Origin of the sequence: Paenibacillus rhizovicinus (assembly GCF_010365285.1) — a bacterium.
GTDB classification, from domain to species: Bacteria; Bacillota; Bacilli; order Paenibacillales; family Paenibacillaceae; genus Paenibacillus_Z; species Paenibacillus_Z rhizovicinus.
The window spans coordinates 3,837,878-3,895,548 of sequence record NZ_CP048286.1 but is presented as its reverse complement, the minus strand read 5'-3'; the positions used below and the strand labels follow the sequence as shown (position 1 = coordinate 3,895,548).

The window sequence follows — 57,671 nt, the reverse complement described above, 5'->3', positions numbered from 1 at the left end:
CCATTCCTGCTGCCCGCACCAAGCCAGACAACAGCATGAATGACTCCTCACCGCTTTGGCGAATCGCAATCGAGCATCCTTGGCAGGACGAAGGCACTATCGGCCTGCTTCTGCTCGGCGACGGCGCATCGGCCACTTCCAGCACGCTCGGCCGCCGCTGGGAACAGGGCGGAGAGATGATGCACCACTTAATCGACCCCGTTACGCTGCGTCCGGCAGCGAGCGATCTCGTTCAGTGCACGACAAGCGGCAGCGACCCTGTCGCCTGCGAGATTTGGGCCAAGACGCTGTGCATTCTCGGCAGCGAAGCCGGTCTCGGCCTGCTTGCCCGCGCGAAGCCGCCTGTCGAAGCACTGCTGTTCAGCCGCGGCCGGGACATCATTTATTACGGCGACCAGGCTTCGCTCGGCGCCAAATGGGTCGGCGTTCCCGTTACGCGTACTATTTTCCGCAATGCCTGATAACACTACCGAATTGGAGGGATCGCCTTGATCGACTTGCTGCTTCGACTGCCCACCTGGGAAATCATCCGCGTCGCCGGCATCGCTTCGTTCTGTCTGCTGACCGTCGGCATGGCGCTCGGCATTTCATACAACTTCGCCATCTGGCCCCGCGGCTCGAAACGTCGCCTGTACCGCTGGCATTCCTTCTGCACCATTGCAGGTACGGCCATCGGCCTGCTTCACGGGATGACGACGATCATCGATACGTATGTGCCGTATACATGGAAGGACCTGCTCATTCCGTTCAGTTCCGCGTACGCACCCGCTTGGAGCGGCCTCGGTTCGCTGAGCGGCTACGGCATGCTGCTCGTCATCTTGACGACCGATTTGCGCAATAAGCTGAAACGCCCCCTGTGGCTGCTGTTCCATCTGCTTTCCTACCCTATCTATATGATGGCGCTGCTTCACGGCTTTTTCCTCGGCAGCGACAGCGATTTGCCCGGCATTCGACTGCTCTACGCCGCTTCCGTCATCTTCCTGCTTGGACTCACGGCCGCACGAGGCGCCATGAGCACGCCGGCCAAAGCGGAGCCTCAGGTCGCCGTTATACCGCCACCTCGCCGCCGTTCGGCGGAGAAGTAGCATGATCGCTTGGTCTTGGTCATGGCCTGGCCAAGGCGGTCAGACTTTCAGTTTCGCAAGAATGGCTTGCAGCAAGCGGATTATTTCCGCCATGCCCCGGAGGAAAGCGCAGACTACAAGCGATACGATCAACGTGGTCCAGAACGCTGAATACGCGTTCCTCATTAACATATATAACGCCCCCAACACCCCGCAGATCGCGATTGTCCAAGCGACGGCGATCAGGCCGGAAGCGATTTTGTTCTCTTTCCTGTCGGAATAGTCCAACTCGTAACGATGAAGATCTGATTTCATAAGCGATCTGCCCTTTCCTTCTGTGCCCCTGCTTGCGGCGCCTGCTGGTAGAAATAATTCGGCTTCTTCACCGTATCATCGTAGCTCGTATGGAACACGCCCGTCGTTGCGGGAGACAGCGGCGGGATCAGCCACGACCACCGTCCCGTCGGCGTGCGGCCGTTCTGCCGTTCCTTCTCCGTAAACAAGGCAAACTGCTTGCTCGCCGTGTGATGGTCAACGATCGCGACTCCCTGCGCCTTGAACGAATGCAGCACGGCCACATTCATTTCCACGAGCGCCCGGTCCCTCCATAGCGTCGATTCGCTTGCCGTGTCCAGCCCCATCAATGCAGCCAGCTTAGGCAGCATGTCGTAGCGTGCGGCGTCCGCCAAATTGCGCGCGCCGATCTCCGTCCCCATGTACCATCCGTTGAAAGGCGCCGCCGTATAATGAAGGCCGCCGATTTCAAGCCGCATGCCGGAGACGAACGGCACGGCATACCATCTCAGCCCCAACTGCCCGAACGCCGGGAGATCCGGATGAACGAGCGGCACTTCCAGCACGATGTCCCGCGGCACATCGAACCAGCGCGGACCGCGGCCCTCGATTTGAATAACGAGCGGCAGCACGTCGAACGCCGTGCCTTCTCCTTGCCAGCCGAGTCCCTCGCAAATTCGCGTTAATTCCTCTGAAATCGGGTCGCCGATTACCGTTCCATCCGCCTGCCGATACCCGGCATACCGAATCAACTGCTCGTTCCAAATCCGAATATTCGGGCGCTCAGCTTCAGCCGATGGAGCGAAAACCGTAATCGTCGGTAATAGTTTGCCGCCGTTCGTGGCATATTCGATATGATGAAAGATTGCCTCCGCAATCTCCTCTTCCGTCTTCGCCGCGCGCGCGTCTTGGACGCTGAGCGCATCCCAGAACAGCCGCCCGATGCAGCGGTTGCTGTTGCGCCATGCCAGCTTCGCGCCATAAGCCAGTTCTTCGCTCGTATGCGCGTACGTCCCGCTTGTCTCGAGCTCGTCCGCAACCTGCTTCAGTCTCGCTTCCGTCGCATTTCGCGGAATGCTCAGCTCGCTGCCGTATTGTTCGATAAACTGCGCCGCTTCCTGCAGCAGCGCTTGGTGGCTGAAAGCCGTCGATTGATTTCGCATCCTCTTGATCCCCGCCCGCCCACGTGTAAGTTGTTTCTATTATAGCGGATTCCATGCTTCATTTCCTGGCAGGCAGCTATTTTCACGAAATATACTTTAATTAAGTAAGTGAGAAGGCTATAATAACGAAGAACGATGCAAACCATACCTTAAAGGAGTGAGACGTTTGACTCTCAACCATCTTCATACCCCTTACGAGCTGAAAAGCTTGTCGCTGCGCAATCGGATCGTCATGGCCCCGATGTGCCAATATGCGGTTGACGCGAAGGACGGCATCCCGAACGAATGGCATTACGTCCACTATGTTTCGCGCGCTATCGGCGGAACCGGCCTCATCATAATGGAAATGACGGACATCGAGCCGGATGGCCGCATTACCGATTTTTGTCTAGGCTTATGGTCGGATGATCATATTCCCGCGTACCGGCGAATCGTCTCGGAGGTGCATAAGCACGGCTCGAAGATCGGCATCCAGATCGCCCATGCCGGCCGCAAAGCCGAGCATGCCGCGCAGCCGGTCGGACCTTCCGACATCCCGTTCAGTGACGCCTACCGCAAACCGCGCGCATTGAGCACGGAAGAAGTACGCGACATGGTCGGCAAGTACAAGGAAGCCGCCCGCCGCGCGGTCGAAGCCGGCTTCGACACGATCGAGCTGCACGGCGCGCATGGCTATCTGATCCATCAATTCCACTCGCCGCTCGTCAACAATCGGACGGATGAATACGGGCAGGATCGCGCGCTGTTCGGCGAGCAGGTCATCCAAGCGGTTCGCAGCGTCATTCCGCCGGAGATGCCGCTCCTCATCCGCGTATCCGCGATTGAATATGCCGATGGCGGCTACGATCTCGCCTACGGCGTGGATATATTCCGGCGCTACCGGGATGCCGGCGCCGACATGTTTCACGTCTCCAGCGGCGGCGAAGCGCCGCTCGGCAGCCGGAGGCCGGACTTCTCCCCCGGCTACCAGGTTCCGCTTGCGCGCGAGCTGAAGCAGGCGCTCGGCGTGCCCGTCATCGCCGTCGGCATGCTGGATGACCCTGCGCTCGCCGACGCGACGGTTTCCAGCGGGGACGCGGACCTGGCCGCGGTCGCTCGCGCCATGCTGCGCGACCCGTACTGGGCGCTGCACGCGATCCAATCCGTCACCGGTTCCGCCAAGGAGTCGGAAGAGTGGATTCCGCTTCAATACCAGCGCGCTTACTAATACCTAGCGTACGCGCATCACAAACGACAAACAGGACGCTGCGGATTTCTCCGCTTCGTCCTGTTTGTCGTTTGCCTTTTGCCATATGTACGGCGCTGCAGCCACGCTTCCAATCATCTGGCGGAGCTATGTTTACGCAGCATTCGCATTGGAAACAAAACATGGTAAACTGATGCTAATCACTACGTAACAGAAACGCCCCGCCGTCGCCCCTTAAGCGGCCCGCAATCACGATTCCTATTACAGAGAAAAACGAAGCATGAAGGATAGCGAAACTTACTATAGTTTAAGAAAGGCTGGTATCGGATGGAACATACGTTTACGATCGAGCCGGGCGGGTTCACTCCGTTCGCGGACGAAGACGCGCTGATCGAGCAATGCAAGACATGGGGACTGCTGTCGGACAAGGCCGTCAAGTCCAAAGCATTCGTCTACAAACGCGGCGGCAGCACCCTGCCCTGCGCCATCGTGGGCTTCGTCGACTTTATGACGGCCGTCATTGAATTCGAGAACAAACAGCAGCACTTGATCCACCCTTCGCTTCTGAAGGAAATGCAGGCGTCCACCTACGGCCAGCGGCAGCGCTCGGCCGATGCGGCCGAATCAACGGATACAGAGACGCCGCAGGAAGAATCGGCTGCAATTGCAGCGACGGATACCGAAACCCGTAGCGTCGATGAAGATGCGTCAGCAGACGCTCCGGCCCAGAGCGCAGACGCCGCAGTCAACGTTGCCAACTCCGGGGCAGCCGCTCCGGTTGCCAGCCCGCCGTCGCCGGCGGCGGACGAGCCCCGCGTGGAGAAGTCCAAGCCGGAAGCCGCCAAGGAGAAACCGGCCAAGAAAAAATCGGCTAAAGTGCAGCTTCCCGAAGAGAAGGTCAAGCTTAGCGCCGTCGTCAAGGAATTCACCACCGTCCCGAACCACTTCGCCGAGGAAGACGACGAAGTCATCATCTACGAGAACGTCATGATCACGGAGCAGGAGCTCGAACTCGGCGATGCATGGTCCAGCCACAGCAACACGCTCAAGAAGCTCGAGTTGGAGGTTGGCGATGCCATCACGTTCGAAGCCAAAGTCGTCGCCAAGAAGCTGACCAAGCATCCCGTGCCGTACAAAATCAACAATCCAAGCAAAATCGCAAAGGCCTAATAGATTACGGCAACAACCAAACAGCGGCTGCTTCGGGGAATCGTCCCCAAGCAGCCGCTGTTTCTTGTTCATTTGCAAGTTTGAATCGCAGCGCTGCAACAACGCTGCCGACGAACAAGATTAAACCAAGTCATAATAATGATTGCCAGCGATCCGGTTATCCGCTTAACGCATTCCTAACGGCCAAAATATACTTCGCCTGATCGAGCGGATTCACGCCTCGCCGCTGCCGGGATACGTCGACGTCCGGCGGGCATTCGCGATAGCCCGCGAAGAATGTCGTAAGCGTGCCGCGCCCCTTCGTCATGGCGCCGAGCCGCGCCGGAAAATCCAGCGTCGTCGCGACGGGAAGCAGCCCCTCCAGCTCCATCCGCTCCTGGCGCAGCACCGGCGCTTCGAATTCTCCGCGCATGACGACAAGCTCGTTCATGAGCTTGCCGCCGTACTCCTCCGGCACCGACATGCGGAAACGCAGCATCGGCTCCAGCAGCTTCGTGCCGACGCCGGCAAGCCCGTTCATGATGCCCATCGGCGTCGCGATAACGAAGTCGAGCGGATGGGTATGCCAGACGTGATGCTCGCCTTCCACGAGCGTTACCGAGAGATCCGTCACTTCCCAGTTCCGAAGCCCCTGCTGCAAGGCTTCCGGTACGCGCCGCGCCACTTCGTTCTGGTAGCTTTCCAGCAAACGCTCGCCCCGCACGAGGGACTTGTACACGAGGCCGCTGCCCCGCTCCCCCGGCTCGATGACGAACCGCAGAATCGCCCAGCACGGCTTCGGCGCCAAGTACGCGACGAATCCTTCGCCGGACGCTGCCGGCGTCTCCTTATAGATGACCGACGGCGCGCCGAAGCTCACCGCCAGCTTGAACCGGCTCTGCAATATGGACGTGAGCACTTCCATCTGGATCGGCCCCATGACCTTCAAATGCAATTCGCGTTCGTCCTGCAGCCATTGCAGGTCCAGCAGCGGGTCTTCATCCGCCAGCTCCTGGAACGCCGCGACGACCGCGGGGTAGTCCGCCTCGCTGCCCCACTGCACCTGCACGGTCAGCAGCGGCACGGCCAGCCGCTTCTCGCCAGGCACGCCTTCCGGCGTACCGAGCACATCCCCGATGCGCGCGCGGCTGAGACCGTACACCGCGGCGATGTCGCCAGCGGCGAGCACGCCGATGTCTTCCGACTTCTGCCCGTGCACGCGGCGAATCTGCGTCACTTTATCCTGCATGCCGCGCGTATGGTTGAGCAAGGTGTCGCGATTTCGAATCGTCCCTTGGTAGAGGCGGACATACGCGATTTTGCCCATGACGGGATCCCGCTCCATCTTGAAAATCACGCCGGCAACCGGCGCCGTCACCGATCCGGCCGGGTCGGGCAGATAGGCGAGGACGGCATCCATCAGCTCCTTCACGCCGATGCCGCGGTTCGATGCGCCGAACAGCACCGGAAACAGCGACGAGCGATGCGCGCCGGCGACAAGCGCGAGCGCCGCCTGACGCTCATCCAGCGGATGGCCCTCCAAATAAGCTTCGAGCAGCGCCTCGTCCTGCTCCGCCGCCGCTTCCAGCAGACGCTGCCGATACGGCTCCGCCCACGGATGGCCTGCCATCGCCGAGGCATCCATTAAATCCACGGAGCCCATGAAATCCGCTTCCGCCCCGATCGGGGCTGCAATCGGCACTGCTCCGGGCGACAAGAGCCGGTGCAGATCCGCCAGCACCCGCGGCGCATCCGCGCCGATCCGGTCCATTTTGTTCACGTAGATGATTGTCGGGATTTCAAGCTCGCGCAGCGCCTGCCAAATAATCTCCGTCTGCGCCTGCACGCCTTCCACCGCCGACACGATCAGCACCGCCCCGTCCATGACGCGCAGCGAGCGCTCCACCTCGGACAGAAAATCGACATGCCCCGGCGTGTCCACCAGGTTGATCGGCGTCTCCTTCCAAGCGAAACGCGTCACCGCCGCGCGGACCGATATGCCCCGCTCCCGTTCCACGTCCAGCCAGTCCGTCTGCGCCGTGCCCGCATCCACGCTGCCTAGCGCGCGAATATTCCCGCTTTGATAGAGCATCTGCTCGGTCGTCGTCGTCTTGCCTGCGTCGACGTGGGCGAAAATCCCGACGTTGCGCAGCTTGATCGTTTGTTCAGCTTTTATCGTCATAGTAGATATGCTCCGCTTGAAGCAGCCGGCCTCCCGTTATCGTAAAGATGCCGAAGGAATACTTCGGCTGCTTGCGCTTATCTGCCGCCGACCCCGGATTGAACATCAGCACTCCGTCCCGCTCGCGCTTCACGGGCACGTGGGAATGGCCGAAGACGATGACGTCGACGCTGCCGCCGGCGAATGATTTGAAGGCGTTCGTCTCCGTATCCTCGCGCTTCCCCGTCCCGATGTGGCCATGCACGATGCCGATGCGCACGCCGCCCAGAGTCAGAATCTTGCGTTGGCCGAATTTCTTCTCGATCTCCGCGCCATCGTTATTGCCTGCCACGCCGTCCGTCTCCGCATAGGCGCGGAGCATGTCCCAGACCGCCATCGTCATCCAGTCCCCGGCGTGCAGAATGGCATCCGCGTCCGTCAACTCCCGAATGAGCCGGTCCGGCAGCTTCTTGGCCATGCGCGTCATATGCGTATCGGAAACCACGACAACCTTCATGACTGCTCAACTCCTTCGCGCGTCCTCGAGCCGCCTTGAGTCCTCCGGGCCGCCTAGGCGCTTATTAGCTTCATTATTGGTCAAAATCGCCCTCGGTTCAATAGCTATTACCGCTGCCCCTCCGGATACAAGCCAATGTAGTGTACGAGGTGCAACTCTTTGCTCGGTTTCTCCGTCTCTTTCCTTTAAACATAACATAAACCTTCCGCAAACAAGCTAATTTCCGTCCGCGACCCCATTCGACCGAAAAAACCATTCCTTCACCACGAAGTATATGTTAGATTATATTACATAATAGTCTTCACCCCATTCCTCAGTTGCGAAGGAGAGATCGCGATGATGAAAATCCGCCGTTATTCCACCGCCGACCACGACGACATCTGGAGACTGCATCTTCTCGTCATCGCCGCCGCGGGCGTAGAGCCGACGCACCAGCACTATCACGATATCTTCCATATCGAGGAGCAGTATCTATCGAGCGGAGGCGACTTCCTCGTCGGCACGGCCCAGAGCGGCATGGTCGTTGCCATGGGCGGCCTCAAGAAACTGGATTTCGACACTGCCGAAATCAAGCGGCTGCGCGTCCATCCCGATTATCAGCAGCGCGGCTACGGGCAGCGGATCCTCTCCAGGCTGGAGGACCGAGCCGCCGAGCTTGGCTTCAACCACATCTATCTCGATGCCTTGACCAACCAGCTCGGCGCGAAGAAGCTGTTCACGAACAACGGCTACGCCCACCGGGGCGCGTCCGTTATCGACGGCTTCTGGGTCAACGCCTACGAGAAAACGCTGATCAATTCCTCCGTTCGCTAACAACGCCCGCCCCGTCCGCCAAAGCGGAAGCGGCCTCCTTGCCCGCGCCTACAACACGGTATAGTCCAGCCATTCCCGGGGAAGCAGTCTTTTGTATGAAGCCTGCAGATAGCGGTCGTCGATCAGCAGCAGAACGCCCCGGTCCTGCTCCGAACGAATGAGGCGCCCGCCCGCCTGCAGCACCTTGTTCATGCCGGGAAACTGAAAGGCATATTCGAACCCGTTACGCCCCGTTCCGTCGAAATAAGCTTTCATGATATCCCGTTCGAATCCGACCTGCGGCAGCCCGACGCCGACCACCGCGACGCCCGTCAGCCGATCCCCGACCAAATCGATCCCTTCCGCGAAAATACCGCCCATGACCGCAAATCCGATCACCTGCTCCTCGGCATCGCTTTGGAACGCGGCAAGGAACCGTTCCCGCTCTTCCTCCGACATGCGCGCACTCTGCACGATGATCTTCGCGCCGTCCGCGCCCGCCTGCTCCGGTCTCAGTATCGCAAACCGCTCATGGGCATCCTCCATATAAGCGTAGGAGGGAAAGAACAGCAGATAGTTGCCTTTGCGCTGCGACGTGACCCGGCTCAGCAAGGACACGATCGGCTCCTTCGTCCGTTCCCGGTCCTGATATCTCGTAGACATCGGACTGATGTACACGTCCAGCTGTTCCCGGGAGAAGGGCGACGGAATGACCACGGAATAACTCGCTTCGCCATCGCTTCCGAGCATGTCCATGTAATACGGGAGCGGCGTCAGCGTCGCCGAGAAAAACACCGTCGACCGATAGCCCTTGCCCATCGTTCGCAGCAGATGCGACGGATCCAGACAGAACAGCTTTATCCGCACCTCGCTTCGCGCGCATTCCGTATACGTGACGTACCGCTCATCGTAGAGCTTCGCCGTCCGAACGAAGTTCTGGCACGCAAAATACAGCTCCAGCAGCTCCCGGGTGCCGGAAATCGCGCTGCCTTGGCCGCCATTCTCCGGAGCGGAGGCGTCTGCCGCGAAGCCGCCCCCGGCCACAAGCCCGAATAGGTCCTCGTCGTTCGCATAACCGATATCCGCCGCTGCCGCAGCTGCCGCGCTAGGCGCATTGCCGCCAGCCCGATCGCCAGAGGACGCATCAAGCAGCGCGCGCTCCGCTTCGGCGGCGAACGCCTCCGCCAGCGCCGCCAGTTCCTCCGGCAGCCCGCTGACGGACTCCTGCTGCTTCTCTCCGATTCTTTTGCGCTGCGCAAGCAAATAATTATTGACTGCCTTGGCTGCGCCGGACACGCCCGCATGCACGCCCTTATAGGCGCGCTGCACGTCCAGAAAGGCGCTCTTGTGCAGCTCGGCGGAGTACATGTCCCTTGCCCGGTCGACCAGATTGTGCGCCTCGTCCACGAGCACCGCGGTCTTGCGCTTCTGCTCCTCGAACATCCGCTTCAAATTGACGCGGGGATCAAATACGTAATTGTAATCGCAAACGATCGCGTCCGCCCCGTATGCGGCATCCAGCGAGAACTCGAACGGGCATACCCGATGCTTGCGGGCATAAACCTCGATGACCTCCCGCGTGATCAACGTCTCGTTGGCGCGCAGATCGAGCAGCGCTTCGTTAATCCGATCGTAATACCCGTCCGCGAACGGGCAATGCTCTTTGCTGCACCGGACTTCCTCCTGGAAGCAAATCTTCTCCTTGGCCGTCAGCGTCACCGCCTGCAGATGAAGCCCCTTCCCTTGCAGCATGGCATATGCGTTCTCCGCCGATACGCGGGCGCTCGTCTTCGCCGTCAAGTAGACGACGCGCTGCAGCAGCCCCTCCCCGATCGCCTTGACAGCGGGAAAGATGGTCGAAATCGTCTTGCCGATGCCCGTCGGCGCCTTGGCGAACAGCTTTTGCCCGTCCGCAATGCACTTGTATACCGCGCCGGCAAGCTTTCGCTGCCCTTCACGATAAGCGTCGAACGGGAACGGCAGCTCCTTAATGCTGCGATCCCGCGCTTCGGCGTGCCGAACCTGCTGCATCGCGGACGGATAGTAGGCGCGAACCATTTCCTCCAGAAACCGCGCCAGCTCCTCCCGCGTCCACCGCTGCCGAAAACGCCGTTCTTCCTCGCTCTGCACCTGCACGTAGGTCAGCTGTACCGTGACGGCGTCCAGCTCCCGCTCCGACGCAATCATATACGCATAGCATTTCGCTTGCGCCCAGTGGACCGGGTACGTCTCCTCTGCGACTTCCGGCAGCCGGCCGGAAGTCGACTTGATCTCGTCGACGATGACGCCCCCATCGGCTTCATCGGCCAGCAATCCGTCGCAGCGTCCGTCCACGACAAAGCGGAGATCGTCCATGACGACCTCCGCGCTAACGTACACTTCCCTTTCATCCCGTTCGCCGTACTGCTTCTGCACGCGCTGGTGCACCTTCGTCCCTTCCGTCAGCGCCGTCGCCGTCCGGAATCCGGACTCGATATCTCCGCTCCGATGCGCGTATTCGACCAATGCGCGCACCGACAGCTGGAACGTATGGTTCATCGCGACCGCCCGCCTCCCATGAGAAAACCTCTACCCTCGGAGACTCGAAGATGTCCGACCGCGTCTTCGGGTAGGTTTTATCGCCGATAAGAATTCGTTCTTTCCTGCATGGCTCGGAAACGCATAAATTCTAATGCGGTAAGAACATTCGTTCCTCCATTGTACCAGCAATCGCGCCGGGGACATAGCCATGCTTGTTTGCGGCATCCGCGCAACGCGGCGCGGCCAGGCACGAATTACGTGTACAGCCACACTTTCAGCAGGGACAACAGCTTCTCGGTATCGATCGGTTTGCTGATATAGTCGGAGGCACCGGCATCCAGGCAGCGCTGGCGGTCTTCCTTCATCGCCTTCGCCGTCAACGCGATAATCGGCAGTTTCTCGAACCGCGGCATCGCGCGTATGGCCTTCATCGCTTCATAGCCGTCCATTTCGGGCATCATAATATCCATTAGAATAAGATCGAAATCCGGATCTCGCTCCAGCAGTTCCACTGCCTCACGGCCGCTCTCAGCAAAGGAAATCCGCATATTATACGATTCCAGCATGTTGGACAGGGCGAAGATATTCCGGATGTCGTCCTCCACCAGCAGCAGCCGTTTACCATCGAAAGCAGCCTCGTTGTCATACAGCCGGTCCAAAATCTGACGGCGATCCTCCGGCAGGTCCGCTTTTACCCGGTGAAGGAACAACGCCGTCTCGTCAAACAACCGCTCCTGCGATTTGACGTTCTTGATGATGATGCTTTCCGCGTATTTCTTGAGCTCCAGCTCTTCCCGCATATCCAGATCCCTGCCGGTGTAAATAATGATCGGCAGCTGCTTCAAACGATCCGACCGCCGTATGCGGTCCAGCAGCTCGAAGCCGCCGATGTCGGACAAGCCCAGGTCCAGCACCATGCAGTCAAACTGCTCCCGTTGAAGCTCCTCGAGCGCCTCATGCCCGGTCGAAACGGCGGTAATCAGCACGTCATCGTGCCCGATCAGTTCAACCATTCTGTCACGAAGCACGATATCATCCTCCACGATCAGCAATCGCTTCAGGTCGCGCCTCATGAACGATTCCACGCGGGAGAGTGCCTGTTCAATATGGGTCTTGTTTACCGGCTTCCGCAGAAACGCCATCGCGCCCATGGTCAGCCCCTTCTGCGGCTCGTCGACGACGGAGATGACATGAACCGGAATATGGCGAAGCTCCGAATGCTGCTTCAGCCGCTCCAGGATCATCCAGCCGTCGATGACCGGCACCTGAATGTCCAGCAGGATGCCGTCCGGCTTGTACGCATGCGCAAGGCCCAAGCCTTTATCGCCTTCCAGCGCAACCAGCGCCTTGAAATGATGGGCGCGGGCCATGTCGAGCAGAATCTTGGCGAAATGGATATCATCCTCGATAATGAGCAGCACCCGGTCGCCCGGTCGGATGGCGTCGCGGTCGTCGGCGAGCGAGGACGGCGTCAGCAGTTCCGGATTCGTCCACTCGATGCTCGGCGCAAGCAGGCCTTCCTTGCGATGCGATTCAGGCTCCGTCGCTGCTTCGAAGGCTTCGGCAATTTGGGCGGCAGCCCCGGCTTCCTTCCGCGCGGAATGCGCAGCCGCTTCCTCCATCCCCTCAGGCAAGTAAAGCGTGAACGCGCTGCCTGCTCCTTCCTCGCTTTCGATGGCGATATGGCCGCCTATAAGCGCGGACAATTCCCGGCTGATCGTCAGCCCGAGGCCCGTCCCGCCGTACTTGCGGCTCGTCGAGCCGTCGGCTTGCTGGAAGGCTTCGAAGATGACTTCTTTCTTCCCCGCAGGGATGCCGATGCCGGTATCGATGACAGAGAAGGCAACGAAGCCCCCCGGTTTTTTCGCGCCGCCTGCGCCTGTTGCGCCGCTTGCGCCATTCGCTCCTGTCGCGACTCCCGCATGCTCCGCGCGACCCGCAGTACCGGCGGCCGGTTCATCCATCCGATGCACGCGAAGCGTGACATAGCCCCGATGCGTGAATTTGAATGCGTTGGACAGCAGATTCTTCAAAATTTGCTGCAATCGGTGACCGTCCGTGTATACCGATTCAGGCAGACCTTGCTGCAGCTCCACGCCGAAAGCGATGCCCTTCTTGGCGGCCAGCGGTTCATAGCTGCGCAGCAGGCTTTCCCTGACATCGGCCAGGCAGACCGGCTCCATCTCGATCTTCATCTGCCCGGCCTCCACCTTGGACAAATCGAGAATTTCATCGATCAAGCGAAGCAGATCCGTACCGGAGGAATGAATCGTATTCGCGAATTCCACCTGCTTCGGCTGCAGGTTGCCAAGCTTGTTGTCCGCCAGCATCTGGGATAGGATCAACAGGCTGTTCAATGGCGTCCGGAGCTCATGCGACATGTTGGCCAGAAACTCCGATTTGTATCGGGAGGCCTCCGACAGATCCTTCGCCTGTTTGGCCAGGACCGCGTTTTGCTGCTCGATTTGCTGGTTGAACGCTTCAGCCTGCCGCATCTGCGATTCCAGCCGCTGCGACCGCTTAGCCAGCTCCTCGTTGCTGTCTTCCAGCTCCTCCTGCTGACGCTGCAATCGTTCCTCCGAGAATTTCAACGAATCGTTGGACGTGCGGAGTTCCTCCTGCTGCGCGAACATTTCTTCGGACTGCGCCTGGAGTTCTTCCGACTGCTGCTGCAGCTCCTCCGTTTGCGCCTGAAGCTCCTCGGTCAGCGTCTGCGCTTCCTCCAGCAGCCTCGCCACTTCCATCTGCGCTTTGACGTTGTTCAGCGCCGTGCCCGTATTCCCGCGGCTCTGTTCGATCAACTGCTTGTGCAGCGGCGTAAACGGATGCAGCGACGCAAACTCCACCACGCCTTCGACCCTGCCCTCGAATTCGACCGGGAATACAAGAATGCTCGAAGGCGCGGATTCGCCTAACCCCGTCGCGATTCGAATATGGTGTTCAGGCACGTCGTTCAGCAGAAACGCCCGCTTCTCGAGCGCGCTCTGGCCGATGATTCCTTCGCCGAGAGCAAACTCGTTCATGCCGACCGGCGAACCCGACGCCGCATAAGAAGCAATGCGCACCAGCTTGTCCTCCCGCCGGACGTAGAATACGCCGTAGGCCGCCCCCAGCAGCAGGGCGGTTCTCGCCATGAAGGCCTGGGCCATCTCATTCACATGCGAAACGCCTTGCGTGGAAACCGCGATCTCGGCAATGCCGGACTGGAGCCAATTGGCCCTCTCCTGCGCTTCCAGCAAGCCGTTCGCCGCCACGCATAGATCGCTCACCTCGTCGCGGGTTCTTACGTCGATGCGCTTCAGTTCCTGTTTTCCTTCGAAATTGGCGATATCGTTGATTGCCTTGATCACCTGTTTGATGCTCCGCACGATCGTCCCGGAGATAACGAGAGAGACCGCGATGGCCAGCACGGTTACGATGAGCAGCATGATATAGAGGCCGATTTTGAAGCTCGAATTCTTCTCGTCCAGGTCGTCGATCCGCTTCTGCGTCAATCCCTTCTCGACGCTCATGAAATCGGCCAGCTGGAAGCGCAGCGTATCGATGATTTTTTTGCCCGGATCCAGCCGGAAGAATTGCGCCGCTTCCGCCTTATCGCCCGACTTCACCAACGCGATGACGGGATCTCCCGCAACCTCGATCCACTTCTCTACGTTCGTTCTAATCTCGCGCAAATAGCTTTGCTGGCTTGGATTGTCCGCAACGAGCTGGTACAGCGCGCTGTAATCGGCCAGCCACTCCGACTGAGCCGCCGTGTACGGAGCGATATAAGTCTCTTCCCCCGTGATGGCATACCCTCGCTGTCCCGTCTCCAAATCCAATACGTCGGCTTCGATCTGATTAGTCAAATCATGAACCGCCATGTCGTGATTGTTAATGAAATTGATTTCCTTATCCATGGAGTTCATCCTGCCGTTAAGCACGGCGATGGAAATGCCCACGCTGATCAACATGATCAAATAACCGAGAATGATTTTGGACCTAACCGTGAATCTAGCGTTCTTCCACATCTTTGTCGTCCCTCCAGCGTCAACGAAACTATCAGCTTCTATCGATTCTATCATATTCAAGCGCCATTCATTAACGCCTGAATACGCATGTGCCGGCGTCCCGGCCGGCATGCCAAAGAGCAGCGTCCCCCAAACTGCGGCACGCTGCTTGTTTTTTTGCTCAATCGACCAGGTCTTCCACCTTCTCCGCCAGAAACAGCCGATAGATGCGGACGATGATGATCTTGACGACCATATAGGCAGGGATCGCCAAAATAACCCCGAGAAACCCGGCAATATCGCCGGCCACCAGCAAGAGCACGATCGTCGTCAGCGGATGGATATCGAGCCGCCTGCCGTAAATGCTCGGCGACAGCACGTTGCTCTCGATCAGCTGCGCCGCGACGGTGACGACGACCACCCAGAACACCATCGTCGGGGACACGGTAAAAGCGACGATAATCGTCGGAATCGCGCCCAGGAACTGCCCGATATACGGGATGATATTAAGGAAGAACGCAACGATCGCCAGCAGCAGCGAGTACGGAAGCCCGATAATCAGAAACCCGATATACAGCATGATCGCGAGCAGGCATGTAATAATGACCCGGCCGACGATGAAACCGCTCAGCGCATCGTCGATATCCGCGAGCACATCCTGCCCGTCCTTGCGGTATCGCCGCGGGATGACGTGAAGAATGGATGACGGAATATGGTCGCTTTCCTTCAGCAGATAGTACAGGATGATCGGTACCGTCGCGATAATGATCACGAAATTAGTCACGACGGAAACGACGCTCGAGACGTAATTGGAAGCTGCCGTAATCGCGTCGTTCAAATAAGCCGACAGCTTCGTGGACAGGTCCGTCTTGTCGCCCGCAAAGGAAGACAGCAGCCGGTTGTCCTGCAGACGATTCAATTGATCTTTGAAACCTTCGATCAACTGCGGCGCCCCTTTCACGAAGTTCTCCAACTGAAGCTGCAGCGTCGGCCATACCACGCCGACGAACAAACTCAGCAAAGCGGCGACAATCAAATAAATCAACAGGATCGCGGCCATCTTCGGCACGCGGTGCTTCACCATGAAACTCACGATCGGGCGGAGCAGATAGAAGCAGAAGCCCGCCAGCATGAATGGTACGATCAAGATATTGAATATGGTCAGCAATGGCTTAAAAATAAAACTAATCTTGGCGGTAAGGTACACGATAAGCAGCAAAGCGATAATCCCTAGACAAACTCGAAAAAAGCCCTTCTGAAGTGACATAGCCCATCCTCCCGGCATCTCCACGCAGACTGCAACGCATTACCCTTCTATTAACCACAATGGGTACAAGCTGAAACGGGAGCTTGCTTCTCGCGGGCGATTAAAGTTATCGGTTCATGCTATGCCGGGACGGGACGGTTCATACCGTTGTCTGCATACAACAAAACAAGCCCTGCGCATAAGCGCAGGGCTTGTTTTCAAGAAAACGGTAAAACTACAGTTTTACAACGTTTTCTGCTTGTGGTCCACGGTTGCCTTGAACAACGTTGAACTCAACGCGTTGGCCTTCGTCAAGAGTTTTGAAGCCTTCGCCGACGATTGCGGAGAAGTGTACGAATACATCGTTGCCGCCTTCAACTTCGATGAAGCCGAAACCTTTCTCAGCGTTAAACCATTTAACTGTTCCTGTTTGCATGGGGAATTACCTCCAAAATTAAATTAACATGTACTTTTTATTCGTGTTTGCGAAATAAAAAAATCACACATTGAAAAAGGTACCATTCACAAAATGACAACCCTTTTCAATACGTGAATTCAGGTGTTTTTATGACTAATGCCATCTTATCATATCCACTTTTGAAAAGCAATGAGCTTACAGGCTTTTACAAATCATTTATGGAATACCCAGTATCCATAATCAAAAGGAATGCGGCCGCTTGCTTCTGTTATTATAAACGGCCGCCGGGATTAATATACGCGCTTTCGCCAAAATTGCGCTAGGAGCCGATGTACCGGTCGTAAAGCGACTGCGCCCGCGCCAAATCTTCCGTGCCTTGAACGAGCACGCGCCCATCGGGGAAAATGACGAGCCGCTCCCCTTCCGGGAGCTCCGCGCGAAGCAGGTACGGATTCGACGTCAGCCCGCACGAGCGGCTCAGCTTTTCCTTGAGCAGCTTCAGATCCAGCCCGTGCCGGCCGCCGATCTGCACCGTTTCCCGTCCGCATAGCGTTACGGGCAGCGCAGCGCCTTCCTCGTGCAGCGACGGATATTGCTTGAGCCCGCAAGTCGGACAGCTGGAGCTCGGAGGCGGCAGCTTCATGTCCATGGTGCTGTTCCGCCAAATATCGATGGACAGCAGGCCTTGACGGCGGGCAGCCTTGTCGCCGACAAGCAGCTTCAGCGCCTCCGCCGCCTGAAGCGAGGCGACGATGTCTACGATCGGCGAGATGACGCCTGTCGTATCGCAGGTGTCGCCGGCGCTGTCGCCCGCGCCCAGCAGGCAGCGCAGACAGGACGTTTCGCCGGGCACGAATACCGCGGTCATCCCGTTCGAGCTGATGGAGCCGCCGTAGATGAACGGAATGCCGTGCTTGAAGCACACGTCGTTCAAGAGCAGGCGCGTGCCGAAGTTGTCCGTGCCGTCGAGCACGAGGTCCACGCCGTCGAGCAGCCGCTCGGCATTCGCCGCCGTCACATGCGACACGACCGGTTCAATGCGGATTTCACTGTTGATCAGCTTAAGCCTGCGTTCCGCGGCGACGACCTTGGGCCGCAGCTCCCGCACGTCGTCTTCGTCGTACAGCATTTGGCGCTGCAAATTGCTTCGCTCCACGTAATCGCGGTCAATTAAGCGCAGCCGGCCCACGCCTGACCGGGCGAGATGGTTCGCGATGACGGTGCCGAGCGCTCCCATGCCGACGACCGCGACATGCGCGGCTTCAATCTTGCGCTGCCCGTTCTCGCCGATCGGGGCGAACAGCATCTGCCTGGAGTAGCGCTCCCGGCGCTCCCGCTCCAAAGATTGTTCCTCTTGTTCCGTGCTTTGCTGCCGTTCTTCGGCGGATGTATCCATGTTCGTCCGCAGCTCCTCTCATGCCCATAGCCTGGCCTTCCGGGCGATCCGTTGTTATCTACCCGTAAGTATACGAGGAACCCATCCCGAAGTCGACCCTTGGCGAGGTCGTTTCGAGGTGCACGTTACAGACCCAACGCCATCAGCTCCGCGTCGATTCGCTTCAGAAGCGCCCTCTTGTCCGTCTCCTCCAGGAAAGCAGCCCGTGCCCCGTTGCGGACAATTGCCGCCAGTTCGCGGTCCGTGAAGCCGAACTTCTCCGCGGCAATGCGGTATTCCCGCGAAATATCCGTCGCGGACACGCTCGGATTATCCGTGTTTAACGTAACGTGCAATCCCACATCGAAGTACTCCCGGATCGGATAGACGCTCCAATCCGCCACGGCCTTCGTCTGAATGTTGCTGACGGGGCACATCTCGAGCGGGATATGCCGCTCAAGCATCATCTTCAGAATGTCCGGTCTCTCCCGCAGCCGAACGCCGTGTCCGATGCGGGAAGCGCCGAGGTTCTTGACCGCTTCGTAGATATTCTCCGCTCCGGCCGCTTCCCCGGCATGGATCGTAACAGGCAATCCGCGTTTGTGGGCGAGCGCGAATACGTCGCGGAACAGCTCGGGCGGATAAGCCGCCTCGTTGCCGGCAAGGTCCACGGCCCCTACGCCGCGCCCGGCGTATTTCGCCGCCGCTTCGATAACTTCGAGATTGTCCGCGCGGTCATGATTCCGCATGCAAATGGCGATGGCGCGCCCTTGGATATCGAACTGGCGCTCAGCCCGCTTCATTCCTTCAATAACGTAATGAACGGCCTCCTCTGCGCGCAAACCGCCGAGGCGGTGCAGCTGAGGCGCGAATCGCACCTCTATATAACGGCATTGATGCGCGGCGGCCTGCTCCAGCGTCTCGAACGCGACGCGTTCAAGCGCGGCGCCCGATTGCAGGAAGCGAGTCGTGAATTCGAACTTGCTCAAATATTCCGGCAGACTCCGGCAATCCTCGTCCACCTGCATATAAGGAATGAGTTCCGCTTCGTTGCCGGCCGGAAGCGGAATGCCTTCGGCTTCGGCAATCGCCATGACGGTATCCGGCCGCAGACTCCCGTCCAGATGGACGTGAAGGTCGACCTTGGGCAGCAGCTGCGATATATGCATAAGCGAGACACGCTCCTTTATCGATGAATGATCGTTTCCTTTGACATTTCGCCTGCACTCCTCAGAACCCTGCCCGGCACAGCGGTACAACGATTATTGTGACCGTGGCAGGATTTTTCACTCTGGCGAACCATTTCTTCATGATACTTTTGGAGGATATTGTCGATTTATGGCGAAATGATTACGTATACCGATATTTCCAAAACCTTCCGGTGGTTGAAAGGAGCCTCTCGTAATGCAGGACTGGTCAGAAGAAAGAAACGCCCGCAATATGCCTCTCCGCCGGATTTGGTTGACTTTAGCCGCCATCACGCTCGTCGTCGGCGTTTTTTTCTGGTGGATTGCCTCCTCCTATAGCAGCATCCTGCATAAAGAAGTCGGGCAAGACACTTCTTCCACATTGCACGCTCGCTCATCCGCGCTGAAACTTACGCTGGAACGCCGCCTTCTGCTGGGCGACGGTCTTAAGGCCTATGTCAGCACCGTGCTGCAGGACGGTCAATCATTGAACGATGCCGGATTCAACGCATTCGCTTCGCGCTTTATAGGTAATATGAACGGTGTCCGGAATTTATCCGTCTATCCTGGCGGTACCGCTACATTCGTTTATCCATACGATACCAACAAGACGATCCTCGGCATGAATATTTTCAAAAGCTCGGATCCCGAGGTCCTTGCCAACGCGGTGCAAACGAAATCCATTACCAGTCAAACGCTGCTCGGCCCTCGTGAATTGACGCAAGGCGGCATCGGCTTGATCTCCCGGCAATCCGTCTTCAAGGACGGGCTCTTCTGGGGCTTCGTATCCGTCGTACTGGACCTTCCGCCGATTCTGGAGGAAGCCGGGCTGACGCAAAACGATAACCGGATCGATATCGCGGTCAAAGCGGACGGGAAGCTTGTTTTCGGCCGGAAAGCCATCTTTGACGACTCTTCGGTCCTTACGTCGATCATGGTGGCGAATCAATATTGGGAGATTGCCGCCCTGCCCGGATCGGCCAAGCTCGACGCGTCCAATTCTCGCATAGAAATTACGCGGGGGAGCTGCCTGCTCATCCTTATTTTGTTGAATTATTTAGTATACGTGCAGCTGACGAGACGTCGGAAACTCCAGACGATGGTCCAGGAACGGACCATGCATCTCATCGAGGCGCATCAGCAGCTGGAAGCCACCTACGAGGAGCTGGTGGCGGCCGAAGACGAGCTTCGCGTGCAAAATTCGCTGCTCGAGTACAGCGAGGGCCAGCTGCGGCAGGTCGCTTATCGGGACGGGGTAACGGGATTGTACAATCGGGCGTATTTCCAGGAACGCTTGGAGGAAACGATTGCAGCGGCCGGAAACAACGGCCGTTCTTTCGCTTTGTTGTTCCTCGATCTGGATCAGTTCAAGCTGATCAACGACACGCTCGGTCATGCGAGCGGCGATCTCCTGCTGCAGGAAGTCGCGCACCGGCTGTCCATGCTGCTGAATCAGGACGAGCTGTTCTCCCGTATCGGAGGCGACGAATTCACCATTATTATCCCGTCCGTCGAGGAGGCCGATTATGTGCACGAAGCAGCAAGGCAGGTCATCGAGCTGTTCCAGCAGCCGTATATGCTGCAGGAGGTCGATTACTACGTGACGGCCAGCATCGGCGTGACGGTCTTCCCCGACCACAGCACGGATGCCGCCGAATTGATGAAATACGCGGATGCCGCCATGTACCGGGCCAAAGAGGAAGGCAAGAACAATTACCGAATCTTCGACGTTACGCTGATGGCGGACACGGAAGACAAAATTTATATCAAGAACAGCCTGCGGCGCGCGCTCGAGAACAACGAGTTCGAAGCGCATTACCAGCCTCAAGTCGAAATCGAGACCAACCGGATCGTCGGCCTCGAGGCGCTCATCCGCTGGAACCATCCGAAGCGAGGCATCATTCCGCCGTCCGTCTTCATTCCGATTGCCGAAGAAAGCGGACTTATGGAACAGATCGGCGAATGGATGCTGCGCAAGGCGTGCCATCAGAACAAAGCCTGGCAGGACGCAGGTTTGCCCCATGTCCGCGTCGCGGTCAATCTGTCCGCGCGCCAGTTCAGCCGGCGCAGCCTGCTATCCGGGCAAGTCAAAGCGATTCTCGCCGAAAGCGGGCTGAACCCCGCCTATCTGGAGCTTGAAATTACGGAGAATACCGCCATGCTGGCGGACAATTCCGATACCTTGCAGGAACTGCAAAATCTCGGGATGACGATTTCCATCGACGATTTCGGCACCCAATATTCCTCGCTTAATTATTTGAAACAGCTGCCTGTCGACAAAATCAAGATCGACCGCTCGTTCGTGAACGGTATCCGGAAGGAGCCGAAGGACGAGGCAATTATTCTCGCCATGCTGCTTATGGCCAGCCGCATGAATCTCTCCATCGTCGCCGAAGGCGTGGAGACGCAAGAGCAGCTCGCTTTTCTGCGCGAGAATCACTGCTATGCGATTCAAGGCTACTTGTTCTATCGGCCGCAGCCGGCGGACGCCATGGAACGGATCTTGCGCGAACACAAGGCGCTTCCGCACTGACGCGTTGCCGGAGTCGATTTTCAGAAAGCCCTTCGCTTCATCTAAACCGTGTGCAGCGTCTGGGAGCCTTCTGTCAGCAGTTGAATCAGATATTGCATGGACGGAGTCATATATTTGCGCTTATGGTATACCAGCTGCGTGAAGAAGGAGAGGTCTTCCATGCAGAGCGGCACCGTGCACAGCATTTCCTTCTCAAGCTCCGATAGAATCGTAATCTTCGGGATGAGGGCGATGCCAAGCCCGTAATACACGCACTGCTTGATCGCCTCCATGCTGCCGAGCTCGAAGGCGAGCCTGTACGGAATCCGCCGCGCCTTCAGCTCCCTCTCCAACCCGCCGCGGTAGGTACAGCCCTGCTCCGTCATGATGAACGACTCTCCTCAGAGCTGCCTCCACTCCACGACATCCTGCTTGGCGAACGGATGATCCTTGCTTGCCACGACGACCAGTTCTTCCTTGCGAATGACGATGCTGTTCAATTCCGGGTCCGACAGCGGCACGTCGAGAATGATGCCCATGTCCGCGTCGCCGTCCCGAACCGCCTGCATGACCCGCTCCTCGTGCGCCGGCTCCAGCATCACCTGAATATGCGGGAACACCTGACGGAACCGTTGCAAGTACTTCGGAAGATAGAAAGCAGCCATCGTTTCGATCGTGGAGATACTCAGATTCCCGCATTCCTGCCGCCCGATCACGGCCTTCGATTCCTGGAACAAGTCGGCGATCTGATTCGCGTAGAGCAGCATCTGCTCGCCGGATTGGGTCAGGCGCATTCTGCGGCCGAACCGCTCGAATAACGCAACCCCGTACTCCTGTTCCATCTTCTGAATCTGCGCCGTCACGCTTGATTGCGCATAACCGAGCTGCTCAGCGGCCTTCGTGAAGTTCTGCCATTTTGCCACCTCGCGGAACGTGAGGAACTGCTGCATGTCCATGCCTTCCACCCCCCTATCATCGGAAAAAGCGATTGTAGTTATCGAATATTATAGATAACTGCGATTCGCAAGTACATGATAAACTTCTCTCTAACCATGAAAGGGAATGGATGCCAGAAATTCAATATTCGAGTCACAGGGGCGTGATGAACCATGTTAAATCACTATGAGCATCAGAAGCTCGCCGAAATAAAAGAAAAAGAGATTAGCGAGCGGGCGGACGAACAATGGATGTTCGAGCCGGAATTCGGGACTGCCAAGCCGAAAAGCAGCATCCTGAAGAGGATTAGGACAGCGCTGGCGGCGGCGTCCGCAAAGAGGAAACAGATGGAAAAATAATCCGTCTCCTAGCAACCTTATCCAGACGAGTTTCGTTTGAGAAGCATACCTGCCAAAACGCAACGTTACGGCATGAACGCAGGTACGAATTCGAACTCATCGAAATGGACGGTGCTAATAAATGAAGAGATCACGTTGGATAAGCTTGAAAACGATGGCCGCGCTCGGTATGACCACAGCCATCGCGATTACCGCGGTTCCGAAGGGCCAAGCCGTCGTTCACGCGGAGCAAGCCGTCGTCAGCACTTCCACGGGGCTCTACGGAACGGTGACGGCGCCGGCCGCCAAGCCGCTGTGGAGCGTGCCGCTGACTAAATTTGATCAGTACGGCACGAGCGTGACGACCGCGATTGCCGAGGAAGGGCGCGTGTTCGCGCTCATAGCGGATGGCCAGCTCGCCGCCTATGACGGTCCGAGCGGACGAAAGCTCTGGAAATACGGCGCCGGCCTGAAGCCTTTGCTGACCTATAATCAAGGCGTTGTCTACGGCTTGACGAAGGACGGTTCCATCTATGCGGTCGGCACAGACGGCAGCAAGAAATGGACGGCAGCCATCCATGCGGACAAGGCTGTCAGTATCAACCCTGTCGGCGATACCATCTATGTCACGCAAGACCTGACCCTCTTCGCGCTGGACCGCGCAACCGGCAAGCTCCGCTGGAAGACGGCCGAGACGGAAGCCATGTACGAAGCCGGTTTGACCGACGTAACGGAAACCGACGGCATCGTGCTTCGAACCTACATGGTGCAGGGGGCGCTGTCTTCAACTCAAATCAATGCCTATGACAAGAAAACCGGCAAACAGCTGTGGACGCGGTTCCATCAGAACTCGCCGCTCGCCGTGAAGGATGGCGTGGTCTACTCCGTCGTGGATGTGAGCATGCCGAGCGATGACGTCCCCTTTCATAGGAACTTGAGCATCGCGGTGCTCAATCTGAAGACCGGGGCATTAAAAGGTACGCGCGTCTATGAATGGACGATAGCCCCGGATTCGCCCGGCCGGTATTCGTACGGCGGCGCGAACGGCTCCGCGTTCCTGGACGGCAGCGACCTGTACATCTACCAGGATCAAGCCGTGGCCAAGTACGACTTCAATGCCTACGCCGCTGGAGGAAAACCGGTTCAGCGCTGGTCTGCGCCGAATGCGGCCGACTTCCAGCCGCTCTATAAGGCGCATAACGGACGGCTGCTCTATCAGAACTCCAACACGCATAACTTCGCGGTACTTAAATTGGCTAACGGCCAAATAAGCGGATTCCCGAACGGCATCCAGCCGGTGCAAACCGACCTGTACGGCAATGGCCTCTTCGTCGCCCGCGCCGACGGTACGCTGGACGCTTATGATTTCGCGGCGTTCAAGCCGGCGTTCAGCGTGAAGACCGGCTCCGGCAGTTTCGAACCGACGCTGAAATCCGGCAATATGATCTTCATCCGCTCCGGCGGCTCGTTGTATGCCGTGAAGCTGCCGGCGAATCTCGCGACCGGGTAAGCCGGCGCGAAAGCGCAGGTGCGAGGGCGCTGGCGCGAGGGGCTGGCGCGAGGGCGCTGGCGCGAAGGCGCTGGCACGAGGGCGCTGGCGCGAAGGCGCTGGCACGAGGGGCAAGCTTCTTGCAAGCACTGCTGGGAGCGGCCTACTTGCTTGCTTTGCTTGCTTGCAAATGTCGGTCGCAGTCAAGCATGAATAGACGCATCCCCCTTCAGGGATGCACCCGAGAGTGTCGAGAAAGTCCAGCGGACTTTTCGGCACTTTTTTATTCGGCTGTACTGAGTACAGTACATACCTCATTTTTGTCGGTTTTCTGTCCATGTAGTGTACTGGGTACAGTACGTGCCCCAGTTTCGCCTGTTTTCTATCCATGTAGTGTACGGGGTACAGTACATGGCCCAGTTTCGCCAGTTTTCTATCTATGTAGTGTACTGGGTACAGTACGTGCCCCAGTTTCGCCTGTTTTCTATCCATGTAGTGTACGGGGTACAGTACATGGCCCAGTTTCGCCGGTACAGAGCTCAAACTGTCCAGGCCTTCTCGATCGTCCGAGGAGCATCTCCTCTTCGGAGAAGCTTCTTATTTGTCGGATTCAGAGGCTCGGATGAGTTCGCCCGCCGTTCGTTGACAGCCCGCCGAACATGTAACTATAATGATTACAGCTTTGCAAAGAACCCGGTGAAATTCGGCAAACCGCTTGCTTTCACGGGCACGGAAAGGAATTATTACGATGTCTTCCCCTTCGGAATTATCCGCCGCGATGCCTCGTTCCAGGCGGCTCTGGACGGCAGGCGTGCTCGGCTCTCTGAGCGCTTTCGGCCCGCTCTCGCTGGATATGTACTTGCCGGCTCTTCCGAAGCTGGCCGACGATCTGCATACCAGCACGTCGCTCGCCCAGCTCAGCCTGACGGCCTGCATGATCGGCCTTGCGCTCGGCCAGCTGTTCGCCGGACCGATCAGCGACGTGCGCGGCCGCCGCGGTCCGCTGCTGATCGGCCTGCTGCTCTATACGGTCTCTTCATTGCTGTGCGCCATGGTGCCAAGCATCGGCACGTTCATCGCGCTCCGTTTCATCCAGGGATTGGCCGGCTCGGCCGGCATTGTCATCTCGAGGGCAATCGTCCGGGATTTGTACAGCGGCACAGAGCTGACGAAGTTCTTCTCCCTGCTTATGCTGGTGAACGGCATCGCCCCGATCGCCGCGCCGATCGTCGGCGGGCAGCTGCTTCACTTTACGAATTGGCATGGCGTATTCGTCGTGCTCAGCGCGGTCGGTCTCGCCATGTTCATTGCCGTGCTGCTCGGACTGCCCGAAACGCTGCCGGCTTCCCGCAGGTCTAAAGGCGGCATTACGAATACGCTGAAGACGTTCCGCGGACTGCTGGCGGATCGCGTTTTCATGGGCTACGCGCTGGCGCAGGGCTTCGTCATGGCGGCGATGTTCGCCTACATCTCGGGCTCGCCGTTCGTGCTCCAGGACGTGTATGGCGTATCGCCGCAGACGTTCAGTCTCTGCTTCGCCGTCAACGGCCTCGGCATCATATGCGCAAGCCAAATCTCCGGCCGCCTTGCCGGCCGGATCAACGAGACGAAGCTGCTCGTGACAGGGCTTTGCTTGGCGGCGGCCGGCGGCGTTACGCTGCTCGCCATGCTGCTGGCCCATGCCCCGCTCGGCTTCGTGCTGCCGCCATTGTTCTTCGTCGTCGCAAGCGTCGGGATGGTCACTACCATGGGCTTCTCGCTTGCCATGCGCAATCAGGGCCATGCGGCCGGCAGCGCTTCGGCTCTGCAGGGCCTCATGTCCTTTATCTTCGGCTCCATCGTAGCCCCGTTCGTCGGCATTGCCGGGAGCGATACGGCCGTGCCGATGGGCATTCTGATCGCAGCGCTCGATGTGGGCTCCGTCGTACTATTCGCGACGCTGGTCGGCCGCGCACGCAAATCATCCGCCACAAATCCGCGGCCCTATTGATTAAGCTTCCAATTCACCAATCCAATTCAACGTCCCCTTCATCTTTACCAAACTTTTACCTCCTCCGGGAGGTTTTTTTCATAAAAATCATTGCGAACAAATGTTCGATTATATATAATGAGGTTACGGCCCATACTGGTTAAGGTTGCCTGCCCATGGAAGCCCATTTCAATTACCGAAGGAGAGATTCGTAATGACTGCTCGTTTGATTCCTTACCTCGTTTTGAACGGAAATTCGCAAGAAGCGATCGATTTCTACGTGAGCGCGCTGGATGCCGTTCCGATGTTCAAACAGACGTTTGGCGAAATGCCTTCCAACCCCGACTTTCCGCTGCCGGACTCCGCAAAGGACCGGATTGGACATGCGATGATCAAGGTCGGCGAATCCGATCTCATGTTCTCGGACACCTTCCCGGGCCAGCCGCACCAGGACGGCAGTCAAGTAACGATTTGTCTATCCACGAACGATGCGGCGCAAGCCACTCGTTACTTCAACGCCCTGTCCGATGGCGGTACAGTCAACGTGCCGCTCCAAGAAACGCATTTCAGCCCGGCATACGGCAGCGTAACGGATAAGTTCGGCATTCAATTCCAAGTGATCGCGGAAGTCAACCAACAATAACGACGAAGGGCTCTGCTGCCGATGATTCGGCGCGCAGAGCCTTCTTCATTAAGTGCCGAATACGCGCTTGATCGCTTCCAGGTAAGCCAAGCCGTTCTTCGTATCGGGTTCCAGATAGCTGCCTTCCGTCCATTCGTTCCACGCATTAACCGTAAAGGCTCGGAAACCGTTGCTATCCCGCTCCAGAAACTGCTTCATTCGCTCCAGCGACAACCGAAACTGCTCAGGCGTATTGCCCGACAGCATGCTCATGAACGGGTACCCGAGATTGTCGAAGCGATCCGACTGCACGGTGCGCGGCGAGGAATCCCAGCCCATCGTCACGTTCGGCAAATACGGCAGTTCGTATTGATGGGTGAATGTCTCCCAGTCCTCCGCCGATTGCAAGGCAATGTCGGCATACGGCGTCTCCGGAAATACCGGCAGCTCCCGATGATGAATCCACACATACGAGCTCACGCTGTCGACGCCCAGGACAGCCAGCAGCTCGTTGCCGTTCGTGATTCGCTGCTCGCCCGGCAAGATTTGAACACCCCAGACGACCGCATTGATATGCAGTTCGCCGAGTCCCGCTGCCCGTACGCGTTGGCGAAAATCATCCAGCGCTTCGCGTGTCTCTTCGATGCCGCCGAGCCCTTTCACCAGACTCATCAGCTCATAAACGGAGAAATACAGCTTGCCGTCGATCCGCCAGTAGTTCGGACGGCGGAAATAGGCAGCGATCATATGATCCGTCGCCCTCGCGAACGCCTCGCGGCTCACCGTGCCTTGCGCCAGCGTATTATACGGCTTGTTGCGCGGCGCCGGATGAATATCGATCCAATCGTGGTTGGCCCACATCAGCGCGAAGCGGAGCCGCTCGTTGTTGGCCGCGCCGAGGAAGCCCTCTTCCAGCGCCCGTTCCAAGTACGGCCCGTCCTCATACCAGTACCAGTCGAATATGAACGTATCTACGCCATGGTCCGCCGCGGCATCGATTTTCTGCGCCATCTCAGCCGGATTCGCCTCATCCGTATAACCCCATAGCGGCTCCTTCGGCAAATCATGACCCTCGAAACGAGGCGTCGCCCGCTTCACCAGCTCCCATTCCGTCCAGCCTTCGCCATGCCATGCCTCGTTGCGTTTATCCACGTGATAATTCGGGAAATAGTAGACCGCGACCTCGTACGGTTTCGTCATTATGACCTGACCTCCAGCAACGATAGAATCAACCTGCTGCCTTCATCCTACTTCAGCGGCGAGGGCGCTGTATTTGGAGCGCAAGCGCGATCTTTTGCACAAACGGCGAAAAGCCGCTATTCACCCATCGGCTGCGCGACACTCCGCAGCGAATCCGCATACGCCCGCGGCGGAAGCCCCTCCAGCTTCTTGAACAGCCGGCTGAAATAATGCAGATCCGCATAGCCGCACCGCTCCGCGATTTCGCCGACGGAGAGACCGCCTTGGCGCAGCAGCATTTTCGCCCGCTCCATGCGAAGCCGGGTCAGGTATCGCGTCCAGGACAACCCCGTTGCCTGCTTGAACAAGGTTCGCGCATATTTCAGCGTCATGCCGTACCGGCCGACAATCGGCTCCAAATCGACTTCCCCCTGCAAGCCGGGTCCATGCATCAGCGCAATCATCTCCGTAATCATCGCTTTGTGCGGACTGTCCTGGCGAATGCCCTCCGCCGTATGCGTTTCTTCGAGCAGCAGGCCGATGACGTCAAGCAGGCAAGCGCGCATCCGGGCTTGGAAGCCGAACGGTTCTCGCTCGAACAATGCCAGCAGATCGGCGAACCGCTCCCCGAACCGGTGCGAAGCGACCGTCGAATAGAACGGCGGCAGCTCGAAATCCGCAATCGTCTGCAAGGGACGTTCCAACAGTTCCTCCTGCACCGGCACCTCCGGCAAATTCGCGTAATCGACCTGCACGTAGATATCGTCGGGAAAATCCAGCTCCCGCCCCATGTAGGCCAAATCGAAATGGCAGGCGTAATAGGCGAACGAGCCGCCCGCCGGCACTCTGCACGCATTCACCGTCAGCGGCGGAATGATATGCAGATCGCCCGCCTGCAGCGGCACTTCCTCATCGCCGAGCGTAAACAGCGCGCTTCCGCGCACGATATAGATAAATTCGTAATCGTAGATTACGCGGCGGGGCACCCGATAATGCTCATCGCCCTCGTTATAATGGACATACCGCACGTAAGGGGCCAATTGCTGCAGCCCGATCGGAATGGTCGCCGTCACGCCAGCCGCCGCCCCCTTCTTAAGTGATGATCATCCGCAGCGCGAACAACAACAGCGCGCCGCACATAATCCGAATCAACAGCACGCTGCCGATGCGGCGCGAGATGCGCGCCCCCAGCCATCCGCCGATCAGCGCTCCGGGCGCCAGCGCCAACACGAGCATCCAATCCCACTCCCCGCGGGCCAGATGCATGCCGCTGCCGAACAACGCCGACACGAAGATCACCGCCATCGACGTGGCGGAAGCAATATGAGGCGGGAACCGGAACAGCAGCATCATGGCGGGAATAAGCAGCACGCCGCCGCCGATGCCGAGCAGCCCGGCAATCAGCCCGACCGCGCCGCCGATGAGCAGCGCCGGAAGCGCGTTATAGCCGTACTCCTGCTGCATGCCGGCAGCGTCGGTATAGGTCCGCACATAACGCCATTGGCCTTGATACGGCTTAATCCGGTTGCGAAACAGCAAGAGGACGACCATGAACAGCATGAAATACCCGAACGCTTTGCGGAACGCGTCCGGATCGAAGAGCGAGGTCAAGCTCGCCCCCACCAGCGAGAAGGGACCGCTCGACAGCGAGAAGAATAAGGCGCTGCGCAAATCCGCCTTGCCTTCCCTTACGAACGTCAGCGTCGACGTAAAAGACGTGAAGACGAGCGCGCCTAGCGAGACGCCGACCGCCAGCGTCGTATCGATGTCCATGCCAAGCATGGACGAGCCGAGCAGGAGCAGCGCCGGTACGATAATGACGCCGCCGCCGAGTCCGACAATGGCGCCAAATGTCGAAGCGAACAACCCGAGCACGAACATAATCAGCAATGTGGGCGCATCCCACATCGTCATTGCCAAATACACAAGCCTGCACCTCATGTCGCTTTTGAATGAATGGAGTCGACCTCGCAATTTCCAAGATCTATGTCTTATTATAGCGAACCGGCCGGCCTTTTCCCATTCCGTCCGAGCAGATTCCTCCGTTCCGGCGCAGTACTTCGGGCAGGTCCGCAACTCCGCTCTGCATGCAAAAATAAGGGCTCCCCGCGTCCACGTCGGACAACAGGAAAGCCCTTATTGTTTATTCAAAATGATTAGTATCATAATTACGCTTCGTCTTCCGCCGCCTCATCGGCAGCGTCTTCGACTTCCTCCTCCGCATCGGCTTCTTCAGCAGCTTCTTCGGATTCGTCGGCTTGCGCTTCTTCCTCTTCGGCTGCTTCTTCGGAAGCTTCCTCCGCTTCCTCCGCTTCTTCAGCAGACTCTTCGGCGTCCTCGGACGCTTCCGCTTCTTCTGCTGCTTCTTCGCTGGCCGCAGCGATCTCTACAACTGCTTCAAGCTCGTCCGAAGCTGCTTCGGCATTCACTTCCACGATCTCTTCTTCATGGCTCATAGTACTCACCTCCTAGGCTGTGATTACTATAATTGTAGCGCTTTCATTAAAGGAAACAAGGGTGTAAAATGTCGCTTCCTGCGAATATCCAACTTTATTTTCGGATGCCGGGACTGCTTGCCAAAACCCGTCAGCTTGCGACAAAAACGGTCCGCAAACGGCAGTCGTTCCGCTACAACCGACAGCCTTTCTCCCCTTGTCCGCCGCCGCTAAATGGACCTGCGATCAAGCCGCGGGCGATTTGGTTGCCCAGCGGGCGACGGTACGCAAAAAGGACAGCAATGGCTCTGCTGTCCTCTTCGTTCTCCGGCGTATACGGCCGTTATTAATCGATGTAGCCGGCGATGCCTTTGTCCATCAGATAGTCCATTTCCGCGTCCAAAATCCGTTCCACGGTCAACTCGTCCGATTTCAAACCCGGGCGGCTAAGAATATAGTCCACCAGCTCGTCGCTGTCGATGTTCACTTCGCCGTTCTTGTCTTCTTGCGCGCCGTTGATGAACGTCTGTTCATGCTGCAGTACCTGCTCGACCAGCTTGGCGTCTGCTTTCGTTATGCCGGCGATATGCTGCACCAGCTCGATCATGTTGATTTGCTCGCTCACTTTGGATACACCCCTGTGCTCATAGTTGATTTGATGCCATTGTAACATAGAGGCGGCTCCGCACTCAAAAAGCTTACGGCATGAGCAAAATCTTGCCCGTGCTCTGCCGGCTCTCGATGAACCGGTGCGCATCCGCGCCGCCGGCCAGCGGATAAAGCCGCGGTGCCGCCAGCTTCAGCCTGCCCCCCATAATATCATCGAACAGAGCAGTCGAGCGCCGGATGCGATCGTCCGCCGTCTTGACATGATTCCATAAGTCGCCGCCGGTCAGCGTCTTGCTCGTATCCATCAACATCCGCGGATCGATTAACGGGGGATCCCCGCCGGCCATGCCGAAGAAAACGACCGTCCCCCGCGTACGGACCGCCCTGAAGCTCTCCATCAGGGTGACGCCTACCGAATCGAAGGCGACATCCGCGCCTGGCTCGCGGTGATCCAGAGCAGCCGACCATTGCAGGCAAGCGTCTGCCCAGCCGTCGCCGTACATCACCGCCGCGTCCGCGCCGGCGGCCAGCACCGACCGGCGCTTAGCTTCGCTCGACGCGAGGCCGAGCACATGCGCGCCCTTGGCTTTGCACAGCTGAACAAGCAGCTGCCCGACGCCGCCGGCCGCGGCGTGAACGATCACCTGGTCGCCCGGCCGGACGTCATAGCTGTCATTCGTCAAGTAATGGGCGGTCAGCCCTTGCAGCAGCACCCCCGCGGCGGTTTCGAAGCTGATTCCGTCCGGCAGCGGAACGATCCGGTCCGCCGGCACGATGACGAGCTCCGCGTTCGCGTGCGGCGCATCCGCGAAGCCGACGCGATCGCCGACTTGTATGCCTTGCACGTCCGGGGCCGTCTCTTCCACGATGCCGGCCCCCTCGTACCCGAGAATATAGGGCGGGTCACCGATAAGGTGATAGTTGCCGCGGCGGCGATAGACGTCCGCGTAATTGAGCCCGATCGCCCGCGTGCGCACCTTGACCGTTCCCGGCGCAAGCACGGGGTCGTCGACTTCCTCCAGCGCAAGCACCTCCGGCCCGCCGAATGTGCGAAAAACCAATGCTTTCATAACGTTCATCCTTTCTTTCGACTCCTCCGCTAGTTTACCCGAATTAGCACGGGAACGCTCGGATCCGCCGTTGACGCGCGAGATGCTGCATACTCGTTCCGCTTTATTCCAACACTACGAACCATCTGGCAGCAATTAAATTCTACCCGTGCCAACCATGGGGGAATGGCCAACCGTCCGAGTTGAATGTCTCCAAATACAGCGTTAGAATAAGAAAGATAGTAACTCGATATTTTAAAGCAACCTGCCCGCGGCCATCCCGAAGCGATTGGCCATCGCGGCTCTTAAACGTTCGTTTGACAAGGAGGTCCACTATGGGACACGAGGATAACATTGCCCGCGGCCGCGTGCTGATCATCACCGCGGTCGAAGCGGAGCGCGATGCCGTGCTGCGCGGGCTCGGAGGCGACGAACGGTTCCATGTCGTCGCTGCGGGCGCAGGCCCGGCGGCGGCGGCGGCGGGGACCGCGTTCGCGCTCGCGGCCGCCGGCCAAGCTTCAATTCCGGTGCGCGGCGAATCCGCGCCAGCCGAGGTAGGCCCTGCGGAGGAACTCTTGGGCAGCGCGTCTTTCTCCGGACTGGAAGCTGCCGGAATGGCTTCGACTGTACCCGATTCGCCGGCGTCGGCCCAAGCCGGCGGCTACACGCTCGTTATCAGCGCGGGCATCGCGGGCGGCTTCCCCGGCCTTGCGGCCGTAGGCTCGCTCGTCGTGGCCAGCGAAATCATTGCCGCCGACCTCGGCGCCGAGACCCCGGACGGCTTCCTCAGCGTGGACGAGCTGGGCTTCGGCTCGTCCCGCATCGGGGTCAACGCCCGCCTCGCGGGCGATTTGGCCGCAGCCATCTCCGCGGCCGGACTTCCGGCGAGCACGGGACCCGTGCTCACCGTAACGACCGCGACGGGCACGGCCGCCACCGCCGCGGAGCATGGACGGCGCGTGCCGGGCGCAGCGGCCGAAGCCATGGAAGGCTTCGGCGTGGCCTCGGCCGCGAAGCAATTCGGCCTGCCCGCGCTGGAGCTGCGGGCCATCTCCAATGCGGTCGGCCCGCGCGACCGTTCCGCTTGGCGGATCGGCGACGCATTACAGGCGCTGGAACGCGCAAGTCAGATTTTGAGAGAGGTGCTCTAATTCTATGAAAATCGCATTTTCACCCTGTCCGAACGATACGTTCGTCTTCCATGCGTTAGTCCACGGGCTTGTGCCCGGCGCGCCGGAATTCGAAGTGACCTATGCCGATATCGACATCACCAACAACTGGGCTGCCGCCGGAGAAGGACCCGAGGTGCTGAAAATCTCCTACGCCGCCCTGCCTTGGGTGCTCGAAGATTACGCCTTGCTGCCTACCGGCGGCGCGCTTGGCCGCGGCTGCGGGCCGCTCGTGCTGACGAAGAACGAAATCGCCAATCCTGCCGAGCTGGCGGGCAAACGAGTAGCCGTTCCGAGCGAACGCTCGACCGCCTACCTGCTCTTCCGACTCTGGGCGGCGCAAAATATCCCTGGCGGCAACCTCGACATCGTCGTCATGCCGTTCCATGAAATCATGCCCGCCGTGCGGGACGGCGCGATCGACGCCGGGCTCGTCATCCACGAGGCCCGCTTCACGTACCAGAATTACGGCCTAAGCCTGCAAACCGACCTCGGCAGCTGGTGGGAATCCGATACCGGCCTGCCGATTCCGCTCGGCGCCATTATTGCCCGCCGCTCCCTGGACGCCGCCTCGCTGACGAAGTGGATTCGCGCATCCGTGGAATACGCCTGGGCGAACCCGGAACTGTCCCAAACGTACGTGATGGAACACGCGCAGGAAATGTCGCCTGACGTAGCGAAGCAGCACATCGCGCTCTACGTCAATGAATTCAGCGCCAGCCTCGGCGCCAGCGGGTACGCGGCGATCGAATCGCTGCTCGGCCGCGCCATGAAGGAAGGGCTCGTTCCGGCATTCGATCTGGCCAAACTGCGCGCGTAATTCGGCTCCGACACAGCCCCGTCGTGCTATCCAGGTACCTATTGAAGCAGCCAAAGCCGCATGATGCGGCTCTGGCTGCTTTATTTATATATGTGCGACGCTGTTACGGCTGCCGTCTGAATACTGATGCTGCGGTCGTCATCCAGGCCTCTCGAATTGCCGGGCGCTGCTCGCCATCTCCACATTATCGATACTGTCTGTTCAGCCGGTCGGAATCTCGCCGCTGTTCAACTGCCGCTCTGCTCCCCTGCTAACCAGCCCAGCCTTATTCGCCAATTCAGACTTCCTCCGCCGGCCCCGTCCCCAGCTCTTCGTTCAGCTCCCGCTCGAACAGCGTCTGATTGGCGCGATGGAATTTGCGCATATTGCGCGGGAAGCGACAGCCTTCGATGAGTGCGTCGATCGCCTGCTGGTCGTTCGCGCGAACGCCGGCGCGCATAGCGGAGATATATGCGACATCGGCGGTCTGGCGTCGTTTCATCTCGGCCTTATCCGTCGTCGAGGCGCCGTGCCCCGGGATTAGCCGTACAATTTCGTGCGCATCCAGCATCGTGTCGAGCTTGGCGACCGCCGATTCATAGAGCGTGCTGCTGTGGTAAATATACGGAAACTCGATATCCGACCAGTAGTCTCCGGCAACCAATAGCCCCAGCGGTTCCACGACGGTGAACAAGCCGTCATCATTGTGGCCGGGCGACAAGTAGAACGTCAGTCTCAGGGAACCGGATGCACCGAGCGTCAGCTGCTGCCCATCATGAGCAATGGCGTGCGTAACGTCCGGATAGCTGATTTTATAATTCCGTTCGAGGTAGTAATCGTCGTCGAAGGCCAGTATTTGCTCGATGATCGCCGCCTTGGCTTCATCGCTCTTGCCCGCCAGCGCAGCCGACGCAATGACCTCCGCATCCGGAAAAGCGCCATAGCCGATGATATGATCGAAATCCGAGTGCGTGAACAGCACGTATTTGCGTCTACCGCCTTCGGCCGCTTCATCCGCGTACCGCCGGATTTCTTCCACCTCGCCAGGCAGCCAGCACGGGTCGACGATCAACACGGCATCCGCTGTCTGGATGACGGTCGAGGTCGTTTTGTAGAGCGCGCTCTCGAAAATCGTCAGAGCGCCTTTTCGCATTTTTATCATCGCCCGCATCCCCCTTACTCAGTTAACGTACATAGAACCATAAATTCGCGCCAAACTAACGGGTATCTTCCAAAAGGAGCCATCCCTATGATCTACGACTGCATCATCGTCGGCGGCGGCTTGGCCGGCTTGCAGGCAGCCATTCAGCTCGGACGTTACAATGCATACCGCGTGCTCGTCATCGATTCCGAAGACGGCCGCTCTGGCTTGTGCCGCAGCTACCGCAACCTGCTCGGGTACCCCGACGGCGTGTCCGGCGAAGCGCTCCGGCAAGCGGGCCGGAAGCAGCTGCAGACCTATGGCATCGCTATACGGCGCGACACGGTCACGCACGCCGAACCGCTCGCGCCGAACGGAGGATTCCGTCTGAAAGGTACCGAAGGCGATGCTTACGAAGCCCGGACGGTGCTGCTCGCCACGGGCGTCATGGACCGGCTTCCCGATTGGCCGGGACTGCGCGGCTGTCTGGGCCTCAGCGTATACGTCTGTCCGGACTGCGACGGCTATGAGATCAAAGGCCGCCGAACGCTCGTGCTCGGAGCCGGCGATGTCGGCGCGCGCATGGCGCTGACGCTGCGGACATGGACGGACCGACTGGTCTATTTGCGCCAAGAAGAGCGCGAGCATCCGCTGAGCCCTGAACTTGCGAATCAGCTGGAAGCGGCCGGCATCCCTCATCGGGCGGCGCCGGTGCAATCCATTACAGCGACGGACGGCTGCACGCTGACGGGCGTCGTCCTAGCGGACGGCACGGAAATCCCAGCCGATCGGGCCTTCGTAGCCTTCGGCGGCAACGAGGTCCGGTCGCAGCTGGCCCGTCAGTTGGGCGCGCGCTTGCATGAAAACATGCATGTCTGGACCGATTCCCGCACCAAAATGACGAGCGTTGCAGGACTCTGGGCTGCCGGCGACATCGCCTTCCACTCCGAGCAGGCGGCCATCGCCATGGGCGACGGCGCGCAGGCCGCGATCTGGATTCACAAAACGCTCCAGGAGGCGCGGGCCGGGAAGGAGGCTCAGTCTCTTTCTTGAGCCTGAGTCTGCCTGAGATTGAGCCACCCACAGTGATTTTCCAACTAAGCGAGGGTTTGCGGTTGTACGATATTTCGTACAAACCCCGGCAACCCGCTACCTCACACGTTACTTTGTACGATATTTCGTACAAAACCTCAGTGACCGGCTACCTCACGCGCTACTTTGCACCCCGGCCCAAAATCACTTATTCGCCTCATGCACCTTCAGCTGCTTCCCCTTGATCGTCGTCGTCTTCATCGCACGGAGAACCAGAGGCCCTTTACCGTTCAAAATGTCCACGAACGTCACATTGTCCTGTATGGCGATGATGCCGATGTCCGCCGCCGTTATGCCTTCCAGCTTGGCGATCGTTCCGACGAAATCGACCGCGCGCAGCTTCTTCTTCTTGCCGCCGTTGAAGTACAGCTTCATGATGTCTTGGCTGAGCAGCTCGCGCTTGTCCAGCCGCGGCGCTTCTTCCGCCTGCAGCTTCAGCTCGAATGCATCGCGGGCGGCTTCCACCTCCGCCTTGGACGGCGCCTCGAACCGCGGCAGCTCGAATCCGAGGTAATGCTCGATCTCGGCAAGCCGCCGCTCCTCCTGCGGTACCGCGAACGTAATTGCCTCGCCGCTCAGGCCCGCGCGGGCCGTGCGTCCGATGCGGTGCACGAATTTCTCGCTGTCCATCGGCAGGTCGAAATTAACGACATGCGTGACATGCTCGATGTCGATGCCCCTTGCCGCCAAGTCCGTCGCGATGAGGTAACGGAATTCCCGCCGGCGAAAAGCATGCATCACCTCGAACCGGTCGTCCTGCTCCATGCCGCCATGGATTTTGTCGCAGGAATAGCCGCTGCGCCGCAGCTCGCGGTTCACCTCGTCAACGGCTTCCTTCGTCGAGCAGAACACGATGCAGCTGTCCGGATTTTCCGCTACCGTCACCGCTTTGAGCAGCGCAAGCTTGCCTCCGTTCGCGACGATATAGAGCTTATGCGCGATCCGGTCGACCGCCACGCCCGGCGATTCGATCTCGATATGCAGCGGCTCCCGCAGATGCGTCCGGCACAGCCGGTCCACGTCATCCGGCAGCGTCGCGGAGAACAAGAGCGTCACCCGCTCCTTCGGCAGCTCGTCGATGATTGCCTCCACCTGCTCGATGAAGCCGCGATTCAGCATCTCGTCGGCTTCGTCGATGACGAGAAAACGAATCCGCTCCACGTCCAACGTACCGCGCCGGATATGGTCCAGCATGCGGCCTGGCGTTCCTGCCACCGCATGAACTTTCTGATGGAGCTCAATCTTCTGCGCGGCGAACGGCTGCTGCCCGTAGATCGCGACCGCCTTGATCCGCTTGAACCGTCCGATGTTGACGAGATCTTCTTTCACCTGCCCCGCCAGTTCCCGCGTCGGCGTCAGTACGAGCGCTTGCGGGCGGTTCTCCTCCCAATCGATCAGCTCGCAGAGCGGAATGCCGAACGCGGCCGTCTTCCCGCTCCCCGTCTGGGCGCGGACGGTACAATCCCGATGTGCCAGCACCCGAGGAATCACCTCGCGCTGCACCGGCGTCGGCGCCTCATAGCCGAGACTGTCGATCGCACGCAGAATATCCTCGCTCAGCCCGTAGTTCCGAAAATCCTTCCCTTGCCCTTGTTCCTCAATAGCCATATTCCGTAAATCTCCTTCATCCTCGTTCTTCTTATGCAACCAGTATACCCCATCCCTTCGCCCTGCGCTCGGCAGGCGCTGCCGCACAGCAAAAAGGCTCCAGCCCTCATGGGGGGCCGAAGCCTCGCAGTACCAATAAACCTATAACTTCACTTTCACCGTCTTGATCTCGAACGGCGTGAACTGCAGCCCATACCCGCCGTCGCCCTCCGAAGGGGACAACGTCTCCGTTTCCTGCTCCAGCAGGTCAGTCAGCGATGCCGACGCATGAGGCAGCCTTACGCGCAGCTGCACCGCCGCGTTCGCACCTGACGTCTCGTACAAACGCACGATCAGGGCGTCCTCGTCTTCCGCCTTCTTCACGGCTTCGATCATAACGCCGCGGCCTTCCAACGCGATTGCCGAGAACCGATCCGTCGGCAGTGTGCCCGTACGCGAGCCGCCAGCTTCGACAACGGCAATCGGCGTGTTGAACGCATAGCCCGCTTTGTAAACCTCAGCCGCGATAAAGTCGCCCTCGTGCGGCAGAAGCGCATAGCTGAATTGATGAACCGCACGGTCGCACACCGGATCCGGGAACGAGGGGCTGCGCAGCAGATGGACGCTGACCGTATGTCCGTTCGCGCTGTAGCCGTATTTGCAGTCGTTCAAGATCGCCGCGCCGAAATCCGGCTGCGACAGGTCGATCCATTGATGCGCGCAAATTTCGTCCTTCGCGTAATCCCACATCGTATTGCGATGCGTCGGACGCTTCATGTGACCGAACTGAATTTCGCAGTTCGCCGCGTCGGTGTACACGTTCAGCGGGAAAATCGAGCGAAGCATGCGGCCGTCTTCCTGCCAATCCGCTTCCGTCGCGAACGTCAGCTGCTTGCTGCCCGCCGTGAGCGAGATGCGCTGGGTCAGCGTGGATTTGCCGCACGCATACCGCTGCTCCACGATCGCCTGCGGGCCGTCAATGATAGCCTGCGATGCCGTCAGCTTCATTTGTTCGAAGCCCGCCGCCGCGTAATCCTCCGGGAAATCCCACGCGTCGCCGTCATCCTTGTAAATCGCCAGCACGTTCGCGCGCTCGCCCGGTGCCAGCGTTTCGCGTCCCAGCGCCTTGTCGTAGACGGAGCCGATGCTGCCGTCGGCAAGGAAGGCGACGCGAATCAGGTCATTCTCCAAACTATCGTTCGCCGCTTGCAGTTCGAAGGCCGGCAGCGTCGGCTGTTCCGAATCGACCACGGCATAACCCATCGCCGGAACGTCGACTTGTCGCCATTCGCCTTTGCCCGTGTTCAACCATTCTTTGCGTGCCCAAGGCAGCGAGTTGAACAGCACCGCGGCACGCGCCGCACCGGACGCCGTAACCGCCGACGCCGCATCCCGATAAGCGCCGGCCGCCAGCTCGTTCACTCGGCTCAACAGCTCTTCGTAGCGCGCAAGCGATTCGTCGAACACCCGCGTGATCGACGAGCCCGGCAAGATATCATGGAACTGATAGAGCAGCATCTCTTTCCAGATGCGATCCAGCTCCTCCGCGGGGTAGCTGCCAGTCCCGGCCGCAAAAGCAAGCGAAGCCGCGAATTCCAGCTCGCGCAGCGCTTTCTCCAGCTTGCGGTTGAACCGTTTATTGCGTGCTTGGCTCGTGAGCGTGCCTTGGTGCTTCTCCAAGTACAGCTCGCCTTTCCACGTTTTGTACCGGTCGCGGTTCGCATTCAGCTTGTCGAAGAAATCGATGGCCGGCTCTTGTTTCACCGGAATGAGGCCCTGCAGGTTCTTCACCCGCGCCAGCCGTTCCATATGCTCTTCGCCCGGGCCTCCGCCTCCGTCGCCGATGCCGAATACGACCAGGCAATGGTCGGAGACGTTCTTATCGTAATAGTCCCGTTCCGCCTTCATGATCGAACGCGGCAACGCCGGGCCGTTGTAAGTGTCTTCGGGCGGCAAATGGGTCAGAATGCGGCTGCCGTCCAACCCTTCCCAGAAGAAGGTATGATGCGGATGGTCGTTATGGATGCTCCACGACAGCTTCTGCGTCATGACGTAGTCGACGCCCGACTGCTTCAGCAGCTGCGGCAGACTCGCGGTGTAGCCGAAAATATCCGGCACCCACAGCATGCGCATGTCGAGGCCGAACTCCTCCTTGAAGAACCGCTTGCCCAGCAGGATTTGGCGGATCAGAGCTTCGCCGCCGGCAATGTTGGAATCCGGCTCGACCCACATCGCGCCTTGCACTTCCCAGCGTCCTTCCGCCACGCGTTGTTTGATCTGCGCATACAGCTTCGGATGCTGTTCCTTCACCCATTGGTACAGCTGCGGCTGGCTGGCGCCGAACACGTAGTCCGGGTAGCGTTCCATCAAGCGGAGCACGGTCGCGAACGTCCGGGCGCCTTTGCGGTACGTTTCCCGAATCGGCCACAGCCAAGCGAGGTCGATATGCGCATGGCCCACCGCTGTCGCCGTCATCGTCGGGTCGCCGCCTTGCTTCGCCAGCTCCGTGCCCAACAGGCGGCGCGCTTCGGCGACCGTCTCGTCCGACGGATTGCGAAGCAGCAAGCTGACATCGTACAGCGCCTGCATGATTCGCGCCGTGCGCGCGGACTTGTCCTCGATATGCTCGGCGTAATCGAGCAGGACTTCGTAGTCGTAATAGAGCTGGCGGACTTCCTCGCGGCAAATCGCGATGTCCGCTTCCTTCACGGTTCCGCTGCGGTAGTAGCCGAACAGGTCGTTATTGCCGGCATCGCCCCATAGATCGATGACTTCGCCGCCAGCGGCATTGTCCGCGACCGGGAAGACGCGTTTGCCCGGCAGGCCGAGCGTCAGGTCGAATTCCGAGTTGACGTTCGTCAGACCTTGCAGCGGCGTTCCTTCGTCATCGAAAATGCACAGCTCGCCGTTCACATCGAGCAGCAGCACAACCTTCTGTCCCGCAGCCGACTCCGGCACCTGACCCCGGAAATGAAACCATGCGCAATCCCAGCGCTCGCCCCATTTGTCTCCGGCGTTCAATTCCAGCCGCTCGCCGGATTCGCGTTCCGCGAATACGACCGGCTCCTTCGTGGCATAAGCCGTTATCGCTAGCGGCGCGACCTTCGTATAAATGCGCGACTCGATCCCCTGCAGCGTTCTGCGAAGGACGTCCATCTTAATTGGTGTATGCGGCATACGTTTACGTCACCATCCCTCTACTCAGTTGTATATGACATAATAATATATTATATATATCTAATAGATCAATTACTTTGTGAAAATAAAAAATGCACCTCGACCTTCCAGGTGCATTTTTCCGAACCCCCTGCATGCCCTTCTATCCGGCTGCCGGAGCCGCCGTCGTGTCCCGAACGACCAGCTCCGGCACGAGCACGATCCGGCGGTACACCGCGGTGCCCGATTCCCTGCTCCCGCCGCGCAAAACCTCCAGCATCAGTTCGCCCGCCTTGCGGCCGAGCTCGCCTTCGTTCTGATCGATAAACGTGAAGGTGCCCGATTCCTCCAGTTGTCCGCGGCTCGGATTGTCGAAGGCTACGATGGACAAGTCCTGCGGCACTTTAAGCCCCGCCTTCTTGGCAAGCGCGGCAATATGCAGGGCTAAGGTGCTGTTCAGCGCGATATAGGCCGTCGCGGCACCGCTTCCGATCGTTCGGGCAAGCGGATGCTCGGCGCCGGCCGCCGCCTGCGGCATGCTGAAATCCGTCATCAGCAGCACCGGATTAATGAGCGCGCCCTTCATTTTGAGCGCGTTCATATACCCGTTGATGCGATCGTCGACGGATACCGTCGACACCGGCGTATCCGCGCAAATCGCGATTTCGCGGTGTCCCAGCTCCCACAAGTGGTCGACGGCCAGCTTCGCGGCAAGCCCCCCGTCCGTATGCACGGTATTCGTCTCGACGCCAGGCAGGTATCGGTCGATCAGCACGAACGGGTAGCCGTTCATCTTAAGCGCGATGATTTCCTCATTGTAGACATCCGCGTCCACGGGAAAAATAACGAGCCCCTCCACCGTATCCCGCAGCTCGCGGATCAGCTCCTTCTCCCGCTCCTTGTCGTTGAACGTAAACATCGCGAGCAGCGAATAGCCCGCTTCCTCCACGGCGTCCCTCAAGCCCGAGAGCAGACGGATGGCGAAATAATCGCCGATAAACGGTACGACAAGCCCGATTCTAGGCCGCACGCCCTGGTTGGATGTCAACGGCGCCCGCTCCGTCCGATGCTCTTGGATATCGGCTTCCGCCGCCTCTTCGCTGTTGTCGGGAATGCCCTGCACATAGGTGCCGCGCCCCGGAATCCGGTGAATCCAGCCCTCCCGCGCCAGCTCCCCGAGCGCGTTGGCAACGGTGATCCGGCTGACTTCGAACTGCTCCAGCAGCATTTTCTCCGTCGGTATTTTATCGCCCTCCCGCAGTTGTCCCGCGCGGATCGCATCTTTGAAATGGTTCTGAATGCGGATATATAACGGCTCTCTGTCGGCGTTCATCTGTATCGCCCTCCGAATTAATCATTATATTCAATATAACATATATGAAAGGACAATGGTGATTGATTTTAAAGGAACTGAATTCGGATTGTCGGGGAATGTAGAAAATCGTTAAAACGCGGCGAAAAAAGAGGGAGGGGATGTCAGGTTTAAGCGAATGGACGTGGAAATGATCGCATACTTGCTGCCGTGAACGGAAAATGGGTTCAAAAGATGCGGATAGGAATGGACAGACAGGAGGCGGCAAGAACGAACCGGCCAGGAAGAGAATGATTCGATCGAGGAGTCGATGATTGTTCGAGCAGGGAACTGACCGGACGAATCGAAATCGAAGCGCCGAGTACGGAATGGACCGAGGAGAAACAAGGATCGCCTCCCCAAATAAAAAACGGCCGCGCACCACCGATCCCTTAAAAAAGAGGAACCGGCAGCGCGCGCCCGTTGAATCATCCGCACACGGTTTACGCCTCGTGTATCGCACACAACTCGCGTAAGTCTATTTGATTTCCAGCAGCTTGTATTCGATAACGCCCATCGGGGCATTGACAGTAATCCGTTCGCCGATGCCTTTGTTCATCAATTCCTTGCCGAGCGGGCTTTCGTACGAAATTTTGTTATCCGCTACGTTCGCTTCGGCAGGCGCTACGATTTGATATACAATCCGCTCATCGAATTCTACGTCATGCAGCACGACCGAAGAGCCGACTTGCACGCTGTCCAAATTGCCGCCTTCCACGACGCGCGCGGTGGCCAGCATTTTCTCGAGCACCATGATGCGCGTTTCCATGAAAGCTTGATCTTCCTTGGCCGAATGGTACTCGCTGTTTTCTTTCAAATCCCCGTAACTGATCGCCAGCTTGATCCGCGCCGCCAGCTCTTTGCGCTTGACGTACTTCAGATCGTCCAGCTCTTCCTGCAGCTTATCGAAGCCTTCTCTCGTCAAAATCATTTGTTCATTCGCCATGCTAACCGCTCCCGTTTCCATAAGATAAGTCTATTTTACCTTATTTCAGGTCAATTGTCCGTGAAGTCGCCAAACATTTGCTCCATCCAGTATAGGATTAACCAAAATCCGCGCGTCTACACAGCAAAAAAGACACCTTTCAAAGCGAAACGGCCGACGCCATCCTATTGGACGCGAGGCGCGTTTCATTCTGAGAAGATGTCTTGGCCGCGGATCTATCCGTCCGCTTCTAGAGAACGCATCATGTACGACCGCCAATTCCGGTCAAACTCCGAGCGGGCCACGCGATTGGAATACACTTGATTCTCCAGTCTCGTCCCTTTCGTTCTCGCCATTTTCCGCATCCATCCTCTCGAAATAAGAAACTTGCGTTATCTTATTCCGAGCGTATCCGAGCGGTTTGGACAGCAGTCCGTCAGCCGGAAGCCTTCATCTGCTTGCTTCGCAGCTGGCCGCAGGCCGCATCGATGTCCGTGCCGTGCTCCAACCGCACGCTGACGCTGACGTTCTGCTTCTTCAGCGTGTCGTAGAAGCCGCGGATGGACGACTGCTCGCTCCGTTGGTACTGGCTGTGCTCGTCGACCGGATTGTAAGGAATCAGGTTCACGTTCACGCTTGGGCGGCGGTCGCCGATCAGCTCCGCAAGTTCCAGCGCATGTTCTTCCCGATCATTGACGTCCCGCAGCAAAATATATTCCAGCGTAATGCGGCGCCTGTTCTTGCTGATGTAATAATCGATCGCGCCCATCAGCTTCTCGATCGGGATCGCCCGGTTGATTTTCATGATCCGCGTGCGGAGCTCATTGTTCGGCGCATGCAGCGAAATCGCGAGATTGACGCCGAGGCCGCGATCCGTGAATGCGATGATTTTGTCCGCCAGCCCGCTGGTCGAGACGGTAATATGCTTGGCGCCGATGGCCAAGCCTTTATGGTCCTTGATGACGTCGAGGAAATCGACGAGATTCTCGAAGTTGTCGAACGGCTCGCCGATGCCCATGACGACGACATGGCTGACCCGCTCGCCTTGCCCCGCCGCATCGAGGTACAGCTGCACTTTCATGATCTGCTCCGCAATCTCGCCCGCGGACAAATCCCGGCTCTTGCTGATCAGCCCGCTGGCGCAGAAGCTGCAGCCGATATTGCAGCCGACCTGCGTCGTCACGCAGACGGACAAGCCGAATTTATGCCGCATCAGTACCGTCTCGATCAAGCTGCCGTCCTGCAGCTTGAACAGAAACTTGACCGTTCCGTCCGAAGATTCCTGCTTCGTGTGCTCGGCAAGCGTTTCAATCGCGAAGCGTTCGGCAAGCAGCGCGCGGCAGTCGCCGTTCACGTCCTCCATCGCCTCGAACGATGTAACCCGCTTCCGGTATAGCCAGTCCCACACCTGCAGCGACCGCGATTTCTTATGTCCGTGCTCCAGCAGCCAGGCGGTCAGCTGTTCGAGCGTCAATCCGTATATGGAAGGTTTGTTCATTGTCTCCGGTCCTCTTTTCGCATGCCATACTTCCTTGCATTCTTCTAAATTATTGTCCCAAAATTCTACCGGGAACACAAGGGTATGCGAATGTTTTGCTAATTCGGGAAGGATGTGCTAAGTTAGGTATATCGATTAATTGAATTAAGTTACCTTAATCAAAAAAGAAATGAGGAGTCGCAATGCCCTCCAAGAAGCTAAAGCTGGGCGTTCCCGAACAAGAGGGCCAGCTGTCGATGCTGTTTACGAAAGGCGGACCGCGGACCGGCGCAGGGCGCAAAGGAATCGGCGAAACGAGAAAGTTGTCCCTTACCCTGCCGGAGACAGCTTGGGCAGCGATCGAAGCATTGTGCGAAGAGCATGCCTGCTCCAAGTCGGAGCTGCTTCGCGCGATCATTCACGACTATCTGCATGCGACGACGAAGAACGGAGAGGACTGAATCCATGCGCGTCGAAGTATCGCAAGCTTCTCTTCATGCAGCGCTGCAGCGCTTGTCTCCCGCGCTGTCTTCCAAGCCCGTCACTCCGATTCTGGGATCGATTCTCTTATGGGCAGATGACGATGGATTATCGGTCAGGGGCGGAGGCGGCGGCATAACCGTCGAGGCCCGCCTGGACGCCGCTTCCGGCGAAGCCGTCGTTCATCGAACGGGACAACTCCTCGTTCCTTCACGCAGCCTCCTCCCCGTCATCCGCTGTCTGCCTCCGGGCAGCGTTGCGCTCGAAAGCGTTCACGGGCCGGCGCTGCTCATACGTGCAGGCCATGCGCGTTATCGGTTAAGCGGCTTGGACGCCGGACAATACCCGTACATCGCAGTGCCGCCGCATACGCATGAGCTTCATTTTACGAACGCGCGGCTGAAAGAGATCATTCGAAGACTCGCATTCGCAGCCTCCAGTTCGGAAGCCCGCCCTATTCTCACCGGAATCTCCTGCAGCATCGATGCCGGTTCGATTGCTTTCACGGCCACCGACGGTGTCCGCCTCTCCTCCCAGCGCATCTCGCGGACCCCGCTCGCAGAGACGCCGTCTGCCCTGCGCACGGCTGTCATCCCCGCCAAACCATGGCTCGATTTCGTTAACCTGCTGGATGATGAAGGCTCTACCGCGATGACGCTGGGAACGGCCAGCGTCAGATTTCAAACGAATGAGCTGTGGCTGCAGCTTGCGCTATTGGAAGGGTCGTACCCCGTCCTGGACCGCGTCGCCGCCCAGGAATGCGAGACAACGATCACTTTAATGGCGCCTGACCTGCTGCGCGCGCTGGAGAGAGTGACGCTCCTTGCCGGGGAGCATCGCGCGGTGAAGCTGGCCAGCGATCGCGATGGCTTGGCCGTCGCGCTGACTGCGCGGACGGAGGGCATCGGCGATGTCGAAGAAAGCGTGCCCGCGCAGTCCGTGGACGGCCAGCCGCTGACGATCGCCTTTAACGGCAGCTATCTGCGCGATTTCATGCGCGCCGCGTCAGGAAGCGCGGTCACGCTAACTTTCTCCACTCCGAACAAACCGATCGTGATCCGGACAACCGACGAGCCTTCATCGTTGTTCGTGCTGACGCCGATTCGAACCGCGGGCGCCGCGCCTTGACCTGATCCGCGGAACCGCTTCAAGCCCATTATTCGAACGCGTTGAGGCCAGATTTCTCTTAAATTTTCACGTCCCCACTGTAGCGGAAATCCATTCCGATCGGTTATACTTGATACGTTATGTATCAAATAATCCAATCCCTATATCCAAGGAGCTGATTCGTTTGTACAAACGGTTCATGTCTAAATCCTTCATCATCGTACTCGCCATCGTCGCGGTTATCTGTGCCATTCCGGGGTCCGCCTTCGCCGCGCCCGGGTCGCCCCGCATTCTGTTGGTGCTGGACGGCATCAAAGGGGAAAGCGTGTTGAAAGGCTATGAGAACGCGATCGATATTACAAGCTTTTCCTACGGCGTAGAAGCTGCGAGCAATTTCACGTCCGGCGCCGGGGCATCGGTCGGCAAACCGTCGTATACCGAGTTCAATTTTACGAAAAGCGTAGATACGGCCACGCTTGCGCTTATGCAAAGGATTGCGCAAGGCACTGCCATTAAGCAAGGCACGCTCTATTTCATCAAAGACGACAGCGGCAAGCCGTATCTCACGATCAAACTCCAGCAAATATTCGTGACCGGCGACCAATTATCCGCAGAGGCCGGCAGCGGCATGTCCGAAGAATTAAAGCTGCGCGCTGCCCAAACGACGTTTACGTACGCGCCGCAAGGACCGGACGGCAGGCTGCTGCCGGGACAGACGCTGGATATCAATATTCCGAAAGGCACGGTTACCGCGTCTTAACGTTAACGTTCATGAAGGGCTGAGCAGGGCTTCCCTGTCCGGCCCTTTTTACGTTCCTCCCCATTCGTAAGTCCGCCGCAAAAAAAGCCCCTGAACCGGCATGCCTCGCGCCCGGCTCAAGAGCTTCCCTTCATCATATGGGCTCGTTTGGAAAATAGTACGGGTACGCCGTTTTATTCGCAGCCGCCCTGCGGGGGAGATCCCATCCCGGCCCGCCCCACGATACGCCCTGGACGGCGACAATCGGAACAGCATGGGGTACATTAGGGACAGGCGCGGATAACGGAAACTTTTTACGCGCGATCTGTCACAGCGCAGCCACCCTCCTCGTCATAGTAGTAATTGACGAAATGAGGAGGCACTTACAATGAAACACGCAGGAACAGTTGTCATTGGCGGAGGATTGGCAGGGCTGCTGGCGGCCATCGAAACGGCGAAGGCGGGCAGGCCGGTCGTGCTGCTGGAGAAGTCATCGCATACGGGAGGCCGGGGCATTTCCGTCCTTAAGAACGGGGCGCGCCTGAATCTCGGCGGGCATGCGCTCTATCGCGGGGGAGCGGCTTTCGCGGCGCTGCGACAGCTCGGCATCAAACTGGAGGGGCGCGCCCCATCGACGTCGGGGGAGGTCATCTGGAAGAACGGACTCGCTCCGCTGCCGGCCGATCCGCTGCGTCTCTTGACCTCCAAGCTGCTGCGCTTCCCCGGCAAGATCGAGCTTGGGCGGCTGCTGACGGGCCTTGGCAAAATCAACTTCGCGGCGCTCGGAGACACCACGCTTCGCGAGTGGGCCGAACGAGAAGTACGCGATCCCATGGTGCGCCATCTGTTCTATTCGCTGTGCCGGACGGCGACCTACAGCCGCGATATCGACTTCCAGCTGGCCGGGGCCGTGCTGCAGCAGGTGCAGCTGTCGCTGAAGGAAGGCGTGCTGTACTTGGACGGCGGCTGGCAGTCCATCATCGATCAGCTGCACGCGCTGGCCGTCCGCAGCGGCGTCGCGATCCGAACAAGCGCCGGCGTGACGGGCATCGCCCATGAAGGCGGCGCCGTGCAGGGCGTGCTGCTGGGAAGCGGCGAGCTTCTGCCGGCGGACAGCGTTATCAGCACGCTGCCGCCGGCCGATAACTTCCGGCTCGTCGAAGGCGCGGAGCATACCGCCCTGCTCCGCTGGAAGGAAGACGCCCGCCCCGTTACGGCGGCCTGTCTCGACCTGGCGCTGAACCGGCTGCCCGTGGAGAACCGGCAGTTCGTCATGGGGCTGGATCAGCCGCTTTTCTTCTCCAATCATTCGCGGGCGGCGAAGCTGAGCGATAACGGGACGGTCGTTACGCATCTGATCAAATACAACGCGCCCGGCGAACAGGATCCGCGCGGCGACGAAGCGCTGCTCGCGCGGACGATGGATATGCTGCATCCCGGCTGGCAGCAGGAGACCGCCGCCAAGCAGTTCCTCCCCAGCATTACCGTCGTGCACGACCAGCCGCATATCGGCCGCCGGGACCGTAAGCCGGGGCCGGCCGTGCCTGAAATCCGCGGCCTCTATGTTGCCGGCGACTGGGCATGCCACGGCGAGATGCTCGCGGATGCGGCGGCGGCAAGCGCGGGCCGCGCCGCGGCGCAGCTGCTCAAGGATGCGAAGGCGGGCCTTGGCCGCGAGCCGGAACTGATCGGCAGCTGAGATGCCTGCCGGTGCCTGCCGCGCCCGCATCCCGTGCCCATACCCCGTGGCTGTACCGCGCGATACCGTATCGTCCCGCACGCGATCGCGTCGATGACCGCGCGCTTGAAGGAGGCGTTCTATCAACATGGAGAAGTCCATCATCACGGAAGAACTGTACGCGTCCCATAAGACGCTGCTCTTCTCGCTTGCTTACCGCATGCTCGGGAGCGTTATGGATGCCGAGGATATCGTCCACGAAGCGATCCTCTCCTTGCAGGGCAAGCAAGCGGATCAGATCTTGAACCTGAAAGCCTATCTGTGCAAAGTCGTCACGAACCGCTGCATCGACCGGCTTCGTTCCGCGCAGAAGCAGCGCGAAGTCTATGTCGGACCTTGGCTTCCGGAACCGATTGTCACGGACCTGCGGGAAGGATCCGAAGCCGATGCTTCCCGCAGCGGCGACCCCTACCAGGCATACGTCCGGCAGGAATCGGTCTCCACGGCGTATTTGCTGCTCTTGCAGCAGCTATCCTGGGTGGAACGGACCGTCTTCCTGCTGCGGGAGGTGCTGCAGTTCGACTACGAGGAGATTGCCGAAATCGCCGGCAAGAGCAGCCAGAACTGCCGCCAGATTTTCCATCGCGCCAAACGCAGCATCCACCCCGCAGCGGAACAGAAGGCGCCGGCGCCCGGCTTGCCCGGCCACCGCATGCTGGTGGAGCAGTTCACCGCCGCGCTCGCCAGCGGCGACATCGGCAAGCTGTTGAATGTGCTCTCGCTCGATGCCACGCTGGTATCCGACGGCGGAGGCAAAGTGAGCGCGGCCGTCCGGCCCATCGTCGGACCGGCGCGCATTGCCAGCTTCTTCGAAGGCTTGCGGAAGAAACTGCCGCCCGACTTCGGCTTCAAGCTCGCGCTCGTCGGCGGGCAGCCCGGCCTTGTCACGTACGCGGGCGGGGCACCGGCCAGCGTCTTCTCGTTCCGTACCGAGCAGGATCGGATTGCGGAGATCTACGTCGTCGTGAATCCCGACAAGCTTCTCGGCGTTCGCTAAGGAGCGCAAGCAGGAAACTACCGCATGCCAAAAAGGCGCCGGATCATCAGATCCGGCGCCTTTCTCATCCATCCCGTCCGCGCCGCTGAAGCGCAGAACCATGCGCAGCCTGTACCGGCGCAGCGTTGAAGGCTATACCTTAAACCGCGCGACCGCCTGCTGCAGCTCGCTCGAAATCCCGCCCAGCTCGTCGGCGGTCCGCGAGACTTGCGTCATCGCCTCCTGCTGATCGCCGGCAGCTGCCGAAATCGTCTCGGCCAGCTCCGTCGTCTGCCGCGACAGCTCCGCGAGCTCGGCAATGGACGCCGATACCTGCTGGGCGCTTGCCGACATCTGCTCGGAAACCGAGTAAACGTCCAGCATCTGATCGGCGACCTGCTGAACGGAGCCGGACAAATCGCGAAAAGCGCCGCCCGTCTGCACCGCCGCTTGCTGCATCGCCTTCACCTCGCCCAAGCCGTGGTCGATCGCGGCAACGGCCGACCGCGTCTCCTGCTGCACGCGTTCGATCAAATCCGAGATACGCTCGGCCGACAGCTTGGACTGCTCGGCCAGCTTGCGGATCTCGCCGGACACGACGGCGAAGCCCCTGCCGTGCTCGCCTGCCCGCACCGCCTCGATGGAGGCGTTCAGCGCCAGCAGATTCGTCTGCTGCGTAACCGTCGAAATCATATGCGTCACGGATCCGATCTCATCGGACATGACGCGCAGCCGCTCCATCGCCTCGACGGCCTGCTCGACCGTCGTCACGACGCCGGAGATTTGCGTCATGCTGCTCGCCATCTGCTCGTTGCCTTCGCCGGCGCGCTGCCGGGCAACGCCCGAGGCATCCGATGCGGTGCCTGCCGATTCCGCCACCCGCCCGATGCCGGCGGCCATCTCTTCCATGGCGCGGCTGCTCTCTTGCGTACCGTGATATTGCCGGGCCGAGCGGCTGGACAGCTGCTCCATCGCGCCGGTGATCGAGCGCGAGGACTGGACCGACGTATGCGCGCCCGCCTGGAGCGACTCCGAAGCGCTCGTCACTCTTTGCGTCGTCTCCGCGATCTGCGCGACGAGCACGCGCAGATTCCCGATCATGTGATTGAAATGCTGCCCCAGCATGCCGATTTCATTGCGCACGCCAAGATCGAGCGTACCGGAGAGGTCTCCCCCGGCAGCCGCTTCGGCCTGCTCGTTAATGCGGTGGAGCGGACGCAGAAACAGCCGCACGGTAAACGACATGACGGCAATGCCCGCAAGCGCTGCCAATAAGCCGTAGAGCGAACTGCGATACAATTCTTTTTTCAACGTTTTGCTAATAAAGTCGTTGCTGAAATCTATCCCTGCATAGGCGACCAGCTTGCCGTGCCCGTCCTTGATCGCGCTGACGACGCTGATCCATTCGCCTACGCTGTCCTCATAAACGCCGGTGCTGCTGACGCCTTCCTTCTCCGACCGCACAAGCGCTTCCCGAAGCTTTTTCACGGGAACGTAAGGCTCCGCAGGCTTCTCGTCCGCATACAAATTAGCATTGGACAACAGATTCAGCAGCGCCGGCTCTCCGTCCTGTTCGATCCAATCCGGATAGAATAAGTAAGCGTTCTCCACGAGGTCCGACGCAATCGCGCGATCCATCTCTTCTTGAAGGTGCATGACAGCCGGAACCGTCTTATATGCTTCCTCGTTCTTCTTCAATTCCGTCTTCGACGTTTCAATGTCGGCCAGCTCGAGCATCAGCGGCGAGTGAAACATGCTCTCCAGCGCCACCAGCTCGTCAGAGACCCGATCCTTCTGCTGCTGATAAGAAAGCGTCGTAAGCAGCACGCAGATGATCAGATAGCAGGTTCCGGCGACAAACGAAATGCGAAAGGCCAAAGATCGAAAATAACTGGTAGAAGATCGGGTTTGTTTAAGCTGCGCGGCTGACATGGTTGCGTTAAGGCACCTCCGGTATCGTTCAATTCTACTAGAACATAACTGATAACGATTTATTGGTCAATTCTGTCAAAGAAATTTGTCGAAAAAAGATGAATTGGCTGCCTTTGGCCTTACACAGCGGCTAAGCATAATCAAAAAGCCGATCATGGACCAAAAAGAAAACCGCCCTCATGAGAAGGCGGCAAATTTCCGTTAGCATTACACGGCTTATTGGATTTTCTTGAACACGCGGCTTAACTCAGAGCCAAGCGTTCTTCTCCGGTTATATTTTGAACGGGAGCGTTGAGGTTGGCCCACAGTCTATTGATAATATTGTCGCTCTTTACTCTTCCCGCGAATCCGGCAGAGGTTTTTACTACCCCGTTCAGATAGGCATACGTTAGTTTCGAGCCATCCGACTTATGAAAAATAATCGTGTAATTCCCGTCTAACGGAATGGCGCTATCGTTTGGTTTGATCTCCCTTAATTTGTCGGCTGCATCCGCAATTTCCCGTTGGTCATTTACATGCATCACTTGCACATCCAGGTCTGTCGACGTTGGACCGGATGCATTATAAATGTCCATACTAACGACTTCGTTTGCCTCAATTGAAAATATTCTTTGATCTCTCTCTGCATAGACACCGATCAAAAGAATCGCTATCGCACAAATAATCCCCATATAATAGTACTTCTTCACAGTCAGGAGCCTTCAAACCGATACGTCCGCGACCATGTCAGCGTCTCGCCCGGCGCGATCCGGACTGGAGCGAACACCTCCGGAGATACGTTATGCGCCATGCCCCATACGGCGATCAGTTCGACGGGGAATCCGCAATCCTCGCTCATGCGAACGCCGGAAGGACGGTGCACCAGCGTCCAGCCGCTCGGCATTGCGCCTCCTTCGCCGCCGGGATACAGCCGTCCGTAGAAATCTTTTACCGGCACGCTTCCCCACTCCACGCTTTCCTCTTCCGCCCGGATATCGCCGACGAGCACCTTGAACGAGGAAGAGCGCTCGCCGGTAAACGCCAGCGTATAGTCCGGTCCGACCGTCTCGCCGTCGAAGCAGACGAAATTATGGGCATACTCATTGGTCTCGATCGGCCGGCTTCCGGCATTGAACAATTCATAGTCGACGCGCAGCGAATCTTGCTCCGCCTTCAGCCGCTTGCGGTACCGCACCGCGTACCCGAGACATTCCTCCGGATGCACGGTGAATTGTAGAACGCTTTCATCTTCTTGGTCGATGTCGACCTCGTAAGGCCTGACCTCGTAAGGCTTCATAAACTCGTAGCCCTTGTCCGATTCGCGCCGCAGAAGGCCAACGCCGAACTTCGGAAACCACTCTCCCGGCTTCGCCTCGTCATAACCGAGCGCCCGATGATTGCTGAATTCTCCGCAAAGCCCGGCCCCTTTGGTCGGATCCCAGATTCCCGGCAGCTCATACGCGCAGAACGTATGCTTCCCGTCCAATACGACTTCCGTGACGAAGCCCGTCCGGTCGAATCGCGCGCCGCCCACCTCGCCCGGATGCTTAACCGTGACAGCCAGCCGGCTGCTCCGCAATGTCAATTCTTCCATCCCTATCATTCCCCTCTGTCCGAATTTCTCCGTTCCACTTCTACCGAATTCGCTAGCCGCTCTTCATCTCCTGCCTGCGGAACGCAGGAGAACGCAAAAGCGCCCCGGCCGCGCTCTTGAGAGCGGGCGTAGGGCGTCATCCTTGCGGTTCTGATATACTGTGGCAACGAGTCCGATTACGAAAGGAGCCTGTCCATGCAGATTAACAAAGGCGAGATTCTGTTTCGTCAAGGCGAATCCGGCCCCCTCTTCCATCTGCGCAGCGGCCTGCTCAAGATCATGCGCACCCACGAGGACGGCGCGCTGCTTCTCGTCAATATCATCACGCCCGGCGAAATCATTCCCCATCACGCGTTAATCAGTCCGAATCCGTATTTCGGTACCGCCGTCGCGTTGACCGCCTCGGAGGCGGAGACCATCCCCGCGCCGGAATGGTACCAGCGGCTGCAGGAGGAACCCGCGCGGTGCCGGGATATCGCGCTGCTGCTGCAGGACAAGCTGCGCATGATGCAGCAGCGCATCGACCAGCTCTCCCAAGTGGCTCCTGCCGATAAACTTCGCAAGCTGCAGACATGGTTTCGTCTCTACATCGGCGAGGCCCCGCTTACGGACGTGCTGACGCAGGACGAGATCGGCCAGCTCATCGGCTTGCGCCGCGAGACCGTCAACCGGCTGCTCCGCGCGCAGAGGTCCGAGCGCTGAGCCGCCTCATGCGGAAGGCCGGCGCCTAGCACCGGAAGGCGCAAGCCGAACCGCGCAAACCGGGTTTGGCGCCTGCTTTAGTCCAGCACGCCTGCGGGACCGAAGAATTCAAAATGAATATCCCCGGCGGCAACGCCCCACTCCTTCAACGCCCTATTCACCGTTTGCATGAAGGGCTGCGGACCGCAGAAGTAGAACCCCGCATCCTTCGAGGCTGCGACTTGCTTCAGCCAAGGCAGGTCGATATAGCCTTCTTTATGATAGGCCCCGGCCGCACGGTCGCGTTCCGTCGGCTCCGTATAGATCCAGTGCGCCGAGAAATTCGGCCGCTCGCTCACGATGCCCTCGACCTCGTTTCTAAACGCATGCCTATCGCCGTGCTGCGCCGCATGTATGAACGTGACGCCGCGTTCCGGCTGCTCTTCCGCCAGCGTGCGAAGCATGCTGACCATCGGCGTGAGCCCGACGCCTCCGCTGATCAGCACGACAGGACGCGCATCGGCGAGATCCAGCTTGAAATCGCCCGCCGGCGCCGAAACCGGAATCAGGCTCCCCTCTTGAACGTGCTCGTGCAGATACGTGGATACCCGGCCATCCGGATGATCCTCCGCCCCGTCTTCCCGCTTCACGGAAATGCGGTAATACGCTTCGCCCGGCGATCCCGACAGGCTGTATTGCCGGATATGGGTGTATTCGTCGCCGGGAATCTCCAGCTTAACGCCGATATACTGACCTGGCTCGAAGGCTGCGATCGCCTCTATGTCCGCGGGCTCCAGATAGAAGGAAGTAATGACATCGCTCTCCCGCACTTTCCTCGCCACTTTGAAGGGACGATATCCCTTCCATCCGCCGGGCTGGCGCTCCGCTTCCCGATACATCTCCGCTTCTACGCTAATGAACACATCCGCAATGATGCCGTATGCCTCTGCCCAAGCGCCAAGAATCGTGTCCGTGGCGGCATCGCCCAGCACGTCCTTGATCGCGCCCAGCAAATGCTCGCCGACGATCGGATAGTGCTCCGGCTTAACGCCGAGACTCCGGTGCTTATGCGCGATGCCTTTGACGACCGGCAGGATCGCCTCCAGCTTCTCGATGTTGACCGCTGCCGCGTATACTGCATTCGCCAGTGCGGCCTGCTGCCTGCCCTGTTTCTGATTCGCATGGTTGAACAGGTTCAGCAGCTCCGGATGACTTTGGAATAACCGCTCGTAGAATCGTTTCGTAATCGCCGTTCCGTGAATCTCCAGGACCGGTACGGTGGATTTGATGACCGCGATCGCTTGTTGGCTTAACATAGGAACGCCCCGCTTTCTTCTTGTTTGGAATTGACTTCAGTATAAGGCACGTCGGCGGGCCGGCCTGTGATTGCAATCACTGCGTTTGCGAACAAAGCGTGACATTCGGGATGCCCCAGTATCGCCGCAAGGCAAAATATGTAAATTATGAGAAATCGACAGCCTGCGGCCATGCACTAAAAGGGAAATGAAGGAATTTGTCGAATAAAATAAGCAAGACTACCGACCTTACACAACGAGGGAGATTTCACAGCCATGATCCAAGTGAGCGAACAACGCAAGAAGCAATTGCAGTATATCGGCATTACCGAACAGGACTTGGCGTTTCTGCACAGCAAGCGTCCCCTGTTCGAGCAAATCACGAACCAGGTCGTCGACCGGCTGTACGCGAGAATAATCGACGTTCCCGAGCTGCGGGCCATCATCGACAAGCACAGCTCGCTCGACCGGCTCAAGGAAACGCAGCGCTGGTACTTCATGTCGCTGACGGACGGCACCATCGACGAGTCGTTCATCGAGCGCCGCATCGTGATCGGCAACATTCATTCCCGGATCGGGCTGACGACGGAATGGTATTTGGGCACCTACATGCTTTACCTGGAGACGGCCGTGGAGCAGTTCCGGCAGATCGCCCCGGATTCATGGATGACGATCATTCTGGCGCTGTCCAAAATGTTCAACTTCGACTCCCAGCTCGTGCTGGAAGCGTACGAGAAAGACGAGAAGGACAAGATCCAAGCGCTCTCGGACGAGAAGCAGACGGCGCTGACGACGATCAGCCGCATCGTCCAGGAACTCTCGGCCATGATCGTGGAGCTGGGCAGCAGCAGCCAGTCCGTCGCGGACTCCGCCAACCATACGGCCGACATCCAGGACCAGGCGAACGCCAAGGTGCGCGAGCTGCAAGCCAAGATCGGGGAGATCGACAGCATCGGCTCGCTGCTGCAGGAAATATCCGACCAGAGCCAGCTGCTCGGCATTAACGCCGCCATCGAAGCGGCCCACGCGGCCGACCATGGCCGCGGCTTCGGCGTCGTCGCGAACGAAATCCGCAAGCTGGCCGCCCATTCCAAGGAGTCGCTGGTGACCGTCCGGGAGAAGCTGCAAGAAATTACGGGCGTCATCGGCGAGGTCATGCAGGATGCCGAACGCACCTCCACGCTGGCGCGCGATCAAGCGGCAAGCTCCCAGGAGCTGACGTCCTTCGTGCAAATGATCGAGACGATCACGCAGGAGCTGGAACACATCCGATAGTTCGTTTCGCGCAGCCGCCTGTCGGCGAGCGCATCCGCAACGTGCGGCGCCCCGCTCTCTCTAGCAGAGGCGGGGCTTTTCGCCATAGCGCTTCCTATAATTGCTCCTGGATGCGGACGCTATTCTTTTCCTTCCAGGCCCATTGTGCTATAGTTGAAGGTAACCGAATACCCGTTTATTCACTAGGGGAGTCTGATGACTGAGACGCGAATCCGATTCGCGGACCCTTGGAACCTGATCTGGGTGATGCCAGCGTAGGGAAGTGGATGGAAACCGATCCGATACGCGATTTGCGTACGAATACCGGAACCTGCCCATTCCTGCTGGAAGCTGGGGCGGGTTTTTATTTTGTCTACGAGGAGGTGCGCGTAATGGCGTCCCTATTATCGCTGCGCGACATCACTTTTGCTTTCGGTCGCGGCGGCGGGCGCGGCCGTGCCAGCGACGGCGACGGCGGTCTGTTCTCCGGCCTGTCGCTGGACGTTGGCGAGGGCGAATTCGTCTCCGTCATCGGCGCCAGCGGTTCAGGCAAAAGCACGCTGTTCAAGCTGGTCGCCGGCCTGCTCGAACCGATCGGCGGCGAATTGACGCTCTACGGCGAGCCTGCGCCCGAGCGGCTAGGCAAAGTCGGCTACATGCCGCAGCGGGATCTGCTGCTTCCATGGCGGACCGTCATGGACAATTGCCTGCTGCCGCTCGAACTGGCGAAGCACGGCCAAGGCAAGGGCGGTGCCGCCGAAGTCCGGAAACTGCTCGGACTTCTGGGCCTCGAAGGCTGTGAGCACGCCTACCCGGCCGAATTGTCGGGCGGCATGCGGCAGCGCGTCGCGTTTCTGCGCACGCTGATGACAGGCCGGCCGCTGCTGCTGCTCGACGAGCCGTTCGGCGCGCTCGACGCCATGACCAAGCGGGAGCTGCACCAGTGGCTGCTCGGGCTGTGGGGCGGCTTGAACAAGAGCGTCCTGTTCATCACGCATGA

At 58.9% G+C, this 57,671-nt stretch carries 46 protein-coding genes, 1 pseudogene and 1 riboswitch (2 of these 48 running past the window's edge); of the genes and pseudogenes, 20 read left to right on the top strand and 27 right to left on the bottom strand.

Annotated features, from left to right (window positions below):
* Together GZH47_RS17505 and GZH47_RS17500 are read left to right on the top strand one after the other, a co-directional pair.
* A protein-coding gene (locus GZH47_RS17505; RefSeq protein WP_162642109.1) for an FAD:protein FMN transferase crosses the window boundary here: on the top strand, positions 1-461 show its final stretch. The gene continues 742 nt to the left of window position 1, outside the view; only the last 461 of its 1,203 coding nucleotides appear in the window; the start codon falls outside the window, past its left edge; it ends in the stop codon at positions 459-461.
* Positions 462-488: 27 nt separating this feature from the next.
* Complete coding sequence (locus tag GZH47_RS17500) at positions 489-1,085, top strand: ferric reductase-like transmembrane domain-containing protein (RefSeq protein WP_162642106.1); 597 nt, start codon at positions 489-491, stop codon at positions 1,083-1,085.
* 39 nt (positions 1,086-1,124) lie between these two features.
* Here the strand turns inward: GZH47_RS17500 and GZH47_RS17495 are convergent, their stop codons facing one another.
* Together GZH47_RS17495 and GZH47_RS17490 are read right to left on the bottom strand one after the other, a co-directional pair.
* Positions 1,125-1,379 (bottom strand): hypothetical protein, encoded by a 255-nt coding sequence (locus tag GZH47_RS17495; protein ID WP_162642103.1) that lies wholly within the window; start codon positions 1,377-1,379, stop codon positions 1,125-1,127.
* Positions 1,376-2,521: a nitric oxide synthase oxygenase gene (locus tag GZH47_RS17490; RefSeq protein ID WP_162642101.1), complete on the bottom strand. Its 1,146-nt coding sequence runs from the start codon at positions 2,519-2,521 to the stop codon at positions 1,376-1,378. The genes GZH47_RS17495 and GZH47_RS17490 overlap by 4 nt, the downstream gene beginning before the upstream one ends.
* Positions 2,522-2,687: 166 nt before the next feature.
* Here GZH47_RS17490 and GZH47_RS17485 point away from each other — a divergent pair, with 166 nt between their 5' ends.
* On the top strand, positions 2,688-3,728 hold the full coding sequence (locus GZH47_RS17485) for an NADH:flavin oxidoreductase/NADH oxidase (RefSeq protein ID WP_162642098.1): 1,041 nt from the start codon (positions 2,688-2,690) through the stop codon (positions 3,726-3,728).
* A 306-nt stretch (positions 3,729-4,034) separates the two neighbouring features.
* Positions 4,035-4,877: a RodZ family helix-turn-helix domain-containing protein gene (locus tag GZH47_RS17480; RefSeq protein ID WP_162642096.1), complete on the top strand. Its 843-nt coding sequence runs from the start codon at positions 4,035-4,037 to the stop codon at positions 4,875-4,877.
* 157 nt (positions 4,878-5,034) lie between these two features.
* On the opposite strand, the gene GZH47_RS17475 is transcribed toward GZH47_RS17480, so the two are convergent.
* Entirely contained in the window at positions 5,035-7,038 is a 2,004-nt protein-coding gene (locus GZH47_RS17475; RefSeq protein WP_162642092.1) for a GTP-binding protein, read from the bottom strand.
* The gene (locus GZH47_RS17470; RefSeq protein WP_162642089.1) at positions 7,022-7,534 is read right to left on the bottom strand and encodes a metallophosphoesterase family protein; all 513 of its coding nucleotides are present in this window, start codon (positions 7,532-7,534) and stop codon (positions 7,022-7,024) included. The genes GZH47_RS17475 and GZH47_RS17470 overlap by 17 nt, the downstream gene beginning before the upstream one ends.
* 336 nt (positions 7,535-7,870) lie before the next feature.
* Here GZH47_RS17470 and GZH47_RS17465 point away from each other — a divergent pair, with 336 nt between their 5' ends.
* Positions 7,871-8,347, top strand: coding sequence for a GNAT family N-acetyltransferase (locus tag GZH47_RS17465; protein ID WP_225446111.1), 477 nt, complete (start codon positions 7,871-7,873; stop codon positions 8,345-8,347).
* A 48-nt stretch (positions 8,348-8,395) separates the two neighbouring features.
* Here the strand turns inward: GZH47_RS17465 and GZH47_RS17460 are convergent, their stop codons facing one another.
* The 6 genes from GZH47_RS17460 to add form a co-directional block, all read right to left on the bottom strand.
* Positions 8,396-10,864 carry a helicase C-terminal domain-containing protein gene (locus tag GZH47_RS17460; protein ID WP_162642086.1) on the bottom strand — a complete coding sequence of 823 codons (2,469 nt, stop codon included), beginning with the start codon at positions 10,862-10,864 and terminating at the stop codon, positions 8,396-8,398.
* 236 nt (positions 10,865-11,100) lie between these two features.
* Positions 11,101-14,856 (bottom strand): response regulator, encoded by a 3,756-nt coding sequence (locus GZH47_RS17455; RefSeq protein WP_162642064.1) that lies wholly within the window; start codon positions 14,854-14,856, stop codon positions 11,101-11,103.
* Between the two features lie 160 nt (positions 14,857-15,016).
* Positions 15,017-16,102 (bottom strand): AI-2E family transporter, encoded by a 1,086-nt coding sequence (locus GZH47_RS17450; protein ID WP_162642061.1) that lies wholly within the window; start codon positions 16,100-16,102, stop codon positions 15,017-15,019.
* A gap of 214 nt (positions 16,103-16,316) precedes the next feature.
* The gene (locus tag GZH47_RS17445) at positions 16,317-16,517 is read right to left on the bottom strand and encodes a cold-shock protein (protein ID WP_112884929.1); all 201 of its coding nucleotides are present in this window, start codon (positions 16,515-16,517) and stop codon (positions 16,317-16,319) included.
* Between the two features lie 301 nt (positions 16,518-16,818).
* Positions 16,819-17,895, bottom strand: a complete 1,077-nt coding sequence (locus tag GZH47_RS17440; RefSeq protein WP_162642059.1) for a ThiF family adenylyltransferase — start codon at positions 17,893-17,895, stop codon at positions 16,819-16,821.
* A gap of 125 nt (positions 17,896-18,020) precedes the next feature.
* The gene (gene add, locus GZH47_RS17435; RefSeq protein ID WP_162642057.1) at positions 18,021-19,043 is read right to left on the bottom strand and encodes an adenosine deaminase; all 1,023 of its coding nucleotides are present in this window, start codon (positions 19,041-19,043) and stop codon (positions 18,021-18,023) included.
* A 235-nt stretch (positions 19,044-19,278) separates the two neighbouring features.
* Here add and GZH47_RS17430 point away from each other — a divergent pair, with 235 nt between their 5' ends.
* Positions 19,279-21,594, top strand: a complete 2,316-nt coding sequence (locus GZH47_RS17430; RefSeq protein WP_162642054.1) for a bifunctional diguanylate cyclase/phosphodiesterase — start codon at positions 19,279-19,281, stop codon at positions 21,592-21,594.
* Between the two features lie 41 nt (positions 21,595-21,635).
* On the opposite strand, the pseudogene GZH47_RS34140 reads toward GZH47_RS17430, so the two are convergent.
* Positions 21,636-22,523: pseudogene (locus GZH47_RS34140) on the bottom strand (LysR family transcriptional regulator).
* A gap of 466 nt (positions 22,524-22,989) precedes the next feature.
* Here GZH47_RS34140 and GZH47_RS17415 point away from each other — a divergent pair.
* The 3 genes from GZH47_RS17415 (at position 22,990) to GZH47_RS17405 (ending at position 26,948) form a co-directional block, all read left to right on the top strand.
* Positions 22,990-24,357 carry an outer membrane protein assembly factor BamB family protein gene (locus tag GZH47_RS17415; protein WP_162642047.1) on the top strand — a complete coding sequence of 456 codons (1,368 nt, stop codon included), beginning with the start codon at positions 22,990-22,992 and terminating at the stop codon, positions 24,355-24,357.
* 727 nt (positions 24,358-25,084) lie between these two features.
* The gene (locus GZH47_RS17410; protein WP_162642044.1) at positions 25,085-26,326 is read left to right on the top strand and encodes a multidrug effflux MFS transporter; all 1,242 of its coding nucleotides are present in this window, start codon (positions 25,085-25,087) and stop codon (positions 26,324-26,326) included.
* A gap of 193 nt (positions 26,327-26,519) precedes the next feature.
* Positions 26,520-26,948 (top strand): VOC family protein, encoded by a 429-nt coding sequence (locus GZH47_RS17405; RefSeq protein ID WP_162642042.1) that lies wholly within the window; start codon positions 26,520-26,522, stop codon positions 26,946-26,948.
* 48 nt (positions 26,949-26,996) lie between these two features.
* Here GZH47_RS17405 and GZH47_RS17400 read toward each other — a convergent pair whose 3' ends face one another.
* The 6 genes from GZH47_RS17400 to GZH47_RS17375 form a co-directional block, all read right to left on the bottom strand.
* Positions 26,997-28,127: a glycosyltransferase WbsX family protein gene (locus tag GZH47_RS17400; protein ID WP_162642039.1), complete on the bottom strand. Its 1,131-nt coding sequence runs from the start codon at positions 28,125-28,127 to the stop codon at positions 26,997-26,999.
* 116 nt (positions 28,128-28,243) lie between these two features.
* Positions 28,244-29,179, bottom strand: coding sequence for an AraC family transcriptional regulator (locus GZH47_RS17395; RefSeq protein ID WP_162642037.1), 936 nt, complete (start codon positions 29,177-29,179; stop codon positions 28,244-28,246).
* Positions 29,180-29,198: 19 nt separating this feature from the next.
* Positions 29,199-30,032 carry a sulfite exporter TauE/SafE family protein gene (locus GZH47_RS17390; protein WP_225446110.1) on the bottom strand — a complete coding sequence of 278 codons (834 nt, stop codon included), beginning with the start codon at positions 30,030-30,032 and terminating at the stop codon, positions 29,199-29,201.
* Between the two features lie 242 nt (positions 30,033-30,274).
* The gene (locus tag GZH47_RS17385; RefSeq protein ID WP_162642035.1) at positions 30,275-30,562 is read right to left on the bottom strand and encodes a hypothetical protein; all 288 of its coding nucleotides are present in this window, start codon (positions 30,560-30,562) and stop codon (positions 30,275-30,277) included.
* Between the two features lie 325 nt (positions 30,563-30,887).
* On the bottom strand, positions 30,888-31,214 hold the full coding sequence (locus tag GZH47_RS17380) for a hypothetical protein (protein ID WP_404823689.1): 327 nt from the start codon (positions 31,212-31,214) through the stop codon (positions 30,888-30,890).
* Positions 31,215-31,239: 25 nt separating this feature from the next.
* Complete coding sequence (locus tag GZH47_RS17375; protein ID WP_162645299.1) at positions 31,240-32,220, bottom strand: quinone oxidoreductase family protein; 981 nt, start codon at positions 32,218-32,220, stop codon at positions 31,240-31,242.
* 314 nt (positions 32,221-32,534) lie between these two features.
* On the opposite strand from GZH47_RS17375, the gene GZH47_RS17370 reads away from it, so the two are divergent.
* The gene (locus GZH47_RS17370) at positions 32,535-33,350 is read left to right on the top strand and encodes a futalosine hydrolase (RefSeq protein WP_162645298.1); all 816 of its coding nucleotides are present in this window, start codon (positions 32,535-32,537) and stop codon (positions 33,348-33,350) included.
* A gap of 4 nt (positions 33,351-33,354) precedes the next feature.
* On the top strand, positions 33,355-34,188 hold the full coding sequence (locus GZH47_RS17365) for a 1,4-dihydroxy-6-naphtoate synthase (protein ID WP_162642031.1): 834 nt from the start codon (positions 33,355-33,357) through the stop codon (positions 34,186-34,188).
* Between the two features lie 277 nt (positions 34,189-34,465).
* Here the strand turns inward: GZH47_RS17365 and GZH47_RS17360 are convergent, their stop codons facing one another.
* The gene (locus GZH47_RS17360) at positions 34,466-35,329 is read right to left on the bottom strand and encodes an MBL fold metallo-hydrolase (RefSeq protein ID WP_162642029.1); all 864 of its coding nucleotides are present in this window, start codon (positions 35,327-35,329) and stop codon (positions 34,466-34,468) included.
* Between the two features lie 87 nt (positions 35,330-35,416).
* Here GZH47_RS17360 and GZH47_RS17355 point away from each other — a divergent pair, with 87 nt between their 5' ends.
* Positions 35,417-36,361: an NAD(P)/FAD-dependent oxidoreductase gene (locus GZH47_RS17355; protein WP_162642026.1), complete on the top strand. Its 945-nt coding sequence runs from the start codon at positions 35,417-35,419 to the stop codon at positions 36,359-36,361.
* Between the two features lie 183 nt (positions 36,362-36,544).
* On the opposite strand, the gene GZH47_RS17350 is transcribed toward GZH47_RS17355, so the two are convergent.
* The 5 genes from GZH47_RS17350 to rlmN all read right to left on the bottom strand — a co-directional run bounded on the left by GZH47_RS17350 (position 36,545) and on the right by rlmN (position 44,917).
* Entirely contained in the window at positions 36,545-38,008 is a 1,464-nt protein-coding gene (locus GZH47_RS17350) for a DEAD/DEAH box helicase (protein ID WP_162642023.1), read from the bottom strand.
* A 141-nt stretch (positions 38,009-38,149) separates the two neighbouring features.
* Positions 38,150-41,164 (bottom strand): alpha-mannosidase, encoded by a 3,015-nt coding sequence (locus GZH47_RS17345; protein ID WP_162642020.1) that lies wholly within the window; start codon positions 41,162-41,164, stop codon positions 38,150-38,152.
* 142 nt (positions 41,165-41,306) lie between these two features.
* Entirely contained in the window at positions 41,307-42,476 is a 1,170-nt protein-coding gene (locus GZH47_RS17340; protein WP_162642016.1) for a GntR family transcriptional regulator, read from the bottom strand.
* A 496-nt stretch (positions 42,477-42,972) separates the two neighbouring features.
* Positions 42,973-43,440 (bottom strand): transcription elongation factor GreA, encoded by a 468-nt coding sequence (gene greA, locus GZH47_RS17335; protein ID WP_162642012.1) that lies wholly within the window; start codon positions 43,438-43,440, stop codon positions 42,973-42,975.
* 415 nt (positions 43,441-43,855) lie between these two features.
* The gene (rlmN, locus tag GZH47_RS17330; protein ID WP_162642009.1) at positions 43,856-44,917 is read right to left on the bottom strand and encodes a dual-specificity RNA methyltransferase RlmN; all 1,062 of its coding nucleotides are present in this window, start codon (positions 44,915-44,917) and stop codon (positions 43,856-43,858) included.
* Positions 44,918-45,099: 182 nt separating this feature from the next.
* Between rlmN and GZH47_RS17325 the strand changes: the two genes are divergently transcribed.
* The 5 genes from GZH47_RS17325 (at position 45,100) to GZH47_RS17305 (ending at position 49,957) form a co-directional block, all read left to right on the top strand.
* A complete protein-coding gene (locus GZH47_RS17325) occupies positions 45,100-45,357 on the top strand; it encodes a hypothetical protein (RefSeq protein WP_162642005.1) in 258 nt (85 codons plus the stop codon).
* Positions 45,358-45,361: 4 nt separating this feature from the next.
* Complete coding sequence (dnaN, locus tag GZH47_RS17320) at positions 45,362-46,504, top strand: DNA polymerase III subunit beta (protein ID WP_162642000.1); 1,143 nt, start codon at positions 45,362-45,364, stop codon at positions 46,502-46,504.
* A 163-nt stretch (positions 46,505-46,667) separates the two neighbouring features.
* Positions 46,668-47,243, top strand: coding sequence for an Hcp family type VI secretion system effector (locus GZH47_RS17315; protein ID WP_162641998.1), 576 nt, complete (start codon positions 46,668-46,670; stop codon positions 47,241-47,243).
* A gap of 367 nt (positions 47,244-47,610) precedes the next feature.
* Positions 47,611-48,921 carry a phytoene desaturase family protein gene (locus GZH47_RS17310; protein ID WP_162641995.1) on the top strand — a complete coding sequence of 437 codons (1,311 nt, stop codon included), beginning with the start codon at positions 47,611-47,613 and terminating at the stop codon, positions 48,919-48,921.
* Between the two features lie 127 nt (positions 48,922-49,048).
* On the top strand, positions 49,049-49,957 hold the full coding sequence (locus GZH47_RS17305) for an RNA polymerase sigma-70 factor (protein ID WP_162641991.1): 909 nt from the start codon (positions 49,049-49,051) through the stop codon (positions 49,955-49,957).
* A 132-nt stretch (positions 49,958-50,089) separates the two neighbouring features.
* Here GZH47_RS17305 and GZH47_RS17300 read toward each other — a convergent pair whose 3' ends face one another.
* The 3 genes from GZH47_RS17300 to GZH47_RS17290 all read right to left on the bottom strand — a co-directional run bounded on the left by GZH47_RS17300 (position 50,090) and on the right by GZH47_RS17290 (position 53,441).
* Entirely contained in the window at positions 50,090-51,868 is a 1,779-nt protein-coding gene (locus GZH47_RS17300; RefSeq protein WP_162641987.1) for a methyl-accepting chemotaxis protein, read from the bottom strand.
* A 242-nt stretch (positions 51,869-52,110) separates the two neighbouring features.
* Positions 52,111-52,557 (bottom strand): hypothetical protein, encoded by a 447-nt coding sequence (locus tag GZH47_RS17295; protein ID WP_162641985.1) that lies wholly within the window; start codon positions 52,555-52,557, stop codon positions 52,111-52,113.
* 2 nt (positions 52,558-52,559) lie between these two features.
* Entirely contained in the window at positions 52,560-53,441 is an 882-nt protein-coding gene (locus GZH47_RS17290; protein ID WP_162641982.1) for a hypothetical protein, read from the bottom strand.
* A gap of 195 nt (positions 53,442-53,636) precedes the next feature.
* Between GZH47_RS17290 and GZH47_RS17285 the strand changes: the two genes are divergently transcribed.
* Positions 53,637-54,143: a Crp/Fnr family transcriptional regulator gene (locus GZH47_RS17285; RefSeq protein ID WP_162641979.1), complete on the top strand. Its 507-nt coding sequence runs from the start codon at positions 53,637-53,639 to the stop codon at positions 54,141-54,143.
* A gap of 77 nt (positions 54,144-54,220) precedes the next feature.
* Here GZH47_RS17285 and hmpA read toward each other — a convergent pair whose 3' ends face one another.
* On the bottom strand, positions 54,221-55,438 hold the full coding sequence (gene hmpA, locus GZH47_RS17280) for an NO-inducible flavohemoprotein (protein ID WP_162641976.1): 1,218 nt from the start codon (positions 55,436-55,438) through the stop codon (positions 54,221-54,223).
* Positions 55,439-55,693: 255 nt separating this feature from the next.
* Between hmpA and GZH47_RS17275 the strand changes: the two genes are divergently transcribed.
* Together GZH47_RS17275 and GZH47_RS17270 are read left to right on the top strand one after the other, a co-directional pair.
* Entirely contained in the window at positions 55,694-56,692 is a 999-nt protein-coding gene (locus GZH47_RS17275; RefSeq protein WP_162641973.1) for a globin-coupled sensor protein, read from the top strand.
* 174 nt (positions 56,693-56,866) lie between these two features.
* Positions 56,867-56,970: riboswitch (TPP riboswitch) on the top strand.
* A 93-nt stretch (positions 56,971-57,063) separates the two neighbouring features.
* Positions 57,064-57,671, top strand: the 5' portion of a protein-coding gene (locus tag GZH47_RS17270; RefSeq protein ID WP_162641971.1) for an ABC transporter ATP-binding protein. Its footprint extends 196 nt past the window's final position; 608 of the gene's 804 nt are visible here — the first part of the coding sequence; the start codon lies at positions 57,064-57,066; its stop codon lies beyond the right edge, outside the window.

Excerpts from the sequence above, each read along its gene's own strand:
- GZH47_RS17440 (WP_162642059.1), bottom strand. The coding sequence starts at position 17,895 with ATGGATACATCCGCCGAAGAACGGCAGCAAAGCACGGAACAAGAGGAA.
- GZH47_RS17450 (WP_162642061.1), bottom strand. The coding sequence starts at position 16,102 with ATGTCACTTCAGAAGGGCTTTTTTCGAGTTTGTCTAGGGATTATCGCT.
- GZH47_RS17305 (WP_162641991.1), top strand. The coding sequence starts at position 49,049 with ATGGAGAAGTCCATCATCACGGAAGAACTGTACGCGTCCCATAAGACG.
- GZH47_RS17470 (WP_162642089.1), bottom strand. The coding sequence starts at position 7,534 with ATGAAGGTTGTCGTGGTTTCCGATACGCATATGACGCGCATGGCCAAG.
- GZH47_RS17410 (WP_162642044.1), top strand. The coding sequence starts at position 25,085 with ATGTCTTCCCCTTCGGAATTATCCGCCGCGATGCCTCGTTCCAGGCGG.
- GZH47_RS17430 (WP_162642054.1), top strand. The coding sequence starts at position 19,279 with ATGCAGGACTGGTCAGAAGAAAGAAACGCCCGCAATATGCCTCTCCGC.
- GZH47_RS17400 (WP_162642039.1), bottom strand. The coding sequence starts at position 28,127 with ATGACGAAACCGTACGAGGTCGCGGTCTACTATTTCCCGAATTATCAC.
- GZH47_RS17275 (WP_162641973.1), top strand. The coding sequence starts at position 55,694 with ATGATCCAAGTGAGCGAACAACGCAAGAAGCAATTGCAGTATATCGGC.
- add (WP_162642057.1), bottom strand. The coding sequence starts at position 19,043 with ATGCATATATCGCAGCTGCTGCCCAAGGTCGACCTTCACGTCCATCTG.
- GZH47_RS17445 (WP_112884929.1), bottom strand. The coding sequence starts at position 16,517 with ATGCAAACAGGAACAGTTAAATGGTTTAACGCTGAGAAAGGTTTCGGC.
- GZH47_RS17290 (WP_162641982.1), bottom strand. The coding sequence starts at position 53,441 with ATGGAAGAATTGACATTGCGGAGCAGCCGGCTGGCTGTCACGGTTAAG.
- GZH47_RS17495 (WP_162642103.1), bottom strand. The coding sequence starts at position 1,379 with ATGAAATCAGATCTTCATCGTTACGAGTTGGACTATTCCGACAGGAAA.
- greA (WP_162642012.1), bottom strand. The coding sequence starts at position 43,440 with ATGGCGAATGAACAAATGATTTTGACGAGAGAAGGCTTCGATAAGCTG.
- GZH47_RS17310 (WP_162641995.1), top strand. The coding sequence starts at position 47,611 with ATGAAACACGCAGGAACAGTTGTCATTGGCGGAGGATTGGCAGGGCTG.
- GZH47_RS17370 (WP_162645298.1), top strand. The coding sequence starts at position 32,535 with ATGGGACACGAGGATAACATTGCCCGCGGCCGCGTGCTGATCATCACC.
- GZH47_RS17490 (WP_162642101.1), bottom strand. The coding sequence starts at position 2,521 with ATGCGAAATCAATCGACGGCTTTCAGCCACCAAGCGCTGCTGCAGGAA.
- GZH47_RS17480 (WP_162642096.1), top strand. The coding sequence starts at position 4,035 with ATGGAACATACGTTTACGATCGAGCCGGGCGGGTTCACTCCGTTCGCG.
- GZH47_RS17285 (WP_162641979.1), top strand. The coding sequence starts at position 53,637 with ATGCAGATTAACAAAGGCGAGATTCTGTTTCGTCAAGGCGAATCCGGC.
- GZH47_RS17465 (WP_225446111.1), top strand. The coding sequence starts at position 7,871 with ATGATGAAAATCCGCCGTTATTCCACCGCCGACCACGACGACATCTGG.
- GZH47_RS17340 (WP_162642016.1), bottom strand. The coding sequence starts at position 42,476 with ATGAACGCCGACAGAGAGCCGTTATATATCCGCATTCAGAACCATTTC.
- hmpA (WP_162641976.1), bottom strand. The coding sequence starts at position 55,438 with ATGTTAAGCCAACAAGCGATCGCGGTCATCAAATCCACCGTACCGGTC.
- GZH47_RS17405 (WP_162642042.1), top strand. The coding sequence starts at position 26,520 with ATGACTGCTCGTTTGATTCCTTACCTCGTTTTGAACGGAAATTCGCAA.
- dnaN (WP_162642000.1), top strand. The coding sequence starts at position 45,362 with ATGCGCGTCGAAGTATCGCAAGCTTCTCTTCATGCAGCGCTGCAGCGC.
- GZH47_RS17415 (WP_162642047.1), top strand. The coding sequence starts at position 22,990 with ATGAAGAGATCACGTTGGATAAGCTTGAAAACGATGGCCGCGCTCGGT.
- GZH47_RS17345 (WP_162642020.1), bottom strand. The coding sequence starts at position 41,164 with ATGCCGCATACACCAATTAAGATGGACGTCCTTCGCAGAACGCTGCAG.
- GZH47_RS17460 (WP_162642086.1), bottom strand. The coding sequence starts at position 10,864 with ATGAACCATACGTTCCAGCTGTCGGTGCGCGCATTGGTCGAATACGCG.
- GZH47_RS17475 (WP_162642092.1), bottom strand. The coding sequence starts at position 7,038 with ATGACGATAAAAGCTGAACAAACGATCAAGCTGCGCAACGTCGGGATT.
- GZH47_RS17455 (WP_162642064.1), bottom strand. The coding sequence starts at position 14,856 with ATGTGGAAGAACGCTAGATTCACGGTTAGGTCCAAAATCATTCTCGGT.
- GZH47_RS17350 (WP_162642023.1), bottom strand. The coding sequence starts at position 38,008 with ATGGCTATTGAGGAACAAGGGCAAGGGAAGGATTTTCGGAACTACGGG.
- GZH47_RS17365 (WP_162642031.1), top strand. The coding sequence starts at position 33,355 with ATGAAAATCGCATTTTCACCCTGTCCGAACGATACGTTCGTCTTCCAT.
- GZH47_RS17380 (WP_404823689.1), bottom strand. The coding sequence starts at position 31,214 with ATGTTACAATGGCATCAAATCAACTATGAGCACAGGGGTGTATCCAAA.
- GZH47_RS17360 (WP_162642029.1), bottom strand. The coding sequence starts at position 35,329 with ATGATAAAAATGCGAAAAGGCGCTCTGACGATTTTCGAGAGCGCGCTC.
- GZH47_RS17375 (WP_162645299.1), bottom strand. The coding sequence starts at position 32,220 with ATGAAAGCATTGGTTTTTCGCACATTCGGCGGGCCGGAGGTGCTTGCG.
- GZH47_RS17325 (WP_162642005.1), top strand. The coding sequence starts at position 45,100 with ATGCCCTCCAAGAAGCTAAAGCTGGGCGTTCCCGAACAAGAGGGCCAG.
- GZH47_RS17300 (WP_162641987.1), bottom strand. The coding sequence starts at position 51,868 with ATGTCAGCCGCGCAGCTTAAACAAACCCGATCTTCTACCAGTTATTTT.
- rlmN (WP_162642009.1), bottom strand. The coding sequence starts at position 44,917 with ATGAACAAACCTTCCATATACGGATTGACGCTCGAACAGCTGACCGCC.
- GZH47_RS17355 (WP_162642026.1), top strand. The coding sequence starts at position 35,417 with ATGATCTACGACTGCATCATCGTCGGCGGCGGCTTGGCCGGCTTGCAG.
- GZH47_RS17385 (WP_162642035.1), bottom strand. The coding sequence starts at position 30,562 with ATGAGCCATGAAGAAGAGATCGTGGAAGTGAATGCCGAAGCAGCTTCG.